The 44,560-nt window shown below is 60.3% G+C and carries 45 protein-coding genes; 29 read left to right on the plus strand and 16 right to left on the minus strand.

From position 1 onward, the window contains the following. The coding region (locus D8U61_RS09125) for an FAD-dependent protein (protein WP_347237676.1) at positions 1-626 on the plus strand (626 nt) is incomplete at its 5' end. 136 nt (positions 627-762) lie between these two features. On the opposite strand, the gene D8U61_RS09130 is transcribed toward D8U61_RS09125, so the two are convergent. After that, positions 763-1,857: a PLP-dependent cysteine synthase family protein gene (locus D8U61_RS09130; RefSeq protein ID WP_130926791.1), complete on the minus strand. Its 1,095-nt coding sequence runs from the start codon at positions 1,855-1,857 to the stop codon at positions 763-765. A gap of 251 nt (positions 1,858-2,108) precedes the next feature. Between D8U61_RS09130 and nhaA the strand changes: the two genes are divergently transcribed. The 7 genes from nhaA (at position 2,109) to D8U61_RS09165 (ending at position 5,725) form a co-directional block, all read left to right on the plus strand. Continuing rightward, positions 2,109-3,296 (plus strand): Na+/H+ antiporter NhaA, encoded by a 1,188-nt coding sequence (gene nhaA, locus D8U61_RS09135; protein ID WP_130926792.1) that lies wholly within the window; start codon positions 2,109-2,111, stop codon positions 3,294-3,296. 120 nt (positions 3,297-3,416) lie between these two features. Continuing rightward, positions 3,417-3,686: a hypothetical protein gene (locus D8U61_RS09140; RefSeq protein ID WP_071174604.1), complete on the plus strand. Its 270-nt coding sequence runs from the start codon at positions 3,417-3,419 to the stop codon at positions 3,684-3,686. Beyond that, entirely contained in the window at positions 3,683-4,423 is a 741-nt protein-coding gene (locus tag D8U61_RS09145; protein WP_073475882.1) for a zeta toxin family protein, read from the plus strand. Before D8U61_RS09140 ends, D8U61_RS09145 begins: the two co-directional genes overlap by 4 nt. 289 nt (positions 4,424-4,712) lie before the next feature. After that, positions 4,713-4,946, plus strand: coding sequence for a colicin E3/pyocin S6 family cytotoxin (locus D8U61_RS09150; protein WP_122612615.1), 234 nt, complete (start codon positions 4,713-4,715; stop codon positions 4,944-4,946). Between the two features lie 7 nt (positions 4,947-4,953). Next, positions 4,954-5,205, plus strand: a complete 252-nt coding sequence (locus D8U61_RS09155; RefSeq protein ID WP_130926793.1) for a colicin E3-like toxin immunity protein — start codon at positions 4,954-4,956, stop codon at positions 5,203-5,205. Beyond that, positions 5,206-5,451, plus strand: coding sequence for a colicin E3-like toxin immunity protein (locus D8U61_RS09160; RefSeq protein WP_130926794.1), 246 nt, complete (start codon positions 5,206-5,208; stop codon positions 5,449-5,451). Positions 5,452-5,473: 22 nt separating this feature from the next. Next, on the plus strand, positions 5,474-5,725 hold the full coding sequence (locus tag D8U61_RS09165; RefSeq protein WP_130926795.1) for a pyocin S6 family toxin immunity protein: 252 nt from the start codon (positions 5,474-5,476) through the stop codon (positions 5,723-5,725). Positions 5,726-5,796: 71 nt separating this feature from the next. Here D8U61_RS09165 and D8U61_RS09170 read toward each other — a convergent pair whose 3' ends face one another. The 6 genes from D8U61_RS09170 to dinG all read right to left on the minus strand — a co-directional run bounded on the left by D8U61_RS09170 (position 5,797) and on the right by dinG (position 14,395). Then, positions 5,797-6,261, minus strand: a complete 465-nt coding sequence (locus D8U61_RS09170; protein WP_016771369.1) for a glycine zipper 2TM domain-containing protein — start codon at positions 6,259-6,261, stop codon at positions 5,797-5,799. Between the two features lie 180 nt (positions 6,262-6,441). Continuing rightward, positions 6,442-7,089, minus strand: coding sequence for a pyridoxamine 5'-phosphate oxidase (pdxH, locus tag D8U61_RS09175; protein ID WP_130926796.1), 648 nt, complete (start codon positions 7,087-7,089; stop codon positions 6,442-6,444). A 24-nt stretch (positions 7,090-7,113) separates the two neighbouring features. Next, positions 7,114-8,217: an OmpA family protein gene (locus tag D8U61_RS09180; RefSeq protein WP_130887084.1), complete on the minus strand. Its 1,104-nt coding sequence runs from the start codon at positions 8,215-8,217 to the stop codon at positions 7,114-7,116. A 113-nt stretch (positions 8,218-8,330) separates the two neighbouring features. Then, positions 8,331-9,476 (minus strand): serine hydrolase domain-containing protein, encoded by a 1,146-nt coding sequence (locus D8U61_RS09185; RefSeq protein ID WP_130887085.1) that lies wholly within the window; start codon positions 9,474-9,476, stop codon positions 8,331-8,333. 210 nt (positions 9,477-9,686) lie between these two features. Then, complete coding sequence (locus tag D8U61_RS09190) at positions 9,687-12,155, minus strand: beta-galactosidase (protein ID WP_130926797.1); 2,469 nt, start codon at positions 12,153-12,155, stop codon at positions 9,687-9,689. 95 nt (positions 12,156-12,250) lie between these two features. Continuing rightward, positions 12,251-14,395, minus strand: coding sequence for an ATP-dependent DNA helicase DinG (dinG, locus tag D8U61_RS09195; RefSeq protein ID WP_024011911.1), 2,145 nt, complete (start codon positions 14,393-14,395; stop codon positions 12,251-12,253). A gap of 97 nt (positions 14,396-14,492) precedes the next feature. Between dinG and D8U61_RS09200 the strand changes: the two genes are divergently transcribed. Continuing rightward, positions 14,493-14,957 carry a CopD family protein gene (locus D8U61_RS09200; protein WP_125925241.1) on the plus strand — a complete coding sequence of 155 codons (465 nt, stop codon included), beginning with the start codon at positions 14,493-14,495 and terminating at the stop codon, positions 14,955-14,957. A 200-nt stretch (positions 14,958-15,157) separates the two neighbouring features. Here the strand turns inward: D8U61_RS09200 and D8U61_RS09205 are convergent, their stop codons facing one another. From D8U61_RS09205 to D8U61_RS09220, 4 genes are all read right to left on the minus strand, one after another. Further along, positions 15,158-15,916, minus strand: coding sequence for a collagen-like protein (locus tag D8U61_RS09205; RefSeq protein WP_016771374.1), 759 nt, complete (start codon positions 15,914-15,916; stop codon positions 15,158-15,160). Further along, the gene (locus D8U61_RS09210; protein ID WP_016771375.1) at positions 15,909-16,190 is read right to left on the minus strand and encodes a DUF1145 domain-containing protein; all 282 of its coding nucleotides are present in this window, start codon (positions 16,188-16,190) and stop codon (positions 15,909-15,911) included. Before D8U61_RS09210 ends, D8U61_RS09205 begins: the two co-directional genes overlap by 8 nt. 160 nt (positions 16,191-16,350) lie before the next feature. Beyond that, a complete protein-coding gene (locus D8U61_RS09215) occupies positions 16,351-17,073 on the minus strand; it encodes an OmpA family protein (RefSeq protein ID WP_130926798.1) in 723 nt (240 codons plus the stop codon). A 90-nt stretch (positions 17,074-17,163) separates the two neighbouring features. Next, a complete protein-coding gene (locus tag D8U61_RS09220) occupies positions 17,164-17,859 on the minus strand; it encodes an OmpA family protein (RefSeq protein WP_016770616.1) in 696 nt (231 codons plus the stop codon). A gap of 199 nt (positions 17,860-18,058) precedes the next feature. Here D8U61_RS09220 and D8U61_RS09225 point away from each other — a divergent pair, with 199 nt between their 5' ends. The 4 genes from D8U61_RS09225 to D8U61_RS09240 all read left to right on the plus strand — a co-directional run bounded on the left by D8U61_RS09225 (position 18,059) and on the right by D8U61_RS09240 (position 19,848). Next, positions 18,059-18,556, plus strand: a complete 498-nt coding sequence (locus D8U61_RS09225; protein ID WP_130926799.1) for a DUF6231 family protein — start codon at positions 18,059-18,061, stop codon at positions 18,554-18,556. 4 nt (positions 18,557-18,560) lie between these two features. Next, complete coding sequence (locus tag D8U61_RS09230) at positions 18,561-19,037, plus strand: YchJ family protein (protein ID WP_071174594.1); 477 nt, start codon at positions 18,561-18,563, stop codon at positions 19,035-19,037. Positions 19,038-19,153: 116 nt separating this feature from the next. Next, positions 19,154-19,639 carry an LEA type 2 family protein gene (locus tag D8U61_RS09235; RefSeq protein WP_125925236.1) on the plus strand — a complete coding sequence of 162 codons (486 nt, stop codon included), beginning with the start codon at positions 19,154-19,156 and terminating at the stop codon, positions 19,637-19,639. 5 nt (positions 19,640-19,644) lie between these two features. Next, on the plus strand, positions 19,645-19,848 hold the full coding sequence (locus tag D8U61_RS09240) for an SEC-C metal-binding domain-containing protein (protein WP_003198420.1): 204 nt from the start codon (positions 19,645-19,647) through the stop codon (positions 19,846-19,848). A 145-nt stretch (positions 19,849-19,993) separates the two neighbouring features. Here D8U61_RS09240 and D8U61_RS09245 read toward each other — a convergent pair whose 3' ends face one another. After that, entirely contained in the window at positions 19,994-20,551 is a 558-nt protein-coding gene (locus tag D8U61_RS09245; protein ID WP_130926800.1) for a cysteine hydrolase family protein, read from the minus strand. A 201-nt stretch (positions 20,552-20,752) separates the two neighbouring features. Here D8U61_RS09245 and D8U61_RS09250 point away from each other — a divergent pair, with 201 nt between their 5' ends. From D8U61_RS09250 to pdeM, 10 genes are all read left to right on the plus strand, one after another. After that, positions 20,753-23,203, plus strand: coding sequence for a penicillin acylase family protein (locus tag D8U61_RS09250; RefSeq protein WP_130926801.1), 2,451 nt, complete (start codon positions 20,753-20,755; stop codon positions 23,201-23,203). Between the two features lie 187 nt (positions 23,204-23,390). Beyond that, on the plus strand, positions 23,391-24,425 hold the full coding sequence (locus D8U61_RS09255; RefSeq protein ID WP_130887089.1) for a ligase-associated DNA damage response exonuclease: 1,035 nt from the start codon (positions 23,391-23,393) through the stop codon (positions 24,423-24,425). Next, positions 24,422-26,110 (plus strand): ATP-dependent DNA ligase, encoded by a 1,689-nt coding sequence (locus D8U61_RS09260; protein ID WP_130887090.1) that lies wholly within the window; start codon positions 24,422-24,424, stop codon positions 26,108-26,110. The genes D8U61_RS09255 and D8U61_RS09260 overlap by 4 nt, the downstream gene beginning before the upstream one ends. Before the next feature lie 371 nt (positions 26,111-26,481). After that, positions 26,482-27,264: a transporter substrate-binding domain-containing protein gene (locus tag D8U61_RS09265; protein WP_024011901.1), complete on the plus strand. Its 783-nt coding sequence runs from the start codon at positions 26,482-26,484 to the stop codon at positions 27,262-27,264. A gap of 56 nt (positions 27,265-27,320) precedes the next feature. Continuing rightward, positions 27,321-28,049, plus strand: a complete 729-nt coding sequence (locus D8U61_RS09270) for an ABC transporter permease (protein ID WP_016771383.1) — start codon at positions 27,321-27,323, stop codon at positions 28,047-28,049. Next, entirely contained in the window at positions 28,046-28,756 is a 711-nt protein-coding gene (locus D8U61_RS09275; protein WP_130926802.1) for an ABC transporter permease, read from the plus strand. Before D8U61_RS09270 ends, D8U61_RS09275 begins: the two co-directional genes overlap by 4 nt. A 27-nt stretch (positions 28,757-28,783) precedes the next feature. Next, positions 28,784-29,902: a succinylglutamate desuccinylase/aspartoacylase family protein gene (locus tag D8U61_RS09280; protein ID WP_122505744.1), complete on the plus strand. Its 1,119-nt coding sequence runs from the start codon at positions 28,784-28,786 to the stop codon at positions 29,900-29,902. Between the two features lie 12 nt (positions 29,903-29,914). Next, positions 29,915-30,679, plus strand: coding sequence for an ATP-binding cassette domain-containing protein (locus D8U61_RS09285; protein WP_041478066.1), 765 nt, complete (start codon positions 29,915-29,917; stop codon positions 30,677-30,679). A 193-nt stretch (positions 30,680-30,872) separates the two neighbouring features. Continuing rightward, positions 30,873-33,362 carry a ligase-associated DNA damage response DEXH box helicase gene (locus D8U61_RS09290; protein WP_130926803.1) on the plus strand — a complete coding sequence of 830 codons (2,490 nt, stop codon included), beginning with the start codon at positions 30,873-30,875 and terminating at the stop codon, positions 33,360-33,362. Then, positions 33,353-34,012, plus strand: a complete 660-nt coding sequence (gene pdeM / locus D8U61_RS09295; RefSeq protein ID WP_130887092.1) for a ligase-associated DNA damage response endonuclease PdeM — start codon at positions 33,353-33,355, stop codon at positions 34,010-34,012. Before D8U61_RS09290 ends, pdeM begins: the two co-directional genes overlap by 10 nt. A 44-nt stretch (positions 34,013-34,056) precedes the next feature. Here pdeM and D8U61_RS09300 read toward each other — a convergent pair whose 3' ends face one another. Both D8U61_RS09300 and dcd read right to left on the minus strand, forming a co-directional pair. Then, the gene (locus D8U61_RS09300; protein ID WP_016771389.1) at positions 34,057-34,266 is read right to left on the minus strand and encodes a hypothetical protein; all 210 of its coding nucleotides are present in this window, start codon (positions 34,264-34,266) and stop codon (positions 34,057-34,059) included. A 107-nt stretch (positions 34,267-34,373) separates the two neighbouring features. Continuing rightward, entirely contained in the window at positions 34,374-34,940 is a 567-nt protein-coding gene (gene dcd, locus D8U61_RS09305) for a dCTP deaminase (protein WP_007940589.1), read from the minus strand. A 355-nt stretch (positions 34,941-35,295) separates the two neighbouring features. Here dcd and D8U61_RS09310 point away from each other — a divergent pair, with 355 nt between their 5' ends. Both D8U61_RS09310 and D8U61_RS09315 read left to right on the plus strand, forming a co-directional pair. Beyond that, positions 35,296-35,505 (plus strand): cold-shock protein, encoded by a 210-nt coding sequence (locus D8U61_RS09310; RefSeq protein WP_002554837.1) that lies wholly within the window; start codon positions 35,296-35,298, stop codon positions 35,503-35,505. 130 nt (positions 35,506-35,635) lie between these two features. Continuing rightward, positions 35,636-37,090 (plus strand): toxin-antitoxin system YwqK family antitoxin, encoded by a 1,455-nt coding sequence (locus D8U61_RS09315; RefSeq protein ID WP_241663610.1) that lies wholly within the window; start codon positions 35,636-35,638, stop codon positions 37,088-37,090. Positions 37,091-37,140: 50 nt separating this feature from the next. Here D8U61_RS09315 and D8U61_RS09320 read toward each other — a convergent pair whose 3' ends face one another. Continuing rightward, positions 37,141-38,148, minus strand: a complete 1,008-nt coding sequence (locus D8U61_RS09320; protein WP_024011896.1) for a DUF481 domain-containing protein — start codon at positions 38,146-38,148, stop codon at positions 37,141-37,143. 165 nt (positions 38,149-38,313) lie between these two features. Here D8U61_RS09320 and D8U61_RS09325 point away from each other — a divergent pair, with 165 nt between their 5' ends. From D8U61_RS09325 to D8U61_RS09340, 4 genes are all read left to right on the plus strand, one after another. Further along, a complete protein-coding gene (locus D8U61_RS09325; RefSeq protein WP_016771391.1) occupies positions 38,314-38,667 on the plus strand; it encodes an MGMT family protein in 354 nt (117 codons plus the stop codon). Positions 38,668-38,710: 43 nt separating this feature from the next. Next, on the plus strand, positions 38,711-40,270 hold the full coding sequence (locus tag D8U61_RS09330) for an AmpG family muropeptide MFS transporter (RefSeq protein WP_024011895.1): 1,560 nt from the start codon (positions 38,711-38,713) through the stop codon (positions 40,268-40,270). A gap of 129 nt (positions 40,271-40,399) precedes the next feature. After that, positions 40,400-42,115 (plus strand): proline--tRNA ligase, encoded by a 1,716-nt coding sequence (locus D8U61_RS09335; RefSeq protein ID WP_041478071.1) that lies wholly within the window; start codon positions 40,400-40,402, stop codon positions 42,113-42,115. Between the two features lie 17 nt (positions 42,116-42,132). After that, on the plus strand, positions 42,133-43,086 hold the full coding sequence (locus tag D8U61_RS09340; protein WP_041478072.1) for a hypothetical protein: 954 nt from the start codon (positions 42,133-42,135) through the stop codon (positions 43,084-43,086). Positions 43,087-43,186: 100 nt separating this feature from the next. Here the strand turns inward: D8U61_RS09340 and dinB are convergent, their stop codons facing one another. After that, the gene (gene dinB / locus D8U61_RS09345) at positions 43,187-44,248 is read right to left on the minus strand and encodes a DNA polymerase IV (protein ID WP_130926804.1); all 1,062 of its coding nucleotides are present in this window, start codon (positions 44,246-44,248) and stop codon (positions 43,187-43,189) included. Between the last annotated feature and the right edge of the window lie 312 nt (positions 44,249-44,560).

Raw genomic sequence — 44,560 nt, forward strand, 5'->3', positions numbered from 1 at the left:
TCTATAGCTTCTGCATGTGCCCGGGCGGCACGGTGGTGGCGGCGACGTCCGAACCCAATCGCGTGGTCACCAACGGCATGAGCCAGTACTCGCGTAACGAGCGTAATGCCAACTCCGGCATCGTCGTCGGCATCACCCCGGAAGTCGATTATCCGGGCGGCCCGCTCGCCGGTATCGAGTTGCAGGAGCGCCTGGAATCCCACGCGTTCATCCTTGGCGGCAGCGACTACAAGGCTCCGGCGCAACTGGTTGGCGACTTTATCAACGACATTCCATCGACCGAATTGGGCGAAGTCGAGCCGTCGTACAAGCCGGGCGTGGCGCTGGGCGATCTGGCCTTGGCGCTGCCGGACTTTGCCATTGAGGCGATCCGTGAAGCCTTGCCGGCGTTCGAGAAGCAGATTCGCGGTTATTCGCTGCACGACGCCGTGCTGACCGGAATCGAGACCCGCACTTCATCGCCGCTGCGCATCACCCGCAACGAGTCGCTGCAGAGCATGAACGTCAAAGGCCTGTTCCCGGCCGGTGAAGGCGCGGGCTATGCCGGCGGAATTCTCTCGGCGGGTGTCGACGGGATTCGCATTGCCGAAGCAGTGGCTCGCGATATCCTCGGCCTGGAAGCCTGATCAGCATCAGCTGACCCAACACAAAACCCTGTGGGAGCGAGCCTGCTCGCGAAGTCGCTATTTCAGTCAATGATGATGTTGAATGAGATGACGCCTTCGCGAGCAGGCTCGCTCCCACATTGGTTTTTGCGTTTCTTCAGATGTTGGCGCGCAGCACCGAGGTCGGCAGCGCCTCCCCGCGCTCGGCACTCGCCGCCACTGCTGCAATCAACTCACCCAGTTCGTAACCCTGCGCTTTCAACCATTCCTGGTCGTAATAAGTGTCGGCATAACGCTCCCCGCCATCGCACAGGATCGCCACGATCGACCCCGACTGCCCCGCCGCTTTCATCTGCTGCGCCGTCATCAGCGCACCGATCAGATTGGTCCCGCTCGACCCGCCGACATGCCGCCCCAAACGCTGCGCCAGGTAATGCATGGCCGCCAGCGACAGGGCGTCCGGCACCTTGACCATCGCATCGATCACCTTGGGCAGAAACGACGCTTCCACCCTAGGTCGACCAATGCCCTCGATGCGCGAGCCGCAGTCCAGACGCAGGCTGGCATCACCGCTCTGATAGAAATCGAAGAACACCGAACGCTCGGCATCGGCACACAACACGCGGGTACAGTGCTGGCGATAGCGCACGTAACGGCCAAGGGTCGCTGTAGTCCCGCCAGTGCCGGGGCTGGAAATCAGCCACGTCGGCTCAGGGTGCTTTTCGTAGCGCATCTGCTGGAAGATCGACTCGGCGATGTTGTTGTTCGCCCGCCAGTCGGTGGCACGTTCGGCGTAGGTGAACTGATCGATGAAATGACCGCCATGCTCGCGGGCCAGGCGCTCGGATTCGGCGTAGATCTGCGTCGGATCCTGCACCAGATGGCTCTGGCCGCCGTAGAAGGCAATCTGGGCAATCTTCTCTTTCGAAGTGGTCGCCGGCATCACCGCGATAAACGGCAAACCGAGCATGCGCGCGAAATACGCTTCGGAAATCGCCGTCGAGCCGCTGGACGCTTCGATCACCGGCGCGCCGGGTTTCAGCCAGCCGTTACACAGCGCGTAAAGGAACAGCGAGCGGGCCAAGCGGTGCTTGAGGCTGCCGGTCGGATGGCTGGATTCGTCCTTGAAATACAACTCGATGCCGGCAAAACCGGGCAGCGGCAAAGGGATCAGGTGGGTGTCGGCGCTGCGCTGGAAGTCCGCCTCGATGATGCGGATGGCTTCGCGGGCCCACTGTCGGTTGTCGCTCATGGTTTCGGTTCTCGTTGAATCAGCCAGAAGATCGGTCTTCTGAAAAAGGTCTGCCGAAAGCTTAGGAAAAATCCTGCAGGCGGCAAAGATACAGCTGAGTCTCAATGTGTCAGGCAACTGCTAGGCTCAGTGCTGCCCGAACCAGACAGTCTGTAACGACATATAACAAAAAAGAATATAACTTTTGTTTTAACAACTAACGGTACGGGTTAGGGTGTTTCACCTTTTTCTCGATTCGATGGAGAGCGACCTTGCCTCTGCGTAGCACTTTCACGCGTTTCTTTCAGTTGGAAGCCGCCAGCGGTCTGCTATTGATCGCCGCAGCCGTTCTCGCGCTGATCATCAACAACTCACCGCTGTCGTGGCTGTACACCGGCCTGCTCGACACCCCGGTGGTGGCGCAGATCGGCGCGTTGAAAATCGCCAAACCCCTGCTGCTGTGGATCAACGACGGCCTGATGGCGATGTTCTTCCTGCTGATCGGTCTGGAAGTCAAACGCGAAGTGCTCGACGGCCAATTGTCCAAGCCTTCGCAAATCGTCCTCCCTGGCGCAGCGGCGATCGGCGGCATGCTGGTGCCGGCGCTGATCTACTGGTTCCTTAACCGCGACAACCCCGCGGCCCTAAGTGGCTGGGCCATTCCGACCGCCACCGATATCGCCTTCGCCCTCGGCGTACTGGCGCTGCTCGGCAAGCGCGTGCCGGTGTCGCTGAAACTGTTCCTGATGACCCTGGCGATCATCGATGACCTCGGCGCCATCGTCATCATCGCAATCTTCTATTCCGGCGAACTCTCGACCCTGTCCCTTGGCCTGGCGGCTGCGTGCATTGCCGCGCTGGTGGCGATGAACCGGCTCGGCGTGGTCAAGCTCGGGCCGTACATGATCATCGGCCTGATCCTCTGGGTCTGCGTGCTCAAGAGCGGTGTCCACGCGACACTGGCCGGCGTGACCTTGGCTTTCTGCATTCCCCTGCGCACGAAAAACGCCGAGCCGTCGCCGCTGCTGACCCTCGAACACGCGCTGCACCCCTGGGTCGCCTACGGCATCCTCCCGCTGTTCGCCTTCGCCAACGCTGGCCTGTCGCTGAGCGGCGTCACCGTCGAAAGCTTCACCCACGACGTACCGATGGGCATTGCTATCGGCCTGCTGTTGGGCAAGACGATCGGCGTGTTCGGCCTGACCTGGCTGGCGGTCAAGATCGGCATCGCCGCCCTGCCCCAAGGCGCCAACTGGGGCCAGGTCCTCGGCGTCGCGATCCTCTGCGGCATCGGCTTCACGATGAGCCTGTTCGTCGGCTCGCTGGCCTTCGAACCGGGCGTGAGTGACTACGCCGGCATGGATCGCATGGGCATCCTCACCGGCTCGATCCTAGCGGCGGTGATTGGTTATGCGGTGACTGCGGCGGCGAGTCGCAGGGGCACGATACAAACTTCCTGAGGTTTATTGCGGCCAATGCCGTAGCCCCTCCCCAAACGAGGGGCTTGGCTCTAAGCCTTGCAAATGTGCTATATCTTGCGCATCAAACAGCCATCTACTCAGCACAGCTTGGAGTCATTCATGTCGCGCAAAGCCGAAAAACGCCCAATGACTGACGATCAGATTGCCGTTCAGGAGTCGCGAATTCCTTACATCGCTCTAAAGGCCTTCAGCAACGCCTACAAAATGGCACTTGCAAACGGCGCAGCGGTGCTTGTCGCTAAAGATGGTCAACTGCTTGAAGTGACCGAGAAGACTTCCATCGTTTTGCGGTCGATTGGCGCCTACGGCAATCTGAAAAGCGGAACGCGTCTGCACATCAATAAATCTTCAAAACAGGTTACTTCTTGAGCACACCGAGAATACGGATATTTGCGGGACCGAACGGATCCGGGAAAAGCACATTCAATCGACTTGTCCCTGCGCACCTGCTGGGCAACTACATAAATCCTGACGACATCGAACGCTCAATCAAAGATACCGGTTACTTTGATTTCGGTTCTTATCGCATCGAAGCACATAAGGCGGAGCTTTTCGACTTTCTCCGTGCTCACCCCCTGCTGAAAAAATCGCCTCGTTCGCAGGCAAAGCTTGATGACCTCGCAATTGATGGAATCCGGCTCAACTTTTCGAATACTGAAATCGACTCGTACGTTGCGTCGGCACTCTGCGACTTCATCCGTAGATCGTTGATAAAAGAGCGCATCAGCTTTACGTTCGAAACCGTCATGTCGTCCGCGGACAAAGTCAGCCTCCTCGCTGAAGCGAGTAAATCCGGCTACAGGGTCTACGTCTATTACGTGGCGACAGCGGACCCGCAGATAAATATTGCGAGAGTTGCATACCGCGTTTCCCGAGGAGGACATAACGTTCCTGCTGAAAAAATTGAAGCTCGATACTGGCGATCCCTGGAGCTTTTATCCGAAGCTATCCTGGCCTCCAACCGGGCGTATATTTTCGATAACTCAGATGAAGGCAGTGAAGGCCTGACGCAGATAGCTGAAATTACGGATGGAGAACTGATCGAAATCAAATCAGACACTCAACCGCCGTGGTTCAAGCAGTTCGTGCTGGATAAATTGCTTTAGATTCATTTCGAAATTCACATTGCCAATTGGTAACGATGAGCTTGCGTAGCAGACTGCTCCACGTCTCTGCGGCAGACCTCGTTCAAGTCGAACAATCCCCACGTCATTAGCGACCCGTCCTACAGCCACACTTTCCCCGCCTCGATAACGTCGTGCAGCCCCTTTCCGAGGGGCTGTCGATGATGAACAAAGGGACGATCAGTGGCGCGGAACAAGGACATTCCCCGGGTGCAAAACCCACCGCAGGGCGACGGACAATACCTATCACCCCGCCCCCGATACGTCGGATATCACAGCCTTTCCCGATTTAAGAAGAGCGAAAAAGAAAACACCGTTCAACGGTGGGCTTAGGGATCGCTGGATCAACGCAAAAGGCCGAATAATCTATGAATGGGACTATCTACATGGCGAGCTTGAAGCCTACCGCGCAAGCGATGGTAGCCATTTAGGCTCTTACGACCACAGAACTGGTGAACAGATAGATCCACCCAAAAAGAACCGTAGTATCAAAAAATATTTATGAGGATTACATGGGACTCAAAGCCAGACTCGAATGGTACGACCAACAAACCGAACTGGGTGAAGGGGAGGAACTGTCGAAAGACCTAGGCGAGGACGGCTCATTAATGGAAGCATTAGGCCTACCGTCGAAAAGCTTCAATAACGGCGGATTTGATGTAAAAGCCGATTGGATCAAGACTCTCCAGCCCCACTTCAAGCATTCAATCCAATTTTCGTCCTACGACTATCAGGTATCGTTTGTTTACCGTGATCAATGGTAGATGGGACTGGAACTGAGATTGGAATGGTACGACACAGCAACCTTGGAGTTTCAGGGGGAAGAGTCGTCAAAAGACCTGGGTGGTGACGAGTCAGTGTTAAACGCCTTGGGGACTCCCGCCGCGGACAACATCAACAATGGCAGTTTCAACGTCGCTCAAAATTGGCTCGCCACCATGCAGCCGTATTTTCAACATCAAATCGATTTGAGAGTTCACGACTATCAAATTTCGTTTGACTACGGTTAACAGCCCCGGAAGTATTAGCTCCATGCACTTTCTTTTAATTACCGGTTTTTTCCCTGACGAAGCCCAAGATGACTCATTGCAATTCGAGCTGGACATCACAGGCAGCGAGATGAATGAAAAAGTGGCTCAGCTCATTGAATCCAAGCCCTTGGATGAGGTGGAACCCGGCGAGCTGTTGTTGACTCAGGATCAGGTAACCGCATTGGAAACCCTGCTCAACGTCAGTTTTCCAAAGGGCCTCGAATACTTCATGGGCACCTGCGCCATCTACTGAATGAGCAATTCAAGCAAAGAAAAACCCCGACCAGTCACCTGATCGGGGTTATCTTTTACCCGGTTTCCCGCTTAGTGCGAAACGCGGCTGGTTCCGCCAACGGTGGAGATCCGTACCCGCTCGCCAACGCGGAATACTTCATTCTCCTGAACCTGCTGCACATAGGCGCGCATGCTGCCGTCGTCTTCGCGGACGGTGATTTCTACGCCCTGGGTGCGGGTCAGGCCTTCTTCGGTGGCCGAGCCAAGCAGGCCGCCGGCCACTGCGCCGATGACCGCAGCAACGATGCTGCCCTTGCCGCCGCCGATGGCGCTACCGCCGACGCCGCCGACCACTGCGCCTGCTGCGCCGCCGATCGGGGTCTTGGTGCCTTCGATTTTTACCGGGCGCAGGGATTCGATGGTGCCCATGCGAATCGTCTGTACACGACGCGCTTCGTCACGGGAGTAGGAGTCGCCGGTGAGGCTCGATTGGCAGCCGGTCAGCAACATCGCCATCGTCGAAAAAGAAGCAACCAGCAGAACAGACTTACGCATAGCATCAACTCCAAAAGAACATGTGTTCATTAAACCCCGTGGCCTGGCGCCTGTCACGACACCATCCGGATAAAATTGGCTTCCATTCAGGCCTGGTACAGATGCCCGCGAGCGTCCACTCAAGGTAGCGTCAAATCAGCGATCCTGCGCCATCCGCGTTTATCTCGCTCGGTAGACTGCTCAGGGTGCCAGTCGTTCCAGAATCCACTCGGCGCCCTGGAGGCGGTAGTTGAGGCGATCGTGCAGGCGGCTCGGCCTGCCCTGCCAGAACTCGATGCGCTCGGGCAACAAGCGGTAACCACCCCAATGTTCCGGGCAGTGCGGCTGGCTGTCGCTGAAGCGTTGCTCGGTGGCCTTGAGCAAATCTTCCAGTTCGCCACGACCGTTGATGACCCGGCTCTGCGGCGAGGCCCAGGCGCCGAGGCGGCTGCCCAGCGGACGCACCTGATAATACGCGTCGGACTCTTGCGCCGTGACCTTGACCACCCGCCCCTCGATGCGCACCTGGCGCTCCAGGGTTGGCCAGAAGAAGGTCATGGCGGCAAACGGGTTGGCCGCCAGATGCTGGCCCTTGGCGCTGTCGTAGTTGGTGAAGAAGGTGAAGCCCTGCTCGTCCAGGCCCTTGAGCAACAGAATGCGGCAATGCGGACGACCGACGGCATCGACCGTGGCCAGGGTCATGGCATTGGCTTCCACCGGCGCCTGCTCGGTTTTGACCGCATCGGCGAACCACTGGTGAAACAGCGCAAACGGCTCGACCGGGGCTTGCGCCTCGGTCAAACCGTCACGGGTGTAGTCGCGACGCATATCGGCCAGAGCCTGGGTCATGGCGGATTCCTTTTCGTTAGCGGATCACTTCTTGGCAGCGTCGGCTGCGGCGACTTTCTTGTCGGTCGCGGCGGCTTTGGCTGGTGCGGTCTTTTTCGCCGGAGCCTTGGCCGGGGCCTTCTTCGCCGGAGCCTTGGCAGCGGTTTTCTTGGCTGGCGCCTTTTTCGCCGCCGGCACAGCGGCTTTTTTCGCCGCAGGCGCCGGGGTAACCGGTTTGGCCACTGGCTTGACGTCTTGCGCAGCAACCATCGTCACCGGCTTCGGCGCTGGCATGTTGTATTTGCTCAGCAGCGCAACCATGGTGTTTTGCGGAGTCACCAGCAGCTCGACACGACGGTTCAAGGCGCGGCCTTCAACGCTGTCGTTGGCCGCACGCGGCGCTTCGGAACCCATGCCGCGCAGCATCAGGCGATCACGCTGCAAGCCGCTGAGGCGGAAGATCGCTGCCACCGATTGCGCACGTTCCTGACTCAGCTTGACGTTGGCCGGCGCAGCACCGCTGGTATCGCTGTGACCGAGCACCAGCACCGCGGTTTTCGGATCGGCTTCAAGGATTTTTGCCACGCGAGTGAACGGGCCAAGGGTGACCGGCAGCAGCATCGCCGGGCGGTCTGGATTGAACGAGCCTTCGACCGGCGCCGTCACCACCAGTACGTTGTCGCGACGCTCGAGTTGCAGATTGCTGTCTTTCACCGCTTCACGCAGACGCGGTTCGTAGTCATCCAGCCAGGCCTGAGTCACCTTCGGATCCGGCATCGGCACGGCTTTGACGGTTGGCTGATCCTTGCCGCCGAACGGCCACCACCATTTGCCATTGGACTGCGCCTCGGCTTTGGCCACCTCGACCGGTTTGGCTTCAGGTTTGACCTCGGCTTTCAGATCAGCCTTGACCGCTTCGTCGCTGGAACCGAACGGCCAGTACCACGGGTTGCTGCTCTCAGCCTTGGCCACTGGCGCAGTCGCCGCAGGTTTCAGCGGAGCCGGGGCCGGAGCCGGATCTTTAGACGCAACTTTGTCGGAAGAACCGAACGGCCACCAACTGCCGCCATCTGCATCGTTTTTCGGAGTCTGTGCGCAACCGGTGATCGCTACACACAGGGCCAGGGCGAGGGTCTTTTTAGATGACATTGAAAATCCACAAAATGAAGTAATGAAAAATCAGAGCACTTTCGCCCGGATAAACAGCCGTTTTGAAACGAAAATCCCTTCGAGGTTCCGACCCTGGAACCTCTGTTGAAGCTTTACAGACAAGTGGCAAGCACCCGCGCCAGCTTTTGCGCGCGCGGATCCATCAAAACGTAAGGCCCCAGGGTATTTGTCACGAAACCGAAAGCCACATCGTGCTCAGGATCAGCAAAACCGATCGAGCCGCCCGCTCCCGGATGGCCGAACGCGCGTGGGCCGAGGCCGTAGGTGGCGTTGGGCACGTCCGGTTGATCGAGCATGCAGCCGAGGCCGAAACGGGTGCGGGTGAGCAAAGTCTTGTCATCGCCAAGGCTGTGCTCGCGGGTCAGCTCTTCGAGCATCTCGCTCTCGAGCAGGCTGCCGTCGAGCAGGCCGGCATAAAACCCGGCGAGACTGCGCGCGTTGCCGTGGCCGTTAGCCGCCGGTTGCTGCATGCGTCGCCATTCCGGCTTGTTGGTGCTGGTCAGCACTGACGGCGGATTGGTGAAGGCGCGAGTAGTCATGGCAGTCGGTTCGCGCATGGTCACTTGCAGCAGGCGCTGCGCCGCAGCGTCGCCGGCGTTGCCCTTGCCACGGGCGATGTGCGCAACGCGCTGAAACTCTTCGTCGGCCAGGCCCACGTGGAAATCCAGGCCCAACGGTTTGGCGATCCGAGCGACGATCGACTCGCCCGGCCCACGACCGTCGGCGCGGCGCAGCAATTCGCCGACCAGCCAGCCGTAGGTGATCGCGGCATAACCGTGACCGGTGCCCGGAGTCCACCATGGCGCTTCGGCCGCGAGGGCGTCGACCATCGTTTGCCAGTCGTAAAGGGCTTCAGGGGCGAGCAGTTCGCGCAGCGCCGGCAAGCCGGCCTGATGGCAGAGCAATTGGCGCAGGGTGACGGATTCTTTGCCGGCGGCGGCGAATTCCGGCCAGTAGCGGGCAACCGGGGCGTCGAGTTGCAACTTGCCTTCAGCGACCAGTTGCAGCGCGGTGACGGCGGTGAATGTCTTGGTGCAGGAGAACAGGTTGGCGATGGTGTCGCTGTGCCAGGCTTCGGCGCCGTCCTTGTCGGCAGTACCGGACCAGAGGTCGAGGACGGTTTCTCCACCGACCTTGATGCACAGGGCTGCACCGCGTTCCTGGGGATCGTCGAACAGTGCGGCGAAAGCCTCGCGCACCGCTTCGAATTGAAGCTCGTAATGTCCCTGAATCTGCACCCGCAACTCCCCCGCGAAAACGCTCTACAAAGTGGCCCGCATTGTTCCAGCCCTTGAGGGATTTGGGAACAGGCGCGGGCCAGACGGTTGATCGGCAATTTGTGTTGATCCCTTCGCGAGCAGGCTCGCTCCCACACTGGATCTCAACAGCAGCGCAGATCCCCTGTGGGAGCGAGCCTGCTCGCGAAGAACGATAACGCGGTCTGAAACCTAGTGACCATTCCCCGAATGCCCACCCGCCTGCGCGGCCCCCGGCGCTTTGCCAGCCTCGGCCTTGCGCCCGCCTTCCACTTCCGCCGCCGGGGTTTTCTGCGCCTCCTTGCCCAACTGCTCCAGCGCCTGCAGATTGCTTTTACGCACCGCCTCGACAAAGCCCTGATACGGCAGGTCAGTGACCCCGACCAGACCGAAATGGCCGTTCTCGCCGTCGAGCAAGCGCCCGGTCACCGGTTGGTCGAGATACTGGAACCAGTGCACGCCGACAATCGATGGCTCGCTCAGTGCCTGATTGAGGAAGTTGGCATAGGCCGGGCCGCGATCTTCCTCCTTGGCCAACTGCGTCACGCCGCCCCAGAACGGCCCTCGGTCGGCCGAGCCGAAGTTGAATTCGGTGATCAGCACCGGCTTGTCCAACCCCGCCAACGCGGCGAAGTCGTAACCGTCCTGCGGCTTGAGCGTGTACATGTTGAAGCTCAACACATCGCAGTACTGCGCGCAGGAGGCCACGGCTTCAGGCGTACTGGTGGCGAAGCGACCGCCAAGGAGCATCTGGTTCGGCGCGTGCCATTTCAGCGAATCGGAAATGGTCTTGAAATAGGTATCGGCGAAGACCTTCTGGAAGTATTTGAAATCCGCTTCGATCTCCGGATGCTCAGGGTTCGGCAATGGCGGCACGAAGCCCGGATCTTCCATCAACTCCCACGCCGGTAGCTCGATACCCCAGGCCTTGGACAGTCCGGCCTGATTGCGGTACTTGTCGCGCAATTGCTTGAGAAAGGCGCGTTTGGCCGGCACGTCGGTGGTCATTTTCAACGTGCCGTAGGCCAGCGCGTAGCGAGCCTTCGGATCGTCGCCAGGGCCAGCCCAGGCCAGTTCGTTGTCGGCGTAATAACCGATCAGCCACGGATCGTCACGGTGATCGCGGGCGGCAATGGCCACGGCGCGCTCGGTGGCCATGGCGAAACGCGGATCGAACGGATCCGGCATGCCGCCCCACCAATCGCTGCCGGTGCTGATGCTGGTGTAATCGCCGACAATCGACAGCGGCAAGGTGTACGGCACGCGCTCAGCGTCAGCCAGCGACGGCGCGCTCCAGTTGCCTACCGTGTTGAAGCCCCAGGCTTGCAGCCGATCGAGGGTATGCCGGGTCCAGCGTTCTTCATCAATTGTGGCTTTGCACGGGGCGGTTTCCTCGCTGGACGCTTGCACCGCATCGGTCTGCGCCGCTTCGGCAATACCGGATTTTGGCTCGGCAGGCACCGCTGCAGTTTCAGCAGCCTGCACCGAGCCGGCCTCAGCCGCGCCCGCCTTCGCCGCTTCGGCAATCCCGGCCTTGTTGTCGCTGTCGGCCTTGCACGGTTCGCCGTACAGGCGTTGCAGATTGGCGCCATAGAAGTCGTACCAGCGGCCGTTGCCGTAGCCACGGCCCTGATCGGCACCGTTGCCGCCACGGTTGTCGCCCTCGCCGAAATGCGCGGCCAGCGGGTCGTCGTTCTTCGGCAACGATTCGAACATGTACTCACGACCAGCCACGTAGGTCTGGTAGACCTGCGGGCTGACGGTGTTGACGCCCAGCGAATAGAACGGGTGGCCTGCAGGCGTCACCAGATACCAGCGGCCATCGCGTTTTTCCGTGCGAAAGAAACCGCTGGCCTTGAACGCCGGGCCCTTGTTCCAGCCGCCGAACTTGTCCAGCGAAGCCTTTTCACGCTCGGCCAGCCATGTATTCAGCTGTTGCTGCTCTTTGCTGGCGGCGCTTTTCAGTTGCTCGTCGCTGCTGACTTTTTCCGGCCATTTACTGCGGGTTGACTGACCGTATGCGTCGACCAGATTACCGTACACCGCGCGCGTCACCGACTCGCCGTCCTGCACGCCGAAACGCTCGAGCAACAGGCTCTGCGCAACTTTCGGCTGATCCATCGACAGACTCACCGAAACCACTTGGCTGCGGTCGATCTCGCCGGTGCTGCTGGCCAGCAGGATGCGTTGGCCATCAACGGTCATCGGCATCGGCGGCCCGGCTTTCATGCCCTGGCTCAGCGGCGTCGACGCCACCAGCGGCACCAGCAAGGTTTGCGCGGGGCCGGCGGGCAGATCGACGCGGGTGACCAGTGTGCGGCCATCGTTGCTCTGGATCTGCACATAAACCGTCACCGCCCAGTTCATCGCACTCTGCAAACGCAAGGTCATCATGCCGGACTGCGACCAGTCCCAAGCGCCGGTCTGCGGAGTCAGGCGCAAGGTCGGGCGGGCGACCGGGTTGAACGTCACCCGGCGCAGCACTTCGCCTTCCGCGGTCTGTTCGGCATTGGCCTGCGGCAGATCGGCGTTTTCCGTGGCGACCTTGACCACGTCGGCCGGGCGTACGAAGTTGAACAGCGTCTGCTGACCGGCGGGCGCGGCCAGCAACGGCGCGGCAAAGATCATGGCGAAAACAGCGGGCAACGAACGGCAGATCATAAGAACGGAGTTCTCCCTAACGACCAGTCAAGGCCAGTGGAAAAGCGGTGGCAGAGAGATAGACAACGCGGCGGGCCAATCGGCCCACCCGCGTCTCAGGATATTTCACGTCGGAAAGGAGGCAACGCATTGAGGATCGCCTTGCCGTAGCGCTGGGTGACCAGACGCCGGTCGAGCAAGGTGATGGTGCCGCGGTCTTCTTCGGTGCGCAGCAGACGCCCGCAGGCCTGAACCAGTTTCAGCGAGGCATCGGGCACGGAGATTTCCATGAACGGATTGCCGCCACGCGCCTCGATCCACTCCGACAACGCGGCCTCAACCGGATCATCGGGCACCGAGAACGGAATCTTGGCGATCACCACGTGCTCGCAGTAGGCACCCGGCAAATCGACACCCTCGGCAAAACTGGCAAGGCCGAACAGCACGCTGGAATCACCGCCATCGACTCGCGCCTTGTGCTTGTTGAGGGTTTCCTGTTTCGACAGGTTGCCCTGAATGAACACTTGCTTGCGCCAGTCGCGGTCGAGGCCGTCGAACACGTCCTGCATTTGCTTGCGCGAGGAGAACAGCACCAGCGTGCCACGCGACCCTTCGACCAGATCGGGCAGTTCACGGATGATCGCCGCCGTGTGGGCAGCGGCATCGCGCGGGTCGGCCTTCAGGTCCGGCACGCGCAATACGCCAGCATCGGCATGATGGAACGGGCTCGGCACCACCGCTGTGACAGCTTTTTTCGGCAGACCGGCGCGCATGCGGAAACGGTCGAAAGTGCCCAGCGCCGTCAGCGTCGCCGACGTCACCAGGCAGCCGTAAGCGACATTCCACAAACTGCGACGCAAGGTTTCCGCCGCCAGAATCGGGCTGGCGTTGACCTCGATGTCGAACAGCGAACCGCTTTCGGCCAGGGTCAGCCAGCGGGCCATGGGCGGGCTGTCTTCCGGGTCTTCGGCGGTGAACGCGGTCCACAACTCCCAGTTGCCGGAAGCGCGGGACAACAGGCTGCCGAACAGCGGATACCACTCTTCGGCCTGATTGCTGGCGATGCCGATATTGACCTCGCCATCCATGCCTTCCTTGAGCAGATCAGTCAGGCGCTGGAACAGATCGTTAAGGCGCGAATAGCCTTTTTTCAGCTCGATGCCCATCTCGCGCATGTCCTCGGGAATCACCCCGCCGACAAAGCGATGTCGCGGACGTTCGCGGCCTTCGACGTCTTCGCCGGGTTTGAAATCGGCGATCTGCTCACACGCGGTGAACATGAACTGCTGCTGGGTCTTGATCTCCCGCGCCAGCTCGGGCACCTGCTCGATCAGCTTGCCGAGATCACCCGGCAACGGATGCTGCGCGAGCAATTTGGTCAGGTTCTTGGCAGTGGTTTCCAGCCAGTCGGCGGTGGAGCGCAGGCGCGTGTAATGAGCGAAGTGGCCGATGGCCTTGTCCGGCAAATGGTGACCTTCGTCGAACACGTAAATGGTGTCGCGCGGATCGGGCAACACGGCGCCGCCGCCCAACGCCAGATCCGCCAGGACCATGTCGTGGTTGGTGACGATCACGTCAACCTTGCCCATGCCTTCGCGGGCCTTGTAGAAGGCGCACTGGCCGAAGTTCGGGCAATGACGGTTGGTGCACTGGCTGTGGTCGGTGGTCAGGCGCGCCCAGTCGGCGTCTTCCAGCGCGTTAGGCCAACTGTCGCGGTCGCCGTCCCATTTATTGCCGGCGAGCTTTTCGATCATGCTGGTGAACAGCTTCTGACTGGCCTCGTCGACTTCGATCTTGAAGCCTTCTTCCTCGAACAACTGCGCGGTGGCGGTTTGCGCGTGGCCTTCCTGCAAGAGCATGTCGAGCTTGGACAGACACATGTAGCGGCCACGGCCCTTGGCCAGGGCGAAACTGAAATTCAGCCCGCTGTTGCGCATCAGGTCAGGCAAGTCCTTGTAGACGATCTGCTCTTGCAGGGCGACGGTCGCGGTGGCAATGACCAGACGCTTGCCGGCCAGTTTCGCCGTAGGGATCGCCGCCAGGCTGTAGGCCACCGTCTTGCCGGTACCGGTGCCGGCTTCCACCGCGACAATCGCGGGGTCGCCACTGCGCCGGCCTTCATCGTCGGTGTCGATATCCCCGAGGACCTTGGCGATTTCGGCGATCATCAGGCGCTGGCCGTAACGCGGCTTGAGGCTCTTGGCCTCTAGAAAACGCGAATAGGCGCCCTGGATCGTGGTTTTGAGTTCAGTGCTGATCATTGAGTGTCGGGCGCAAAACGCTGGATAAATTTTCAGTGGTTTGATTCGGCGGCTATCATACCCCGCTAATTGATCCCGCGCAGAACGGAGTGACCCAATGACACCTTTTAGCCTCGTTTACCCCCTGCATGTCCTTGCTGCATTGATGTGGGTTGGCGGCATGTTTTTCGCCTGGATGGTCTTGCGCCCTGCGGCTGTGAAGGTTCTGGACGGCCCCGCTCGCCTGACCCTGTGGGTGGAAGTGTTTCAAGGTTTTTTCCGTTGGGTCTGGGTCGCGGTGATCCTGTTGCCGATCAGCGGCGTGGGCATGCTGCATCTGCAGCAGGTCGGCTTCGAGACCGCGCCGAAGTATGTGCAGGTGATGATCGGTTTGTATGTGGTGATGACGGCGCTGTTCATCCGCATTCAGGGGTTGATGCTGCCGGAATTGCGCAAGGCGGTTGAGGCGAAGGATTGGCCGGCGGGTGCGGCAGTGCTGGGGCGGATTCGGCGGGTGGTGGGGCTCAATCTGCTGGTCGGGTTGGTGCTGGTGGCTGTGGCGGCGGCGAGACCGATGCTCTGAATCGCACTCTTGTTCTACTGTGAACACAGTTGTGGCGAGGGGATTTATCCCCGCTGGGCTGCGTAGCAGTCCCGCTTTTGATTTTTAGAGCGGGGCCGCTTCGCGACCCAGCGGGGATAAATCCCCTCGCCACATAATTTCACTCACCAAAGATCTTCACTCACCAAAGCATTTTATTGATCAGAGAGTGGGTCGCAGTTTTAGAGCCGTTGCACGGTAACCGAACCCGCCGCTCCCTCCGACCCAGGCTGGCCATCCGCGCCGGCCTTGCCGTTCTTGCCGCCGTCAGCGCGGTAGACCAGGCAGCCCTTGGATTTGCCGCCCTTCCCTGCTTTACCACCGACACCCGCCGGGCCGCCGGCACCGCCAGCCACGTTGACTTTGATCAGCTCGGCCGGGAAATCCCGTGGTACGGCGAGGCGCACCAGCGCACCCGGCGCGCCTGGCTGGCCATCGCTGCCGTCACTGCCATCGGCACCGTGGCCGGCCGAGCCATAGGTGCAGCCCGGATCTTCACCGTTGCCGCCATCTAGGCCGACGAAACCCGGCGCGCCCCTGCCGCCACGGGCATCGACCGTCAGTTGCGGCGCGCTCAGGGCCTGAAATTGCAGATTCAGATTGCGCCCGGCCCGGGCCGCTTTTTCATAAGTGCCGGGGGCGCCGCGCGCGGTGATCTGGCTGCCCTCGCTCAATTCAGCGCGCTTGACCTTTACTTCCAGCGCTTGTTCAGCCGGAACGATAGCAATACGTGCTTCGTGGCCAAGACGCAGTTCATCGATGTTCAATTCGGTCACATTCGACGGGATCAGCAAGGTGCCGTAATCGGCGACTTCCAGTTTCTCCAGTTGCAGCGTGCTGGTGGTGTTGGGCAAGCGCATCAAAGAATTGCTTTGCACGTTGACCACCTGCGCGCAGGCCAGTGGACTGATGAATGCAGCGAGCAGGCAGAGTTTACGCATGGGAAGAAGCCTCCGGAGCGGCCGGGGCCGGGATGGTTTGCAGGTGGAAAACGCCGAACAACAGGATGCGGCCACGATCACGCCAAGGGTGCGGACGGCCCTTGAGGCTGCGGTTGCACAGCAGCACTTCGAGTAGATGAATCAGCAACAACAGAGCGCCGGCCAGATTGACCAGCAGATGCAGCGGATGAACAAACGGCACCAGTTGATTGGCCAGTACCACGCAGCAGAACAGCAGGGTCAGCAAACGCCCCAGCCCCCAGAACACCTTCATACGCTCCCCCGTGTTGCGAATTATTCTTTGCACGCACAGTACCGGCTTCTGCGGGGGATAAGCCAGAGGGAAAAATGAAATTTCTACAAACGCCGGGTAAATGGCTGCCGGGCCGATGATTTCGACCCGGCAGCTCTAGTCGGCGGACTACAGACCTTTCCTAACGATTGATATGCAGCTCGACCCGGCGATTTTCCGCGCGACCTTCATCGGTGGCGTTATCGGCGACCGGCTCACTTTCGCCTCGGCCCTCGCTGGTGAGCTTGTTCGGCGCCAGGCCCTGACTGAGCAAGTACGCTGCGACACTGCTCGCGCGCCGCTCGGACAAAGCCTGGTTATAGGCATCGGAGCCTTTGCTGTCGGTGTGCCCGATGACTTTGATGCTGACCACGTCGGCATTGCGCAGTTTGTCCATCAAGGTGTCGAGCTGGGCTTTGGCCGCCGGGGTCAGATCGGACTTGTCGAAATCGAACAGCACGTTGCCGGCATCGCTCAAGGTGATCACTTCGGTTTGCGGCGCCGGTTCGACCGGTTTGACTGCCACCGGATATTGCGGCAGCGGGCAGCCACGGTGATCGACTTCGGTATTTTCCGGTGTGTCCGGGCAGCGGTCGCGGCGATCGAATACGCCGTCGCTGTCCTCGTCGCCATCCTGGGCGTAACAGATCAGCCCACCGGTAAGAATGCCCAATGCCGCGCCGCCACCGGCCCAGCCGGCGCTTTCAATGGCGCCAAGACCGCCGCCGACCAGACCGCCAAGCAGGCTGCAGATCGGCCACGTACGTTGATTGAGGGGGGCGGTGCCATCGCTGTGAGTGGCACAACCGGTGAGCAAGCTGCCTAGCAGCAGCACCGGCAAGACGGACCTTGAGAAAAGACGCATTTGTGAACGCTCCTGTGTACCGGCCCATACCGGTTACACAGGAGTAAAGACCCGCATCCGCGACTGCACAAGCCGCGGATGCGAGAGGGGCTAGCGGACGATTTTGATTTCGGTGCGACGGTTCTGCGCACGACCATCAGCCGACTTGTTGTCAGCCACAGGCTGGCTTTCACCAAGGCCCGACACCGAAACAAAGCTGGCACGTGGAACGCCCTGCTGGATCAGGTATTCCACCACCGAGTGCGCACGACGATCCGACAGTTTCTTGTTGTAGGCATCGCTGCCGACACTGTCGGTGTGACCGGTCACGGTCAGTTGCGCGGTAGAGGATTCCTGTTTCAGGCGATCGGCGACCTTGTCCAGCACTTGCTTGTCAGGGCCGGTCAGCGTGGCTTTGTCGAACTCGAAATGCACATCACGAATGACGATGGTTTCTTCCTTGACCACAACCGCTTCTTCGACCACTGGCGCAGGCGTCGGTGGCGGGCAACCGTCAGCATCGACCTGCACGCCTTTAGGCGTACCCGGGCACTTGTCGCGACTGTCCGGCACACCATCGCCGTCTTCATCACCATCACCGTGCACCCAGCAATAGGCCGCTGCCGTACCGCCGACAATCAGTGCACCGTAACCGGCCCACGAAGCGCTTTCCGTCGCGCCGAGACCGGCACCGACCACACCACCGACCGCCGCACAGGTCGGCCAGTCGGTTTTCTGCAAACCTGCACAACCAGTCAACACACTGGTTAGCAGAACCAAGGGTAATGCTGTCCGAACTATGCTCATCTAGTTTTCTCCTGAGGGATCGGCTTAAAACCGATTCAGGGAGTAAAGACCGGAGTTTTAATCTCCGCCAGCAATAGGCCACCGCTGTTTGCGACCGTGTTCACAGGGGTTTGCCTCTTTTGGCGAAAACCGCCGCCACCGGGCGCTTTGCCGACGCGGTCTGGCAGGCTAGTCTTGGCGGTCTGACTGAGGAGCTTCGATGAACGCCGCCATTTCTTCGCGCACGCCACAACAGGCGTTGGCCGCTTTGCTGGATCGCTACGCCCCGGCCCGTCTGCTGCTGATCGGCGCCAGCGAATTTCCCGCCTTGAGCGCTTTCAAGGATGCGCATCCAGGTACCGCTGTCGCCCATGCCGCGCCCGGCGCACTGCCGGCTGAGCTGGCCGCGCAACGCTTCGATCTGGCGCTGGTAGTCGATTGCCTGGAACATTTGCCCAAACGCGATGGCCTGAACCTGTTGGGCGGCATCCGCAATCTCAACGCCAGTCGCATCGCGGTGCTGGCGGATCTGGCCGCCAGTGGCTGGCAGGAAACCGATTTCTATTCGCTGGCCCTGCAGGCCAGCGAGCGTTTTCAGCGCGACGCGCAGGTGCTGACCCTGTTCACCTACGATCTGCTTGACTACAAACAAGTCCCCGACTGGCTCAATTCACGCTTCTGGGCCAATCCGGAAAACTTCGGGAAATACTGGTGGTAATGCAATGAGTACAGCCATTTGCCCATGCGGCAGCGGCAATCTGCTGGATGCCTGCTGCGGTCCTTATCACGACGGCCACCCGGCGCCTTGCGCCGAAGCCCTGATGCGCTCGCGCTACAGCGCTTATGTGCTGGGGCTGGTCGATTATCTGGTAGCGACTACCCTGCCCGCGCAGCAGGCGGGACTGAACCGACAATCGATCAGCGACTGGAGTGCGCAAAGCACCTGGCTCGGCCTTGAGGTGGAAAGCTCGGAGGTGTTCGGCGGCCAGCCGGAACACGCTTTTGTGACCTTCACCGCACGCTGGCATGACAGCCAGGGCGAGCACAGCCATCGCGAGCGCTCCTCGTTCGTGCAGAACGGCGGGCGCTGGTACTTCATCGATCCGACGGTGCAGATGAAGCTGGGGCGCAATGACGGCTGCCCGTGTGGCAGCGGGCAGAAGTTCAAGAAGTGTTGTTCGGGTTATTTCGGCGCTTGAGCTGAAGATCAAAAGATCGTCCGATCGCGGCCCGAGCCTTCGGCCGCTCCTACACGGGATTAGCCGAAGGCTGAAATCTTTTAAGGTCTAGACTGGGCACAAAGGGAGTCAATTTCATGCTCGGTCGTCGGCGCGCACTACATTTTCTGCTGTTGATGCTAATCGTAAACCTCGGCGGCTGTGCCTCGTGGTTCAGCGACGACAGCGTCGAGCCCGCCGTGCATCTGGTGAAAGTCGAGGTGGTGCGGGCCAAACTGCTCGAACAGAAATTCATCCTGCACTTTCGCGTCGACAATCCCAACGACAGCGACCTGACCGTGCGTGGCCTCGAATACCGGATTCACCTGGCCGACATGCTGCTCACCGAAGGCGAGCATGAGCACTGGTTTACCGTCGGGCCAAAGCGCAGCGCTTACTTCAAAGTGCCGATCCGCACCAACCTGTGGCCGAAGGTCAAACACGTGGTGAAACTGCTGAAAAATCCGAACCAGCAGATTCCCTATCGATTGCAGGGGGAAATGGAAACCGGTTTATTCATCGCCCACTACGTGCACCTTGAGCGCAATGGCGTGATAATCCCCGCCGATCTAACTCCGGAGTGACCTCGATGACCCAGCAACCCCATGTCCATGGCCCTGACTGCAACCACGATCATGACCACCATCATGATCACGACCATGGCCATGTCCACGGCCCGAACTGCGGCCACGCCCACCAGGAACCGGTGCGCAACGCCCTGAAAGACGTCGGCCGCAACGACCCTTGCCCATGCGGCAACGGCAAGAAATTCAAGAAGTGCCACGGCGCTTGATGTCACTGGCGAAGGTCTTCTTCGCCTGACACACTGCTTTCGCGAGCAGGCTCGCTCCCACAGGGATCGCGTTTCATCTGAAGAAATATGGTCACTGTGGGAGCGAGCCTGCTCGCGAAGGCGGCGGCGCATACACTACAAAACTTCAGCCCGCCGCCAGAATCTGTGAAGAGCCGACCACCGTCGCATACTCCCCATGCAGATTCCCCAGCGACATCCCGTGCACCTCTTCAGCGGTACGCGGTGTGCCGAAATAATCGGCCTTGTCGAAGGTAAAACACGCATTTTCCGCCACCCATGTGTCGAAACCCAGATTACCCGCCGTGCGCGCCGTTGATTCCACCGAGTTGTTTGTTGCCACGCCGACAATGAGCACCTGACCAATCCCTGCCTCGCGCAACTGCCGTTCCAGCCCCGTCGCACAAAACGCATCCGGCACCTGTTTCTGGATCAGCCATTCCCCGCCCTGAGGGACAAAACGCTCTTGAAACTCGACTCCGTCCTGCTCCGGCCAGAACACCGAATCAGGTGAGCGCGACAAGTGCTGCACGTGAATCACCGGGCCCCCGCGCAGGCGCCACAGCGCCAATAACTCAAGCATTCGCTCTTCGGCCTGAGGATTATTCCGCCGTCCCAGCCGCGGATGCAGAATGCCTTTCTGCTGGTCGATGATGATCAGCGCAGCGTTGCTCTGAAGCTCCATAGCGATCTTTCTCCTGACAGGGCACGGGACTTGTTCCGTAGTTCAACATCAGCGCTTTCCCACAAGCAACTGTCACGCCTCTGACCGATCAGCCGACAACTGCATAAATAACCACTCGCCCTGCTTGCGCGGCCCTCGCGCCGTCACTAACGTAGCGGCTTTATTGCGCCCCCAGCCTTATACCCCCGCAGGAGCTTCGCCATGGCCTCGCCAGCCCTTACACATTTTCTTCCCCGGTTCGGCGTTGCCGCAGCAGTGGCCGGTGTTCTCGGCCTGTCCGGTTGCCAGACCTGGAACGCCCAGGACAGCCTGCCGCCGACCTCCGGCGTGCAACCGCTCAAGGGCCTGGCGCAGAACGTTTCGGTGCGGCGCAATGCGATGGGCATGCCGCTGATCGAAAGCAACAGCTTCCATGACGCGCTGTTCAGCCTCGGTTACGTCCACGCCAGCGACCGTATCAACCAGATGGTCACCCTGCGCCTGTTGGCCCAGGGCCGGCTGGCGGAAATGTCCGGCGCGTCGATGCTCGATGCCGACCGTTACATGCGCGCGGTCAATCTGAAGAAGAGCGCCGGCGAGCTGTACAAGGCCTCGTCGCCACGGCTCAAGCGCTTCTTCGAGGTGTATGCACGGGGCGTCAACGCCTACCTGTTCCGCTACGCCGACAAATTGCCGGGCGACCTCGCCGCCAGCGGTTACAAGCCGGAATACTGGAAACCGGAAGATTCGGCGCTGATTTTTGCCCTGCTGAATTTCAGCCAGTCGGCCAACCTGCCGGAGGAAATCCAGTCGCTGGTGCTCGCGCAAACCGTGACCACTGACAAACTCGCCTGGCTGAGCCCGTCGGCGCCTGATGAAAACCTGCCAGTGGCTGAAGCCGACAAACTGCAAGGCCTCAAGCTCAACGGGCAGATTCCGGGGCTGACGGAACTGAGCAGCGCCAGCCAGCAACTGTCGGCGCTGAACCTGCTCGCCACGCCGACTGCGAACAATTGGGCGATTGCCCCGCAACGCAGCCGCAGCGGCAAGAGCCTGCTGGCCAGCGATGCGCACGGGCCGCTGGCCGCGCCGTCGCTGTGGAGTTTCGTGCAGATCCGCGCGCCGAAATATCAGGCCGCCGGCGTCACGGTTGCCGGTCTGCCGATGGTGCTCGGTGGGTTCAACGGCAAAGTGGCGTGGAGCATGACCAGCGTGCTCGGCGATAACCAGGACCTGTTCCTCGAGAAAATCCGCCGTCAGGGCAACAGCCTCACTTATGAAGTCAACGGCAAATGGCAGCCGTTGGGCGTGCGCAACGAAACCTATTTCGTCAAAGGCCAGCGGCCGATTCGCGAGGCCGTTTACGAAACCCGCCACGGCGCGTTGCTCAACAGTGCCCAGGCAGCGGCGCAGGGCAGCGGTTTCGGTCTCGCTTTACAGACGCCAAGCTTCACCGACGACAAAACGCTGGATGCCTTCTTCGACCTGACCCGCGCGCAGAACGTCGAGCGCGCCTCGGACGCCAGCCGCGAAATCCGCGCCATCACCCTCAATCTGGTCTTTGCCGATGCAAGCAATATCGGCTGGCAAGTCACCGGGCGCTTCCCCAACCGTCGCGAAGGCGAAGGTCTGCTGCCCTCGCCGGGCTGGGACGGTCGCTACGACTGGGACGGTTACGCCGACCCGATGCTGCACCCCTACGATCAGGACCCGGCACAAGGCTGGCTCGGCACGGCCAACCAGCGTGTGATTCCCGACGGCTACGGCATGCAGTTGTCGAAATCCTGGGCGGCACCGGAGCGTGGCGAACGCTTGGCGGAAATGGCTGGCAGCGGCAAGCAGGACAGCCGCAGCGTGATCGCCATGCAGTACGACCAGACCACCACTTTCGCCGCCAAGCTGAAAAAAGTCTTCGAAGCACCGGGGATGAAGCAACCGCTGAAACAGGCGATCGACGCCCTGCCGGACGCCGAACGCAGCAAGGCGCGCGAAGCCTTCACCCGATTGATGGCGTTCGACGGCAAGCTCAGCCCGACCTCGGCGGATGCGGCGATCTACGAACTGTTTCTGCAGGAAAGCATGAAGCAGATCTTCCTCGATGAACTGGGTCCTGAGTCGAGCCCGGCGTGGAAGGCCTTTGTCGCCAATGGCGATCTGTCCTACGCGGCGCAGGCCGATCATCTCTTGGGACGTGAGGACAGTCCGTTCTGGGATGATCTGCGCACGCCGCAGAAGGAAGACAAATCCGTGATTCTCGCCCGCAGCCTCGCTGCGGCGATTACGGCCGGCGACAGTCAGTTGGGCGGCGATCATCGCGCCTGGCAGTGGGGCAAATTGCACACCTATTCGTGGAAAAACAGCAACGGTCAGACTGTACGCGGGCCGCTGGCGGCTGGAGGCGATCACACCACGCTGAACAGCTCGGCGTTTGCCTGGGGCCAGGACTTCGCCACCACACGCGCGCCGTCGATGCGCTTTATCGTCGACTTCGGCCAGAGCGAGCCATTGATGGCGCAGAACGGTACGGGGCAGTCGGGCAATCCACTGAGTCCGAATTACCTGAACGGGATCGATGCGTGGCTGAAAGGTCAGTACATCGGCCTGCCGATGCAGCCGCAGAACTTTGATCGGGTGTATGGCAAGACCCGTTTGACCCTCACCCCGGGCAAGTAAGCGCAGTTCCCTGTGGAAGCGAGCCTGCTCGCGAAGACGGAGGCACAGTCAAAATTGATGTGTCTGGTAAACCGCTTTCGCGAGCAGGCTCGCTCCCACATTGGCTTTGCATCACCCTTAAAAGCCGATCGAACTTCCAGCCTCACGCCCGCCTCATAGCTAACAAGCCCCCCATTCCGGTCACGACATGGATCTTGTTATTGCCCGACCTGAAGGTCTCTACTGCCCCGCCGGGGATTTCTATATCGATCCGTGGCGGCCGGTCGAGCGTTCGGTGATTACCCATGCCCATGGCGATCACGCGCGCACCGGAAATCAGCACTACTTGTCGAGCAGCGCCAGCGCCGGGATTCTGCGCGCGCGTCTGGGTCAGGACATCCAGTTGCAAACCCTCGACTACGGCCAGCGCCTGACCCACCACGGCGTGACCCTGAGCTTTCACCCCGCCGGGCATGTCCTCGGTTCAGCGCAAGTGCGCCTGGAATACGGCGGCGAAGTCTGGGTCGCATCGGGCGATTACAAGGTCGAGCCGGATGGCACCTGCACCCCATTCGAACCGGTGCGCTGCCACACGTTTATCACCGAATCGACCTTCGGCCTGCCGATCTATCGCTGGCAGCCGCAGGCGCAGATCTTCGCCGAGATCAATCAGTGGTGGGCGGCCAATATCGCCGCCGGCAAGGCCAGCGTGCTGTTCTGCTACTCCTTCGGCAAGGCGCAGCGGATTCTCCACGGCATCGACGAAACCCTCGGGCCGATTCTCAGCCACGGCGCAGTCGAACCGTTGAACCGCGTCTACCGCGATGCCGGCGTATACCTGCCGCCGACGATTTACGCAGGCGACGTGAAAAAAAGCGATCCAATCATGCGCCAGGCGCTGGTCATTGCTCCGCCATCGGCGGGCGGCAGCACGTGGATGCGCCGTTTTGGCGACTTCAGCGATGCCTTCGCCAGCGGCTGGATGCGCTTGCGCGGGACCCGGCGGCGGCGCGGCGTCGATCGCGGTTTCATCCTTTCCGATCACGCCGACTGGCCCGGCCTGCTGTGGGCGATCAACCAGACCGGCGCGGAACGGGTGATGGTCACCCACGGCTCGATCGGCGTGCTCGTGCGCCATTTGCGCGAACAGGGCCTCGATGCACAAGGCTTCACCACCGAATACGGCGATGACGAAGACGACAACATCGCCAGCGAACCCACCGTTGCCGAGACATCGCCATGAAAGCCTTCGCCGAGTTATATGCCGAACTCGACGCCACCACGTCGAGCAACGCCAAGCTGGCGGCGATGCAGGCTTACTTCGCGCAGGCCGCGCCGGAAGATGCCGCATGGGCGGTGTATTTCCTCTCCGGTGGCAGGCCGCGACAACTGGTACCGGTGCGCATCCTACGTGAGCTGGCGGTCGCAGTTTCGGGACTGGAGCCATGGCTGTTCGAAGAAAGCTATCAGGCCGTCGGCGATCTGGCCGAGACCATTTCTCTGGTACTGCCGGAAAATTCCCACAGCTCCGAGGCCGGTCTTGCCGAATGGATCGAAGACAAGCTGCTGCCACTGCGCGGAGAAACGCCGGAGTACCTGGCGCGCCAATTGCCAATGTTGTGGGCGCAACTGGACCGGCCGAGCCTGATGCTGTGCATCAAGCTGATCACCGGCAGTTTCCGCGTCGGCGTTTCGAAGTTGCTGGTCACCCGCGCCCTCGCCTCAATGGCCGGGCTCGACAGCAAACGCGTGGCCCAGCGCCTGGTCGGTTACACGGACCTGTCGAACCGGCCGAACGCCGCCAGCTATCTGAAACTGATCGCCCCGGAATCCGCCGACGAACATGCCCAGCGCGGCGGCCAGCCCTACCCGTTCTTTCTTGCCCACGCCTTGGCGCAACCGGTCGAGGAATTCGAAGCTCTGCTCGGCCCCGCCAGCGACTGGCAGGTGGAATGGAAGTGGGACGGTATCCGCGCGCAAGTGGTCAAGCGCGACGGCAAGCTGTGGGTGTGGTCGCGCGGCGAGGAACTGGTGACCGAGCGCTTCCCCGAGTTCGATGTGCTGGTCCACGGCCTGCCCGACGGCACGGTGATCGACGGCGAAATCGTCGTGTGGAAGAGCACCCATCCGACCACCGAAGATGCCTTCGATCCGCAATCCGATGAGCCGCCGGCCGTGCAACCGTTCGCCCTGCTGCAGCAACGCATCGGTCGCAAGACCCTCGACAAGAAGATTCTCGAAGAAGTGCCGGTGGTAGTGCTGGCCTACGACCTGCTGGAATGGCAGGGCGAAGACTGGCGCAACCAGCCGCAGGTCAAGCGCCGGGCGCAACTCGAAGAGGTGATCGCGCGCTGCAACAGCCCGGTACTGCTGCCCTCCCCGGTATTGAACGGCGAAGACTGGCTCGACCTCGGCCGCCAGCGCGAAGCGTCACGCAAACTCGGCGTCGAGGGCATGATGCTCAAGGCGCGCGATTCGCTGTATGGCGTCGGCCGGACCAAGGACATGGGCGTGTGGTGGAAGTGGAAGGTCGACCCGTTCAGCGTCGACGCGGTACTGATTTATGCCCAGCGTGGACACGGCCGCCGCGCCAGTCTGTACAGCGATTACACCTTCGCCGTGTGGGACGGCCCGCCGGAATCCAGTCAACGCTCGCTGGTGCCGTTTGCCAAGGCGTATTCGGGGCTGACCGATGAAGAAATGCGTCAGGTCGACAGCATCGTGCGCAAGACTACGGTGGAAAAATTCGGCCCGGTGAGCAGCGTGAAACCGAGCCTGGTGTTCGAGCTCGGCTTCGAAGGCATCGCCCTGTCGCGCCGACACAAGAGCGGCATCGCCGTGCGCTTCCCGCGCATGCTGCGCTGGCGCAAGGACAAGACCGTCGAAGAAGCCGACAGCCTCGCTACCCTGCAAGACTTGTTGGCCTGATTCATTCTCGACACATCGCAGAATCCTGTGGCGAGGGGATTTATCCCCGCTGGGCTGCGCAGCGGCCCCCAGCAATTTCCCCCTGAAATCGTGCACTCAGGTTTTTGCGCCTGCTGCGCAGCCGATCGGGGATAAATCCCCTCGCCACAGTTTTTCCCTGCTCTGAGCTACCCGCGTGATCCGAAACAGTGCATGCAAACAGCAATGCCCGTTTCCGGGCATTCAACTACCCTTGCCTCTCTGCACTCGACCTTTTAAAACACCTGTTCGGCACTCTGGTTCGGAAATTGCTACTTTCTACAGGTCGTAAGCGTTGCAGTAACAATAATTCTGCGCCACAAGCGCTCATATTGGTTCTTAGGGATTGAATAATGAAAAAAGCATTGCTGACCCTTTCTGCACTGGCGTTGTGCATGGCCGCCGGCTCCGCGCTGGCCAAGGAATACAAAGAGCTGCGCTTCGGCGTTGACCCTTCGTACGCACCGTTCGAGTCGAAAGCGGCCGATGGCAGCCTGGTCGGGTTCGATATCGATCTGGGTAACGCCATCTGCGCCGAACTGAAGGTCAAGTGCAAATGGGTCGAAAGCGATTTCGACGGCATGATTCCGGGCCTCAAAGCCAACAAGTTCGACGGTGTGATCTCGTCGATGACCGTGACCCCAGCGCGCGAGAAGGTCATCGACTTCTCCAGCGAACTGTTTTCCGGCCCGACCGCTTACGTGTTCAAGAAAGGCTCCGGCCTCAGCGCAGACGTCGCGTCGCTCAAGGGCAAGACCGTTGGCTATGAGCAAGGCACGATTCAGGAAGCCTACGCCAAAGCCGTGCTGGACAAGGCCGGTGTGAAAACCCAGGCCTATCAGAACCAGGATCAGGTGTATTCCGACCTGACCTCCGGCCGCCTCGACGCAGCCATCCAGGACATGCTGCAAGCCGAACTGGGCTTCCTCAAGTCGCCGAAAGGCGAAGGTTACGAAGTCAGCCAGCCGGTCGACAGCGAATTGCTGCCGTCGAAAACCGCTATCGGTATCAAGAAAGGTAACACTGAGCTGAAAGCACTTTTGGATAAAGGTATCAAAGCGTTACACGACGACGGCAAATACGCCGAGATTCAAAAGAAACACTTTGGCGACCTGAATCTGTACAGCGGCAAATAATGCCCCGGCGCCCATCCTCGATGGGCGCCTTTTCCATCCGCTCAGGTTGCTGATTTATGTTTGAAACCCTCCTGCAAAATCTGGGGCTGGCCTCGTTCAGTCTGCAGGGCTTCGGCCCGTTGCTGCTGCAAGGCACCTGGATGACCATCAAATTATCGGCGATGTCGCTGCTGGTGGCCGTGTTGCTCGGCCTGCTCGGCGCCAGTGCCAAACTGTCGAAAGTCAAACTGGTGCGCCTGCCCGCGCAGCTCTACACCACGCTGATTCGCGGCGTGCCGGATCTGGTGCTGATGCTGTTGATCTTCTACAGCCTGCAAACCTGGCTGACGTCACTGACCGACTACATGGAATGGGAATACATCGAAATCGACCCGTTCAGCGCCGGCGTGCTGACGCTGGGCTTCATTTATGGCGCGTATTTCACCGAGACCTTCCGTGGCGCCATCCTCGCGGTGCCGCGTGGTCAGGTCGAAGCCGCCACCGCGTATGGCCTCAAACGTGGCCAGCGTTTTCGCTTTGTGGTGTTTCCGCAAATGATGCGCTTCGCCCTGCCGGGCATCGGCAACAACTGGATGGTCATGCTCAAGGCCACCGCGCTGGTGTCGATCATTGGCCTCGCCGATCTGGTCAAGGCAGCGCAGGACGCCGGTAAAAGTACCTATCAACTGTTCTACTTTCTGGTCCTTGCCGCCTTGATCTATCTGCTGATCACCAGTGCTTCGAACTTTATCCTGCGCTGGCTCGAACGCCGCTACGCCGCCGGTGCCCGGGAGGCCGTACGATGATCGAACTTCTCCAGGAATATTGGCGCGCCTTCCTTTATACCGACGGCCAGAACATCACCGGGCTGGCGATGACGATGTGGCTGCTGACCGCCTCGATCTGCATCGGCTTCATCGTCTCGATCCCATTGTCGATCGCCCGCGTCTCGCCGCACTTCTACATTCGCTGGCCGGTGCAGTTCTACACCTACCTGTTCCGTGGCACGCCGCTGTATATCCAGTTGCTGATCTGCTACACCGGCATCTACAGCCTCGCCGCCGTGCGCGAACAGCCGATCCTCGACAGTTTCTTTCGCGACGCGATGAACTGCACGATCCTCGCTTTCGCGCTCAATACCTGCGCGTACACCACGGAGATTTTTGCCGGGGCGATTCGCAGCATGAACCACGGCGAAGTCGAAGCGGCCAAGGCTTATGGCCTGACCGGCTGGAAGCTGTACGCCTACGTGATCATGCCGTCGGCATTGCGCCGCTCGTTGCCTTACTACAGCAACGAAGTGATCCTGATGCTGCACTCGACCACCGTGGCGTTCACCGCGACCATTCCCGATATTCTTAAAGTCGCGCGGGATGCCAACTCGGCGACCTTCCTGACCTTCCAGTCATTCGGCATCGCCGCGCTGATCTACCTGACCATTACTTTTACGCTGGTCGGTCTGTTCCGCCTTGCCGAACGCCGCTGGCTGGCCTTCCTCGGGCCGACTCACTAGCACCGGTTTGAAAATAAAGAGATAACAATGCGCCACCAGATTCATGACTTGCTGGCCCCGCTGCCGGGGACCGCACGGCAGATTCACAGTTTCCACTTCGGCCCACAGCAGGCCAAGGGCAAGGTGTACATTCAGGCCTCGCTGCATGCCGACGAACTGCCCGGCATGCTGGTCGCCTGGCACCTGAAACAGCGTCTGGCCGAGCTGGAAGCCGCCGGCCGCCTGCGCAGTGAAATCGTCCTCGTGCCGGTGGCCAACCCGGTCGGCCTCGAACAAGTGCTGATGGACGTGCCGCTGGGCCGTTACGACCTCGAGAGTGGGCAGAACTTCAATCGCTGGTTCGTCGACCTCAGCGAAGAAATCGGCAACGCCATCGAAGGCCAGTTGGACGACGATGCGCAGCACAACCTCGAACTGATCCGTGCCAGCCTGCGCGACGCCCTCGCCCGCCAGACGCCGGCCACACAACTGCAATCCCAGCGTTTGACCCTGCAACGCCTGGCCTGCGATGCCGACATGGTGCTGGACTTGCACTGCGACTTCGAATCGGTGGTGCACCTGTACACCACGCCCGAGGCGTGGCCACAGGTCGAGCCCTTGGCGCGCTACATGGAAGCGCAGGCTAGCCTGCTTGCTACCGATTCCGGCGGGCAGTCGTTCGACGAGTGCTTCACCCTGCTCTGGTGGCAACTGCGCGAGCGCTTCGGCGAGCAGTTCGATATTCCGCTGGGCAGCTTCTCGGTGACCGTCGAATTGCGCGGTCAGGGCGACGTCAATCACCCGCTGGCCAGCCGCGATTGTCAGGCGCTGATCGACTATCTGATCCAGTTCGATGCCATCGTCGGCGAGACCAAGCCGCAACCGCCACTGCCGTACCCGGCCACGCCACTGGCCGGTGTCGAACCGGTGACCACGCCAGTCGGCGGCCTGCTGGTGTACTGCGCGACACCCGGCCAATACCTGGAAGCCGGCCAGCAGATCGCCGAAATCATCGACCCGGTCCACGACAAGGTCACCCCCATTCATTGCACCGCCGCCGGCCTGCTGTATGCGCGCTCGCTGCGGCGCATGGCCACTGCCGGCATGGTCATCGCCCACGTCGCGGGCGCCGAAGCCTATCGCAGCGGCTACCTACTTTCGCCTTGAGGATGCTCGTCCATGTACAAACTGACCGTTGAAGGCCTGCACAAAAGCTATGGCGATCATCAGGTGCTCAAAGGCGTTTCGCTCAAGGCCAAAACCGGCGACGTGATCAGCCTGATCGGCGCCAGCGGCTCGGGCAAAAGCACCTTTTTGCGCTGCATCAATTTCCTTGAACAACCCAATGACGGCGCCATGAGCCTCGATGGCCAGGCGATCCGCATGGTCACCGACCGGCACGGCATGCACGTTGCCGACGCCGATGAACTGCAACGCCTGCGCACGCGGCTGGCGATGGTGTTCCAGCATTTCAACCTGTGGAGTCACATGACCGTGCTGGAAAACATCACCATGGCCCCGCGCCGGGTGCTCGGTTGCAGCAAACAGGAAGCCGAGGATCGCGCCCGTCGTTATCTGGACAAAGTCGGCTTGCCGGCGCGGGTCGCCGATCAATACCCGGCGTTTCTGTCCGGCGGTCAGCAACAGCGCGTGGCGATCGCCCGGGCACTGGCGATGGAACCGGAAGTGATGCTGTTCGACGAACCGACCTCGGCACTCGACCCGGAACTGGTCGGCGAAGTGCTGAAAGTGATTCAGGGCCTGGCCGAGGAAGGCCGGACGATGATCATGGTCACCCACGAAATGAGTTTCGCGCGCAAGGTGTCGAATCAGGTGCTGTTTCTGCATCAGGGTCTGGTGGAAGAAGAAGGCGCGCCGGAAGACGTGCTGGGCAACCCCAAGAGTGAACGCCTTAAGCAATTCCTCAGCGGCAATCTTAAATAAGGTTGGCACCCAACCCTGTGTGGGAGCGAGCCTGCTCGCGAAAGCGGTTTATCAGTCAACATCAATGTTGAATGTGACATCGCATTCGCGAGCAGGCTCGCTCCCACGGGGGAATCCACCGACCGACAAAGTTAAACTTGTCCCCCCGCTTCGCTGTCTCTGAAACAACACCTCCAGAGCGCACGCAGCCGGCATGGCGAAATCCCCCGACTTTGCAAAAACCTGGTTCAGCGCCCGCGACTGGAAGCCGTTCGCCTTTCAGAAACAGGTGTGGGCGGCGGTGAAAAACGGCGAATCCGGGTTGCTCCACGCCAGCACCGGCGCCGGTAAAACCTATGCGGTGTGGTTTGCTGCGCTCAACCGCTTCGCCCGCCTGCAACCGCCCGTGGCCACGCCGCGCAAACGCAAACCGCCGGCCGAGCCGTTGACGGTGCTGTGGATCACGCCGATGCGCGCTCTTGCCGCCGATACCGCCCGCGCGCTGCAAAGCCCGGTGGATGATTTACAGATTCCGTGGAGCATCGGCCTACGCACCGGCGACACCAGCAGCAGCGAACGCGCCCGTCAGGGCCGGCGTTTGCCGACGACGCTGATTACCACCCCGGAAAGCCTGACTCTGTTGCTCGCCCGCGCCGATGCGCGCACCGCGTTGTCGACCCTGCGCATGATCGTCGTCGATGAATGGCACGAATTGCTTGGCAACAAGCGCGGCGTGCAACTGCAACTGGCCCTCGCCCGCCTGCGTCATTGGCAGCCGGAATTGATCGTCTGGGGCGTGTCCGCCACCCTCGGTAATCAATCCCACGCGGAGCAAGTGCTGATCCCACAGGGCGGCGGCGTCAGTGTTCAAGGCAAAAGCGAAAAAACCCTGCAAGTCGACACCCTGCTGCCACCGGCCATCGAGCGTTTTCCCTGGGCCGGCCACATTGGTCTGAAGATGCTGCCGCAGGTGGTGGCCGAACTCGACGCCTGCGCCAGCAGCCTGGTGTTCACCAACACCCGCGCACAATCGGAGATCTGGTATCAGGCGCTGCTGGAAGCGCGGCCGGACTGGGCCGGGTTGATCGCGCTGCACCACAGCTCACTGTCCCGCGATACCCGCGATTGGGTCGAGCAGGCATTAAAGAATGGCCAGTTGAAAGCGGTGGTCTGCACTTCGAGCCTGGACTTGGGTGTGGATTTCCTCCCGGTCGAGCGTGTATTGCAGATCGGCTCGGCCAAAGGCGTTGCGCGGTTGATGCAACGTGCCGGGCGTTCCGGTCACGCACCGGGGCGCACCTCGCGGGTGACGCTGGTGCCGACCCACAGCCTGGAGTTGATCGAAGCGGTCGCCGCACGCGATGCCGTCGAACAGCGGCGCATCGAGCCGCGTCTGTCACCGCACAAGCCGCTGGATGTGCTGGTCCAACATTTGGTCAGCATGGCCCTTGGCGGTGGGTTTATTCCTGAAGACTTGTACGAAGAAGTCCGTGGTGCCTGGGCTTATCGTGACCTGACAGCGGCAGACTGGGCCTGGGCGCTGGCGTTCGTACGCCATGGCGGGATGTCTCTTACAGCGTATCCGGATTACCGCCGGGTCGAGCCGGACGAACACGGCGTCTGGCGTGTGCCGGATGCGCGCCTGGCGCGGCGCCATCGCATGAGCATCGGCACCATCGTCAGCGACGCGAGCATCAACCTGAAATTCTGGAGCAAGGGCGGCGGCGGCAAACAGCTGGGCAGCGTCGAGGAAGGCTTTATCGCCCGGCTGAAACCCGGCGATGGTTTCCTCTTCGCCGGGCGCCTGCTGGAACTGGTGCGGGTCGAGAACATGACCGCCTACGTCAAACGCAGCACCGCAAAAAAAGCCGCCGTGCCGCGCTGGAATGGCGGACGCATGCCGTTATCCAACGAACTGGCCGAAGCAGTGGTGACGCGCTTCAGCGCCGCTGCTCAAGGTCAGTTCAACGGCCCGGAAATGCACGCGCTGCGGCCGCTGCTGGAGACGCAGATACGCTGGTCCGGCTTGCCCACCACGGAAAATCTGCTGGCCGAGGTATTGAAATCCCGCGAGGGCTGGCACCTTTTCCTCTATCCGTTCGCCGGGCGCCAAGTGCATCTGGGACTGGCGAGCCTGCTGGCATGGCGCGTCAGTCAGCGGCAACCGGTGACCTTCTCAATTGCCGTGAACGATTACGGCCTGGAACTGCTCAGCGCCACGCCGGTGGATTGGGCTACGCATCTCGATGCGCGACTGTTCAATGCCGATGACCTGTTGCTGGACGTGCTGGCCAGCCTCAATGCCGGTGAACTGGCGTTGCGCCGCTTCCGCGAAATCGCGCGGATCGCCGGGCTGGTGTTCGCCGGGTATCCGGGCGCACCAAAGAGTACCCGCCAGGTGCAGGCGTCGAGTGGCTTGTTTTTCCAGGTGTTCAAACAATACGACGCCGACAATCTGCTGCTGGCCCAGGCCGGGGAAGAAGTCCTGCGCGAGGAACTGGATATTCGTCGTTTGGAGCAGACACTGGAGCGGATCAATCGGATGAAACTCGACTTGCATCAGGTTAAACGTCCTACACCGTTGGGCTTTCCGCTGCTGGTGGAGCGGATGCGCGAGAGCATGAGTTCGGAAAAACTGGCTGACAGGATTAGAAGAATGGTCGGTGACCTGGAAAAAACCGCTGATAACGGAAAATCGTCGTGAGTGCGTACCCGGTGCGTTTGGCCGGTGAGGAGTTATGGCTGCTGCCGGAGAAAGCCCTGTACTGGCCAGCGCAGGAAGCATTGCTGATCGCAGACGTGCATTTCGGTAAAGCAGCGGCCTATCGCAGCCTCGGCCAGCCGGTGCCGCATGGCACGACGGCGAGCAACATCGAGGTAATCGACACGTTGCTGGCGCGGCTGCCGTGTCGCCAGTTGATTTTTCTCGGGGATTTCCTGCATGGGCCTGGCTCACATGTCCCGACCACACTGAATGCGCTGGCAGAGTGGCGAGCGCGCCACGCTGACCTGCCGATGACGCTGATTCGCGGCAACCACGACAAACGCGCGGGCGACCCACCGGCATCGCTGAATATCCGCGTGGTGCCAGAGCCGCTGTTATTGGGGCCGTTTGCCTTGCAGCATGAGCCCGATGCGCATCCGGAACGGCACGTGCTCGCCGGCCACGTTCACCCGGTCTATCGGCTGCATGGCAAAGGTCGGCAGAGTCTGCGCCTGGCTTGTTTCAGACTCGGTGAGCGCATCAGCCTGATGCCGGCATTCGGTGCGTTTACTGGCGGCTATCAGGTCGAGCGCGACGACAGTTGCAAGGTCTTCGTGATCGGCGACAACGAAATATGGCCCGTCAGCTAGATCGCAAATCGATCAGGCTGACGGGCCATATTCATGACAGTGGGTCAGGCGACAGGCGCCGGAGGCGGTTCGTCCGGCAGGGTCGGTTCGCCTGGTTCGGTCGGTTGTTCGTTGGGAGTATCGGGATCGGGCTGGCCGGGCACGCCGCCGGACAGGCTCAAAGACGGATTCGCCAGTAACGACCAGGCCAGAACGCCTATCTGATTGGGCTCAAGCCTTGCCAGTTCAGCGCTGATTCGCGGGTCGATCTTCATAGGGCACTCCTCAGTGAAGGCCCGAATTTGTGTGTAACAAAAACGGGCAGTACACCCCATAGAGTGTCTGCCCGCCAAAGAATTCCCGACATCCGTCGGATGGTCGATCAGGTACGCGGCAAGGTTACGCCACGCTGGCCCTGATATTTGCCGCCACGATCCTTGTAGGAAACTTCACATTCTTCATCGGATTCGAGGAAGAGCATCTGCGCCACGCCTTCGTTGGCGTAGATTTTCGCCGGCAGATTGGTGGTGTTCGAGAACTCCAGCGTCACATGACCTTCCCACTCAGGCTCGAGCGGAGTGACGTTGACGATGATGCCGCAGCGCGCGTAGGTGCTTTTACCCAGGCAGATGGTCAGCACGTTGCGCGGAATGCGGAAGTACTCGACGGTGCTGGCCAGGGCGAAGGAGTTCGGCGGAATGATGCAGACGTCGCTGTGGATGTCGACGAAGCTGCCGGCGTCGAAGTTCTTCGGGTCGACAATGGCCGAGTTGATGTTGGTGAACACCTTGAAGTGGTTGGTGCAACGCACATCGTAGCCGTAGCTCGACACGCCGTAGGAAATCACCCGGCTGTCGTCGCTGCCGCGCATCTGGCGCTCGACGAACGGTTCGATCATGCCGTGTTCCTGCGCCATGCGGCGAATCCACTTGTCCGATTTGATGCTCATGGCGGGTTTGTCCTGAATAGCGAGGTGGAAAAATTCTGTCCGGCATCTTACCGGGCGCGTCGCCGCGATCAAAGTGCGCAACGCAATTCTCGGCGAACACCCCGTATTTACGCGCTGTGGCGACGAACCGTCGCACCGCCGATCCCTAAAACAGAGAATCCTTTGCAAGAAACATTGGCACGTTCCGGAAAAAGGGTTAAGGTGGCGTCACTGTGTTGCTTGTGTCACTGAGAATCTCTACACGATATGTTGAATTTCGATCCAACCATCTACAAGAATTTTTCCTGCTCTTTGCACTCAGTCTCGGCCAGGGTTCTTCCTGAGTCGCAGTTATCTTTGTTCAAGGAGTTACACCATGTCTAATCGCCAAACCGGTACCGTTAAGTGGTTCAACGATGAAAAAGGCTTCGGCTTCATCACTCCACAATCCGGTGACGACCTGTTCGTTCACTTCAAAGCTATCCAATCCGACGGCTTCAAAAGCCTGAAAGAAGGCCAACAGGTTTCTTTCATCGCTACCCGCGGTCAGAAAGGCATGCAAGCTGAAGAAGTACAAGTTATCTAACTTGTAGCTTCTTTAGAAAAGAGCCCCGCCCTTAAAAGCGGGGCTTTTTTGTGTCTGTATATTTTGTTTGCCCCTCTTTTTGCCTCCGCTCTATATGATCCGCGCCCTGGAATCACATGGAAGAAGCAGGATGCAATTCATCTCTTGGAACACATTCAACGCGTTGCTGTTGGCGTTCGCCCCCCCTCTGAATGCAGAGACCAAATCTGATCATCCGACGGTGATTCTCGGCATGAACCCTCGTGCGACATATCTGGCGAAAGGACCAGAAGTCAATGGCCACTCTTCGATGCAACTCAGAGGCGCAGCGCTCCTGACGCTCTCGACTCCTCACGCCTGCGGGAGCAACGAGGTCTATTTGACGCCAGAATCATTGGGCATTCCGAACGAATCATTTCGACGAGCGCTCGGCGAAGTCCAAGACTTGATCGACCAAAAAATCCCCCTGATTCTGACGCTCTCCGCTTGCGAGCGAAAACGCGCCTTCTTCGAAAAGGTACGCCCCTGCACTCCTGAGGAGTGCGCAGACCTGACGAACCCTCTGGCAGACGACAAGCTTTATCTGGACGAGCACCTCAAGCCGATCGGCGAAGGCCTGGCGTTGTACTACCTGAAAATGCCAATGTCCTATGACGAAGAAAAACAGGCGTGGCAAGCACAAATTTTTTACCGGGACACGCGAAGTCTACGCAGCGAGCATTACGTCGACAGAGAAGACTTCGCTTCAGCGAAACCCGTTCTGACATACAAAGCTTACTATCGAAACGGAAAACCCCGCCGGACCTACCAGAATGATGCTAACGGCCTGCGTCAGGGCGAGGCGCTGACATATTCCGAACAAGGGGTCGTCATCAAGCGTGAAAACTACCTCAACAACCATCTCGAGGGTTGGCAATTTATCTATCACGAAAATGGCAAAATCGCTGAGTCCTACAATTGGCATCTGGGCAAGCATGTAGATGGCGAGTATTTGGAATATGACGAGGACGGGACGCTGATCGGGCGCAGCAGTTATCGAAATGACGTTCTCCACGGCCCTGCCCTTGGATACCACTCGAATGGACAGATCAGGTACGAAACCGTTTTCATCAACGGCAAATCCCAAGGGCCAAATAATCATTATTTTGATAATGGAGCCGTTGAGACCTCCCGCACCAATGTCGACGGCAAGCCAGATGGCTGGCTAACCACTTACTTCATCGACGGGACAGTCAAAGAGAAACAGTTTTACAGGGACGGTGTGCAACGAAGCTATGAGCAATGGAATGAGCAAGGCAGGCAAACCTTGCAGTGGCAGTGGGATGAAAAACATCGCCAACAGGGCGACTTCAAACAGTGGTACGCGACCGGCCAGCTTAAAGAACATCGAAAATACAAAGACGGCAACCTTCACGGATCATCCACGACATGGCACGAAAACGGTGAGATGGCTTCATTTACCGATTATATCGATGGCGCCGAGCATGGACCGATGCGCTTCTTCAGGAAAGACGGCAGCCTGAGCTACCAATGCCAATACCAGATGGGCGTCAGGCAGGGAGAATGTGTTTCGATTCCCGTCAGCAAGACCAAAGAAGAAAGCTGACAATGAAAAGCCCCGCAATCACGGGGCTTTCTCCTTTCTAGCGCAGGTGCTTACCAGGCCACACCAAACCCTGCGGTATAACGGGTCTTGTTCAGATCCGCATCGTTGGTGCCGCTGATGATGTCGCGCTCGGCCTTGAGGTTGAGCGAGGCCCAGTCGGTGACCTTGTAGCGCAGGCCCAGTTCGGCATCCAGCGCGTAATCGGCAACGCCCGACAGCGGCTTGCCGACTTCGCCATTGGTGAAGAACTCGACCTTCTTGCCGATCAGGTAGCGGTTGTAGTCCCACTTCATCGCGACGGAATAGAAGTTGTCCTTGCTGCCATCGCGATACTCGTAATCGGTGCGGTTGAGCAACGAGCCCAGCGAGAACGCGCCGAGTTCGTCGTCCCAGAACTGGTAGCCCGGACCGGTACCGACCACGCGCTGACGCGCCAGCTCTTCGATGTGATCACGCTTGTAGTTGATGCGCCCCTGCCAGAACCACTGATCGGTGAGGAAGCGGTCGAGGGAGTATTCGGCGCGCCAGTTGTTGGTGGTGGTTTCCGCATCCTGGACTTCGCGGTTGTACTCGCCCTCGCCGGTATGCCGCCAGCGGCCATGGCGAGCCGAAGTCTTGAAGGCAACGTCGTAATCGTCGGTGTCCTTTTCGGCGCGCTGATAGTCCAGCGCCAGATCGACGTTGCCCTTCCAGACCAGGTCGGTGACGATCGGCTTGGGCTTGAGGATCTGCTGAATGCTCGCCAGCTCGACCGTCTTCGGCGCCTCGCCGTTGGCCAGGGTGACCTTGCCATCGTCGGCCGCCGTCAGCGACTTCGATACTTCACCGGCATAGGCGTCCTGCTTCACCAACAGGTGCTGATCGCTGTCGAGGGTCTTGACCTCTTTCCAGTCAATCGCCACTGCGCCGGCATATTTGGTCTGGATCAACAGCTTGCCGCCATCGAATACCGTGATGGTCCCGCTCAGCTTGTCGCCGTTTTTCAACCAGACGGTGTCGGCAAGCAGGGGCGTGGACGCGCTGAAAACAGCAAGGCACAACAGGGTTCTGGGGAACATAAGCAGATCGGGGGCTCAGAGTTGGCGAAAAGGGTCGGCATTATCCGTAGGATTTTGCCCATGACAAGGACTGACCGGACTATTTCAATTGAGTTCATTTCTCAACTGCGCCACGAGCGATTACCCTTGTCGCCATCGTCACGCCAATGCTCAGGAGCCGCGTACGTGAAAGACCCGCTCGACAGCGTCGAAAACGATGCGCAAATCCGACGCACGGCACTCTACTCGACGCTCGCGCAAGTGCCTGAAGGCAAAGTCGTCAGTTATGGCCAGTTGGCCGAACTTGCCGGGCTGGGCCGCGCCGCGCGCTGGGTCGGGCGGACTTTGAGCCAGTTGCCCGGCGACACCAAGCTGCCCTGGCACCGCGTGCTCGGCGCCGGCGGGCGCATCAGTCTGCCGGTCGGCAGCCCCTCCGGTGATGAACAACGTGCGCGATTGCGCATGGAAGGCATCACCGTCCAGAACAATCGTGTGGATATTCGGCGCCATGGCTGGCGTCCGGTAGAGCACAGCGGTTAGAGTGCGCGCTTTGTTTTCGCAATTTTGAGGCAGACTTCAGCCCATGCCCCGTAAAACCTGGCGCGCCGCGCTCGCCGCCTATGCCAGTCCTTCGACGCTCGTGCTGTTGTTGCTCGGTTTTGCCGCCGGCCTGCCGTACATGCTGGTGTTCTCGACGCTCTCCGTATGGCTGCGTGAAGCAGGCGTGGCCCGTGAAACCATTGGCTATGCAAGCCTGATCGGCCTGGCGTACGCGTTCAAATGGGTCTGGTCGCCCCTGCTCGACCAATGGCGCCTGCCCTTGCTGGGCAAGCTCGGCCGCCGCCGTTCCTGGCTGGTGCTCTCCCAGGCACTGGTGATTCTCGGGCTGATCGGCATGGGCTTCTGTGATCCGCAAAAGCATTTGTCCTGGCTGATCGCCATTGCCGTCGTAGTCGCCTTCGCCTCGGCCACCCAAGATATCGCGGTCGACGCCTATCGCCTGGAAATCGCCGATGACAGCCGCCAGGCCGCGCTCGCCGCCAGCTATATGTCCGGCTACCGCGTTGCCGCCCTGCTCGCCACCGCCGGCGCGCTGTTCTTCGCCGAAGGTTTCGGCTCAACCGGCTTCAACTATAAGCACGCGGCATGGACCGGCACCTATGTACTGTTTGGCGCATTGATGGTGCCCGCGCTGCTGACCACGCTGTTCATGCGCGAACCACCGGTGCCGCTGCGCACGCAGTTGCAGGCCGGGCGCTACACGTTCATGCATCAACTGATGTCGGTGTTCGTGCTGATCGTTTTGCTGGTTTCCGTGCCGGCGATGTTCACCCAGCTGTACAACACCGATTTCGCCGGCGTGCTGTTTGGTGACATGAGCCCGCTCGATTTGCTCCTCGAAGACCGCGCCTTTCTGCGCGCCATCCTCTACATATTGCTCACCGGCATGTGTCTGTCGGCCATGGGCCGGCGCGGACTGGCGCCGGTACTCACGCCGATCAATGACTTCATCCTGCGTTATCGCTGGCAGGCGCTGTTGCTGCTGGGCCTGATCGCGACCTATCGCATGTCGGACACGGTAATGGGCGTGATGGCCAACGTGTTCTACATCGACCAGGGTTTCACCAAGGATCAGATCGCCAGTGTCAGCAAGATTTTCGGCCTGATCATGACCCTCGTCGGTGCCGGCATGGGTGGCCTGTTGATCGTGCGTTTCGGCATTCTGCCGATCCTGTTTATCGGCGGTGTGTCTTCGGCAGCGACCAACCTGCTGTTCGTCATGCTCGCGGACATGGGCCCGAACCTGCAGATGCTGGTGGTGACCATTTCCCTCGACAACTTCAGCTCGGGCCTGGCGACATCGGCGTTCGTTGCCTACCTGTCGAGCCTGACCAACCTGAAGTTTTCCGCAACGCAGTACGCCCTGCTCAGCTCGATCATGTTGCTGCTGCCGCGCCTGATGGGCGGCTATTCCGGCGTGCTGGTCGAGAAGTTCGGTTATCACAGCTTCTTCCTCATTACCGCCCTGCTCGGCGTACCGACGCTGCTACTGATCGCGCTGCACTGGTTCCAGGAGCGCCGCCGCGAAGGACAAACACCGACGCCCGAGCCTGCACCGACGCCCGTCACCGAAGAATCGTAGGACGCTTCGCCAATGGCGGGAGGAATCCCGCCGCTGGCGCCTTCCGCCGGCCACACTTCTGTACGTCAGCAAAACTCGCCGGTACACTGCTCCGTCATTTCCAGTCATAGCAACCGACAACGGCCAACCATGCGCACCAGTCAATTTTTGCTCGCCACACAGAAAGAAACGCCTTCCGACGCGGTCGTGATCAGCCACCAGCTGATGCTGCGCGCCGGCATGATCCGCAAGCTTGCCTCGGGCCTGTACACCTGGCTGCCGATGGGCCTGCGAGTCATGCGCAAGGTCGAAGCCATCGTTCGCGAAGAAATGAACGCTGCCGGTTCTCTGGAAGTGTTGATGCCGAGCACCCAACCGGCCGAGCTGTGGCAGGAATCGGGGCGCTGGGAAGAATACGGCCCTGAGCTGCTGCGCATCAAAGACCGCCACGGTCGTGATTTCTGCGCGGGCCCGACCCACGAAGAAGTGATCACCGATCTGATGCGCAACGAGTTGAGCAGCTACAAACAGCTGCCAATCAACCTGTACCAGATCCAGACCAAATTCCGCGACGAAATCCGCCCGCGCTTTGGTTTGATGCGCGGCCGCGAATTCATCATGAAGGACGCCTACTCCTTCCACGCTGATCAGGCGTCGCTGCAGGTCACCTACGACCGCATGCATGAAGCCTACTGCAACATCTTCACGCGTCTGGGTCTGAAATTCCGTCCGGTAGAAGCCGACAACGGCTCGATCGGTGGTGCCGGTTCCCACGAATTCCACGTGCTGGCCGAGTCCGGCGAAGACGATATCGTCTTCAGCAACGGTTCCGACTACGCGGCGAACATCGAAAAAGCCGAAGCGGTGCCACGGGAAACCTCGCGCCCTGCGCCAACCGAAGAACTGCGTCTCGTCGACACGCCAGACACCAAGACCATCGCGGCGCTGGTGGAAAAATTCAATCTGCCGATTGAAAAGACCATCAAGACCCTGATCGTCCATGCCGAAGAAGAAGGCAAGCTGATCGCGCTGGTGATTCGTGGCGACCACGAACTGAACGAAATCAAGGCTGCCAACCAGCCTGGCGTGGCCAGCCCGCTGGTCATGGCCTCCGATGCCGAACTGCGTGACGCGATCGGCGCCGGCGCTGGTTCGCTCGGCCCGCTGAACCTGCCGCTGCCGATCATCATCGACCGCTCGGTGGCGATGATGAGCGACTTCGGTATTGGCGCGAACATCGACGACAAGCACTACTTCGGCGTGAACTGGGAGCGTGATCTGCCGGTTCCGACCGTTGCCGACCTGCGCAACGTCGTCGCCGGCGACCCAAGCCCGGACGGCAAAGGCACGCTGGAAATCAAGCGCGGCATCGAAGTCGGCCACATCTTCCAGCTGGGCAACAAGTACAGCAAGGCGATGAAGTGCGAAGTGCTGGGCGAAAACGGCAAGCCGGTGACCCTGGAAATGGGTTGCTACGGCATCGGCGTATCGCGCGTGGTCGCCGCTGCCATCGAGCAGAACAACGACGCCAACGGCATCATCTGGAGCGACACCCTGGCGCCATTCCAGATCGCGCTGGTACCGCTGCGCTATGAAACCGAGCAGGTGCGCGAAGCCACCGACAAGCTGTACGCCGAACTGACGGCGGCCGGCTTCGAAGTGCTGCTGGACGATCGCGACAAGAAAACCAGCCCGGGCATCAAGTTCGCGGACATGGAACTGATCGGCATTCCACACCGGATCGTGGTCAGCGACCGCGGCCTCGCCGAAGGCAACCTGGAATACAAGAGTCGTTCCGAAGCAGAGGCGCAAGCACTGCCGGTGGCCGATGTTGTGTCCTTCCTTCAGGCCCGTATCCGCCGCTGAAACCAGATAGAGACGTCATGTTCAAGCGAAACACCTTAGGCCTCGGTGGCGCCGCCCTGTGCGGCGCCCTGCTGGTCAGCGGCTGCGCCAATCACATGTCGCAACGCAGCGAGCACGAAGAGCGGGTCGAGCGAAAACTGCTCGATCACAGCCTGCAGATCGATGTCGGCGAGCCCAAGGTGCTCGAGCTGCCGCAGCGACGCGTGAAGATCAACGAGCAAAAGACTTTCGAAGTCACCGAGTTCGAGGTCACCCGTCGTTACGACCGCTACACGCCTTACCAACCCTGGCGCGAAGTCTATGAGATTCCGCTGGGCGCGGTGGCCGTGGTCGGTGGTGTCGGTGCGAACGTGGTCAACGTGTTCGCTCTCGGTAACCTGCCGGACAGCGTCACCCGGGATTGGCTGAGCTACGGTTTCGCCGGGCTCAACCCGTTCATGAACGTGCAGTCCAACGGTCGCGCGCAGCAGAACCTCGCGGGCATCGATGAAGTCCAGCGCGACAAGCGCACGGAGTATTCGAGCCTGCCGTGGAGCGAACGACCGGTGCAGGTCAAGGCCGGCAAGCAGACATTCGACATGACCACCGACCGCAACGGCGTGCTGCGCTTGAATCTGCTCGACAGCCCGTTCGCCGAACATGACCTCAACCATGTTGGCCGCTTGCAGATCAGTGTCGAAGACGCCAAGGACGATGTGCATTCCGACTCGACCCTGATGCTCAGCGGCCACCTGCGCGGCAAGTTGATCGAGGCGCACGGGCTGATTTATGACGATCTGGAAGATGACGAAGTGAGCCAATGGGTACACCGGGTCAAACGCCTGTCGGAGCTGGGTCTGGAAGAAGAAGCCAGCGAACTGGAACAAAGCCTGATCGAACTGACCCGCAATGATCCTGAGTTGCAGACTGAGTTTCTCAAGTCTCTGGCCAAGGATGCCGGGCGCTTAGTGGCTGATCCGGGACCGAATTAAAGCTTAAAAGCTTCGCGAGCAGGCTCGCTCCCCCAGAGGAATGCATTCTAACTGTGGGAGCGAGCCTGCTCGCGAAGAGGCCCTGCCAGGCGCCGCGAATCTACCGCTCAAACAACTCCATCTGCTCAAACCCGTCGCGCAGATCCTCCAGCCTCACTCCTACCCCTAACAACCGCACCGGTTTGCCGCCGCGATTGAACGCCTGCGTCAGCAGCAACTGGTAACTGCCCAGGTCACGCCCTGCCCCGGCCTGTTCCAGCGTGGTCTGGGTGAAATCATGAAATTTGACTTTGACGAACGGCTTGCCCGGTCGATAACTGCTGTCGATCCGCGCCATGCGGGTTTTCAGGGTATCGAGCAACTCGGGCAATTTTTCCAGGCAGCTGCGCAAGTCCGGCAGATCAACGTCGTAGGTGTTTTCCACGCTGATCGACTGACGGCGGCTGTCGTTGTGCACCAGCCGGTCATCGATTCCACGGGCGAGATTCCACAAGCGCTCGCCGAAACTGCCGAATTCGCGCACCAGCGCCAGCCTGCCCCACTCGCGAAGGTGCTGGCAGTCAACGATGCCAAGCTTGCCGAGCTTGTCGGCGGTGACCTTGCCGACGCCGTGCAGCTTGCTCACCGGCAGACCACTGACGAACTCTTCGACCTGATCCGGGGTGATCACGAACAAACCGTTGGGTTTTTTCCAGTCGCTGGCGATCTTCGCCAGAAACTTGTTTGGCGCAACGCCTGCGGAAACGGTGATGTGCAATTGGTTGGAGACCCGGCGGCGAATGTCCTGGGCGATGCGCGTGGCGCTGCCGCCGAAATGCGCGCTGTCCGACACATCGAGATAGGCCTCGTCCAGCGAAAGCGGCTCGATCAGGTCGGTGTAGTCGGCAAAGATCGTATGAATCTCCTTCGAAGCTTCGCGATAAGCCTCCATGCGCGGCTTGACGATGGTCAGGTCCGGGCACAATTTCAACGCGTGACCGGAAGCCATGGCCGAGCGCACACCATAGGCGCGCGCTTCATAGTTGCAGGTGGCGATCACCCCGCGCCGATCCGCGGAACCACCCACCGCCAACGGCTTGCCGGCCAGACGCGGATCATCGCGCATCTCGATGGCGGCGTAGAAACAGTCACAGTCGATGTGGATGATTTTTCGCTGGGTCATGTCGGAAAAAGACAACGTGGCAAGCCGGAGCGGCAGTATCTCATTGGCACCTGTATATAGCACCAGTGGTTGAATGTTCTTTTCCGACCGTAGGAGATTTCCGCTGAATTTATTTTTTCAATCACAGATCAAGGTGCAATAGAGCTGAAAGCCTTGCGCTAACTGCCCTGCGCGCCGGCCAACCGCCGCGAAAAGACGCTAAGCGCTTGAACCTCAACAGATTTATCCAGATCGACGGTTGACACACTCGCGAACCTCTGTAGAATGCCGCCACACAGACGCGGGATGGAGCAGTCTGGTAGCTCGTCGGGC

It is taken from the genome of Pseudomonas sp. Sample_14, from assembly GCF_004307515.1.
In the GTDB taxonomy this organism is placed as follows: domain Bacteria; phylum Pseudomonadota; class Gammaproteobacteria; order Pseudomonadales; family Pseudomonadaceae; genus Aquipseudomonas; species Aquipseudomonas atacamensis.

Excerpts from the sequence above, each read along its gene's own strand:
- D8U61_RS09230 (WP_071174594.1), top strand. The coding sequence starts at position 18,561 with ATGAGTACAGCCATTTGCCCATGCGGCAGCGGCAATCTGCTGGATGCC.
- D8U61_RS09225 (WP_130926799.1), top strand. The coding sequence starts at position 18,059 with ATGAACGCCGCCATTTCTTCGCGCACGCCACAACAGGCGTTGGCCGCT.
- D8U61_RS09335 (WP_041478071.1), top strand. The coding sequence starts at position 40,400 with ATGCGCACCAGTCAATTTTTGCTCGCCACACAGAAAGAAACGCCTTCC.
- D8U61_RS09140 (WP_071174604.1), top strand. The coding sequence starts at position 3,417 with ATGTCGCGCAAAGCCGAAAAACGCCCAATGACTGACGATCAGATTGCC.
- D8U61_RS09275 (WP_130926802.1), top strand. The coding sequence starts at position 28,046 with ATGATCGAACTTCTCCAGGAATATTGGCGCGCCTTCCTTTATACCGAC.
- D8U61_RS09290 (WP_130926803.1), top strand. The coding sequence starts at position 30,873 with ATGGCGAAATCCCCCGACTTTGCAAAAACCTGGTTCAGCGCCCGCGAC.
- pdxH (WP_130926796.1), bottom strand. The coding sequence starts at position 7,089 with ATGACCCAGGCTCTGGCCGATATGCGTCGCGACTACACCCGTGACGGT.
- D8U61_RS09180 (WP_130887084.1), bottom strand. The coding sequence starts at position 8,217 with ATGTCATCTAAAAAGACCCTCGCCCTGGCCCTGTGTGTAGCGATCACC.
- dinB (WP_130926804.1), bottom strand. The coding sequence starts at position 44,248 with ATGACCCAGCGAAAAATCATCCACATCGACTGTGACTGTTTCTACGCC.
- dcd (WP_007940589.1), bottom strand. The coding sequence starts at position 34,940 with ATGAGCATCAAATCGGACAAGTGGATTCGCCGCATGGCGCAGGAACAC.
- D8U61_RS09315 (WP_241663610.1), top strand. The coding sequence starts at position 35,636 with ATGCAATTCATCTCTTGGAACACATTCAACGCGTTGCTGTTGGCGTTC.
- D8U61_RS09255 (WP_130887089.1), top strand. The coding sequence starts at position 23,391 with ATGGATCTTGTTATTGCCCGACCTGAAGGTCTCTACTGCCCCGCCGGG.
- D8U61_RS09340 (WP_041478072.1), top strand. The coding sequence starts at position 42,133 with ATGTTCAAGCGAAACACCTTAGGCCTCGGTGGCGCCGCCCTGTGCGGC.
- D8U61_RS09260 (WP_130887090.1), top strand. The coding sequence starts at position 24,422 with ATGAAAGCCTTCGCCGAGTTATATGCCGAACTCGACGCCACCACGTCG.
- D8U61_RS09245 (WP_130926800.1), bottom strand. The coding sequence starts at position 20,551 with ATGGAGCTTCAGAGCAACGCTGCGCTGATCATCATCGACCAGCAGAAA.
- D8U61_RS09210 (WP_016771375.1), bottom strand. The coding sequence starts at position 16,190 with ATGAAGGTGTTCTGGGGGCTGGGGCGTTTGCTGACCCTGCTGTTCTGC.
- D8U61_RS09200 (WP_125925241.1), top strand. The coding sequence starts at position 14,493 with ATGACACCTTTTAGCCTCGTTTACCCCCTGCATGTCCTTGCTGCATTG.
- D8U61_RS09215 (WP_130926798.1), bottom strand. The coding sequence starts at position 17,073 with ATGCGTCTTTTCTCAAGGTCCGTCTTGCCGGTGCTGCTGCTAGGCAGC.
- D8U61_RS09330 (WP_024011895.1), top strand. The coding sequence starts at position 38,711 with ATGCCCCGTAAAACCTGGCGCGCCGCGCTCGCCGCCTATGCCAGTCCT.
- D8U61_RS09280 (WP_122505744.1), top strand. The coding sequence starts at position 28,784 with ATGCGCCACCAGATTCATGACTTGCTGGCCCCGCTGCCGGGGACCGCA.
- D8U61_RS09190 (WP_130926797.1), bottom strand. The coding sequence starts at position 12,155 with ATGATCTGCCGTTCGTTGCCCGCTGTTTTCGCCATGATCTTTGCCGCG.
- D8U61_RS09235 (WP_125925236.1), top strand. The coding sequence starts at position 19,154 with ATGCTCGGTCGTCGGCGCGCACTACATTTTCTGCTGTTGATGCTAATC.
- D8U61_RS09310 (WP_002554837.1), top strand. The coding sequence starts at position 35,296 with ATGTCTAATCGCCAAACCGGTACCGTTAAGTGGTTCAACGATGAAAAA.
- D8U61_RS09165 (WP_130926795.1), top strand. The coding sequence starts at position 5,474 with ATGCACTTTCTTTTAATTACCGGTTTTTTCCCTGACGAAGCCCAAGAT.
- D8U61_RS09320 (WP_024011896.1), bottom strand. The coding sequence starts at position 38,148 with ATGTTCCCCAGAACCCTGTTGTGCCTTGCTGTTTTCAGCGCGTCCACG.
- D8U61_RS09270 (WP_016771383.1), top strand. The coding sequence starts at position 27,321 with ATGTTTGAAACCCTCCTGCAAAATCTGGGGCTGGCCTCGTTCAGTCTG.
- D8U61_RS09220 (WP_016770616.1), bottom strand. The coding sequence starts at position 17,859 with ATGAGCATAGTTCGGACAGCATTACCCTTGGTTCTGCTAACCAGTGTG.
- D8U61_RS09285 (WP_041478066.1), top strand. The coding sequence starts at position 29,915 with ATGTACAAACTGACCGTTGAAGGCCTGCACAAAAGCTATGGCGATCAT.
- D8U61_RS09240 (WP_003198420.1), top strand. The coding sequence starts at position 19,645 with ATGACCCAGCAACCCCATGTCCATGGCCCTGACTGCAACCACGATCAT.
- D8U61_RS09265 (WP_024011901.1), top strand. The coding sequence starts at position 26,482 with ATGAAAAAAGCATTGCTGACCCTTTCTGCACTGGCGTTGTGCATGGCC.
- D8U61_RS09205 (WP_016771374.1), bottom strand. The coding sequence starts at position 15,916 with ATGCGTAAACTCTGCCTGCTCGCTGCATTCATCAGTCCACTGGCCTGC.
- D8U61_RS09160 (WP_130926794.1), top strand. The coding sequence starts at position 5,206 with ATGGGACTGGAACTGAGATTGGAATGGTACGACACAGCAACCTTGGAG.
- D8U61_RS09170 (WP_016771369.1), bottom strand. The coding sequence starts at position 6,261 with ATGCGTAAGTCTGTTCTGCTGGTTGCTTCTTTTTCGACGATGGCGATG.
- dinG (WP_024011911.1), bottom strand. The coding sequence starts at position 14,395 with ATGATCAGCACTGAACTCAAAACCACGATCCAGGGCGCCTATTCGCGT.
- D8U61_RS09130 (WP_130926791.1), bottom strand. The coding sequence starts at position 1,857 with ATGAGCGACAACCGACAGTGGGCCCGCGAAGCCATCCGCATCATCGAG.
- D8U61_RS09155 (WP_130926793.1), top strand. The coding sequence starts at position 4,954 with ATGGGACTCAAAGCCAGACTCGAATGGTACGACCAACAAACCGAACTG.
- D8U61_RS09300 (WP_016771389.1), bottom strand. The coding sequence starts at position 34,266 with ATGAAGATCGACCCGCGAATCAGCGCTGAACTGGCAAGGCTTGAGCCC.
- D8U61_RS09250 (WP_130926801.1), top strand. The coding sequence starts at position 20,753 with ATGGCCTCGCCAGCCCTTACACATTTTCTTCCCCGGTTCGGCGTTGCC.